Raw genomic sequence first — 55,188 nt, 5'->3', positions numbered from 1 at the left:
ACTTACCCACAGGGTTGTCCCCACCTGTGGACAACCACTTCGTGATCACGGTTTCTCCTCGACGGCGGTGAGCCTGCGGCGCAGGAAGTCCTGTTCGGACGCGGTGCCCGCGAGTGCGATGGCCTCGCGGTACGCCTGGGCTGCCTCCGCGGAACGGCCCAGGCGGTGCAGCAGGTCGGCGCGGGCGGCCCGGTACGGGTGGTAGTCGCGCAGCCTGGGTTCGGCGGCGAGCTCGTCGAGCAACGCGAGGCCCGCCGCGGCACCGTCGCGCATCGCGACCGCGGCGGCCCGGTTCAGCGCGACCACGGGCGACGGCGCCAGCTTCAGCAGCACGTCGTAGAGCGCGACGATCTGCGGCCAGTCCGTCGAGGCGAAGTCGGGTGCCTCGTCGTGCAGCGCGTTGATCGCGGCCTGCACGCCGTACGGGCCGTGGCCGCCGGTCAGCGCCTGCTCGGCCAGCGCGCTGCCCTCGTCGACCATGTCGCGGTCCCAGAGGGAGCGGTCCTGGTCCTCCAGCAGCTCGGCGCGCGCGTCCCGGCGGGCGTGGACCAGCAGCATCAACGCCAGCAGGCCCGTCACCTCGCGGTCGGGCAGCAGGCCGCGCAGGATCCGCGCGAGCCGGACCGCCTCCTCCGCGAGGTCGGCGCGCTGGGCGGCGTAGCCCTCGGTGAAGATCGAGTAGACGGCCTGCAGCACGCCGGGCAGGCGTTCCGGGAGCTCGTGCGGGTCGGGGACGCGGAACGGGATGCGCGCCTCCCTGATCTTCTTCTTCGCGCGCACGATCCGCTGCTGCATCGTCGTCACGGGCACGAGGTGCGCCCGCGCGACCTCCGGCGTCGTGAAGCCGGCGAGGCACCGCAGGACGAGCGCCCCGCGGTCCTCCTCCGCCAGCGCCGGGTGCGCGCACGTGAAGAACAGCTCCAGCCGCTCGTCCGGCAGCGCGTCGCCCTTCGGCGGGTCCGCGCGGTCGACCTCCACCTGCAGCAGCGCGAGCCGGGCGGCGTGCACCCGGTCGCGCCGCAGCCGGTCGACGGCCTTGCGGCGCGCGGTCGTGAGCAACCACGCGCCGGGCCGGTCCGGCACCCCGTCGACCGGCCAGTGCCGCAGCGCCGCCTCGATCGCGTCGGAGGTGACCTCCTCGGCGAGGTCGAGGTCGCCGAAGCGCTTGACCAGGGTGGCGAGCAGCCGGCCGCGTTCCTCCCGGAACACCTGCTCGACGTTCATCGAGAACTCAGAGGTCGAACTCGGCGATCGGCCGCACGACGACGGCGCCGCCGTCACGCGAGCCGGGGCACTTGGCCGCCCACTCCAGTGCCGCGTCGAGGTCGGGCACGTCGATGACGTTGTAGCCGCCCAGGACCTCGCGGGTCTCGGCGAACGGCCCGTCGGTGACGCTGCGCCGGCCGTCCGGTCCGACCTGGACGGTGGTCGCGGTGACGAGGTCGGCCAGCGAGTGCCCGGCGACCAGGACGCCCGCGTCCTTCATCTCCTTCTCGTAGGCGATCCAGTCCTCGACGGTGCAGTTGGCCTCCTGGTCGGCGGCGGCGTGGATCAACAGCATGTACTTCACGGAAGTCCTCCTCGGTCCGGGTCTACGGGATCACGACGAGCGGGCACCCGCCAGATCGACACGGCCTCAGAAGATTTTTCGGCGAGGTGGTCGAGACCCCCCGTTTTGGGCCGTGGGACACCCGTCCGGTAAGGTTCTCCACGGAGGATTCGCATAGCGGCCTAGTGCGCACGACTGGAAATCGTGTTGGGTTCACCCCCTCACGGGTTCAAATCCCGTATCCTCCGCTCTCTTCGCAGAAGGGCGCCGAACCTCACCGTTCGGCGCCCTTCTCGCGTTACGGTGGCATGGTGCTGCACGAAGAGCTGATGCTGCTGTTCATCAACCGGCAGAACGGGAAGTTGCACGTCGACTCGGCGTCGGCGGACAACGCGCTCGCCGGTGCCGTGCTCATCGAGCTGGTGAGCTCGGGGCGGGTCGCGTTCGAACCGACCGGCAAGAAGCTCCAGGTCGTCGACCCGGCGCCGCTGGCGGACCCGTTGCTGCGGGAGTCGGTCGCGCGGATCGACAAGCCGATGTCACCGCGGAAGGCGGTGGAGCGGCTGCGGAAACGCGTGCGCGACAACGTGCTCGCGGACCTGGAGGCCCGTGGCGCCGTGCGGGTGGACGCGCGCAGGGTGCTCGGGATCTTTCCCGGCAGGAGTTACGTGATCACGGACGAGCGCGCGGACGACGAGGTGCGCAAGGCAGTCGGCGAGGTCGTGCACGGGTACCGCGGAGCGGATGCGCGCACGGGGTCGTTGATCACGCTGCTGCACGCGGCGAACGCGGTGCACCGGGTGTTCGAGGGCGACAAGCGCGAGCTGAAGCGGCGGGCCGGGGAGATCGCAGCCGGCAACTGGGCCGGTGACGCCGTGCGCAAGGCCATCCAGGCGATCCAGGCCGGTGTCGCGGCCGCAACGGCCGCTGCCGCCGCCGCGTCAGCTGGATGACGCGGCGACGGCAGCAGGTGGAGCGGGTTACTTCTTGAGGCAGTCGATGACGTCTTCGAGCGTGAACACGATCCGGTCGACGCTCGCGTCACCCGTGGACGGGCGGAGGCGGACGATCTGCGGGTCGTGGTCGCTCGCCTGGTCGGCGAACTCGGCGTTGACGTGGACCACGTCGTAGCTGAAGCGCGTGATGTTCTTGCTCATCACGAGGTGGTCGAGCGTCTGCGAGTTGCCCTCGAAGACGTAGCTGTACCGCTCGTTCACGGGCAGCGTCTCGATGAGCGCCTTGAGGTTGCCGTCACCGGTCAGCGCCTTCAGCGCGGGCGAGAACTGGTAGTCGTTCAGGTCGCCCGCGAGGATCACGTTGGCGCCCTTGTCGATCGCGCGGATCTGCTCGGTGAACGCCTTGAGCGACGCCGCCTGCTTGCCGCGCTGCACCTCGGAGGTGCGGCTCGGCGGCTGGTTGCGACCGTGGACGGCCTCGTCGCCGCCCTTGGAGTTGAAGTGGTTCGCGACGACGAAGACCGTGCGGCCGCGGAACTTGAACTCGCCGGCGAGCGGCTTGCGGCTGCTGGCCCACGCGTCGTTCAGCGGGTCGATCCGGCCCGGTGACACGGAAAGCGCGGCACGGCCGTTCTTCTTCACGACCTGGACGGGCGTCTTGAAGTCGCCGCCGGGACGGTCCACGAAGGACACCCGCTGCGGGTTGAAGAAGAAGCCGACGCGGATGTTGCCGCCGGGCTCGCCGCCGTCCTTGAGGTTCTCCGGGTCGATCTGGCGCCACTGGTAGCGCGGGCCGCCCTTGGCGACGATCGCGTCGGAGAACTTCTGCAGCGTCTGGTCCGCGGCCACGACACCGTCGTTGGTCGCGCCGTTGTTGTCCTGGATCTCTTCCAGGACAACGACGTCCGGGCTGCGCAGGTTGGTGGTCACGCCGTCGGCGAGCCGGTCGAACTTCTCCTGCGGGTCGGACGGGTCGAGGTTCTCGACGTTGTAGGTCGCGACCGAGAGCTCGGACTCCTTCTGCTGCGCGGTGATCTCGCGCTGCAGGTTGGACGAGACGTGCTGGCCGAGGGTCAGCGCCGCCAGCGTGTAGCCGCCGAAGTTGGTGTACTCGACGGCACCGACGGTCGCGCCGGCGAACACGTCACCGACGTTCGCGGCGGGCAGCTGACCGGCGGTCTTGATCTTCAGGCGGCCGCTGTTCTGCTGGTCGTACGCGGTGTAGGTGGTGCCGCCGCGCTGGTTGCGGTTCTGGTCGGGGTTGACCGTCACCCAGACCTCGCCGAAGGAGTTGCTCGGGCCGACGACGCGGGCGTCGTTCACCTGCACCAGCGTGCCTTCGAGTGACTCGAGGTAGTCGAGGCCGTACTTCTCCGGCTCCAGCGGGAGCTGCTCGATGCTGCCGCCGGGGGCGGGCAGGTAGCCGGCCGGGATGTTCTGCACGACGACCGGTGCCGGGACCGCGTTGCCCTTGGACAGCGTGGTCGTGGTCGGAGCGGTGATCTCGGTGAGGGTCTGGTTCGAGCCCGTCTCCCCGCCCGGCCGGTACTCGGCGATCGTGCCGCTGACCAGCACCTCGTCGCCCACCGCGACGGTCGGCGCGGAGCCTGCCGTGTAGACGAACACACCCTCGCTGGTGCGCGGGTCGGTGTCCGGGGTCTTGGTGTCCTGGATCCAGAAGCCGCGGTCACCCGTGGCGCGCGTGCCGGTGACGACGCCGGGGACGTTCGTGACCTTCTGGCCGACGAGCGGCGAGATGCGCGTGACGCCCTGGATGTCGTGGATGCGCTTGTCGCCGGGCGTGGGGTCCGGGTCGGGGCCGGGACCGGGGTCGCCGCCGCCCGGGGTCTCGCCCTTGGAGTTGGTCGGGGTGGGGGCGCCGACGGTGAAGTCGGCGGAGTTGTCGTCGGTGTCGGGCAGGCCGGTCTTGCGGGCCGCCGAGGTGGTGTTGCTCAGCGCACCGGTCGCGGTGCCCTCGCGCACGACGGCGGTGCCGTAGCCGACGAGGTCCTTCACACGCGGCTCCGCGGCGCAGTCGGCGGCGGTCTTGCAGGTCAGCGGCGTGGTGCCGGAGACGAGCGCGATGGCACCGCCGGTGGCGCTCATGGCGAGGGTGCCGGTGGCGTCGGGGGTGGGCAGCTCGACCGTGCCGCCGGTGCCCTTGGCCTGGGCGACCAGGAAGGTCTTGCCGGCGGCGATGCTGCCGGTCAGCGGGGTGACGCCCCACTGCGTGGAGGCGCCGGGGCTCGCCGAGATGTACTGGACGCTGAAGCCGTCCAGGCCGACGGGGGCCGTGCCCTTGTTCGCGAGCTCGACGAAGTCCTGCGTGAGGGTGGCGCCGGAGTTGCCGCCGCCCCCGTAGACCTCGGAGATCAGCGCGTCGGAGCTGGGTGCGGCAACGGCGGGGACGGCGGCGAACACGAGCGCCACCACCGCTGTCCCGACACCGGGCAGGGTGGGTCTCAAAACTTCCTCCAGGGGATGCGGCGGACCGCCGCATCCTTCCTCGATCGAGTGGTGTTTGGAAGCTGTTGTCACTAACGGTTAACCAGTTGGCCCAGCAATGATCACTCGAACAAGTGTTCGATCATGGTGTATGCTCGTTTTCGGAACGCCGGCCGGTGGGCCCCTCCCAGGCACCGGCCGGCGTCCCTATGTTCACAGGTGTGGGGATTCCGAGCTACGAGCGCCGCTGCGCCGAGATCATCAACCAGACCGCACTGCTGACCGCCGCCCTCGAAGGCGCTGACCTGCGCGTTCCCGTCCCGTCGATCCCGGACTGGACGCTGAACCAACTCCTGCGCCACCTCGGCCACGCCCACCGCTGGGCCGACGTCATGCTCAGGGAGAGGCTGCCGGAGATCGACTTCTCCCGCAACGGCGCCCACCACCTGTCCTCGTACGTGGGTGAACAGGCCTCGGTGCTGATCCCGTGGTTGCAGGAGGGAGCCGCCTCGCTGGCCGAGGTGCTGCGCTCCGTCGACCCCGACGAGATGATCGCGCCGGTCGAGGGCCACCCCGGCCCCCGCGTGTGGTCGCGGCGGATGACCCACGAGACCGCGGTCCACCGGTGGGACGCGCTGAACGCGCTGGGCCTGCCGTTCGACCTCGACCCCGAGATCGCCCAGGACACGCTGCGCGAGTGGACCGGTCTCGCGGTCCCCTACGCGTTCACGCGGTGGCCGGAGGAGACGGCGGCCCTGGTGGGGACCGGCACCGTGCACCTGCACGCGACGGACGCCGAGGCCGAGTTCGTGATCGACCTCACGGGTGCGGCGCCGGTGGTGCGGGAGGGCCACGAGAAGGCGGACGTGGCGGTGCGCGGCCCGGTCGTGGACCTGGTGCTGGCGATGTACCGGCGGCGCCCGGTGGAGGGGCTGGAGGTGTTCGGCGACCGCGCGCTGCTCGACCTGCTGGTGCGGGGCGTACGTTTCTGACCGTGGGGTCCCTGAGCTACGACGAGCGCCTGGCCACGATCGTCTCCGAGACGTCGCTGCTGGTGTCCGCGGTGGACGGCGCCGACCTGTCGGCGCCGGTGCCGTCGTGCCCCGGTTGGACGGTCAACCAGCTGCTGCGCCACCTCGGGTACGCGCACCGCTGGGTCGCGGAGATGGTCGAGCGGCGCGTCCAGGAGACCGACCGGTCGTTCAGCAAGGCGCACTCGGTGTCCGGCTACGCCGGGGAGACGACCGCGGAGCTCGGCCCGTGGCTGCTCGAAGGCGCCCAGCTGCTGGCCGACCGGATGTCCGGGGTGCGGGTCGACGAGCCGATCGCGGTGATGGCCGGGATGGCGGGGCCGCGGTTCTGGGGACGGCGGATGGCGCACGAGACCGTCGTGCACCGGTTCGACGCGTGCCAGGCGCTCGGGCTGCCGTTCGAGGTCGGCGAGCGGGTGACCTGCGACGCGCTGTGGGAGTGGATGACGACGCTGCTGCCGTTCATCTTCACCCTCCGGCCGGAGGCGTCCGCACTGCTCGGGTCCGGGGTGCTGCGCTTCACGGCGACCGGCGCGGAGCAGTGGCTGGTCGACCTGCGCGGGGAGGCGCCCGTGGCGCTCCGGCACGGGGAGGTGGCGGCTGACGCGTCGCTGAGCGGGCCGGCGTTCGAGGTGGTGCTGGTGCTGTACCAGCGGCGGCCGGTCGACGGTTTCGAGGTGACCGGCGACGCCGCGCTGCTGGAGAAGTTCCTGGCCGCGGTGAGGTTCTGACGAACCCGTCCCACCGCCATGGCTCTGCACCTGGTCGGGGCCCTGGGGGCGTGCCCCCAGGGCGGGGTGTGGGGGCTCCGCCCCCACAAAACACCCGTCAAAGCAAGAAGGCGAGCGCTCGTCGTGAGCACTCGCCTTCCAGCTTTGGCGGTGGCGGTGGGATTTGAACCCACGGAGGCTTTCACCTCACACGCTTTCGAGGCGTGCTCCTTCGGCCGCTCGGACACGCCACCGGTAAGAACAATACACAGTCGGATCCAGGGGTTTAACGCTGGGTCCGGAAGAAGCGTTCCAGCAGGTCAGCGCACTCGTCTTCGAGCACACCGCCGCGCACCTCCGGCCGGTGGTTGAGCCGGCGGTCCCGCACGACGTCCCACAGCGAGCCGACGGCGCCCGTCTTGGGTTCCCAGGCGCCGAAGACGAGGCGGGAGACACGTGCCTGCACGAGGGCGCCGGCGCACATCGTGCAGGGCTCCAGCGTCACCGCGAGGGTGCAGCCGTCGAGGCGCCAGCCGTCGCCGTACGCCGCGGCTGCCGCGCGCAGGGCCAGGACCTCGGCGTGGGCGGTGGGGTCGCCGAGGGCTTCACGGGCGTTGCAGGCCTCGGCGAGGACGGTGCCGTCGGGGGCGAACACGACGGCGCCGATCGGGACGTCGGTGCCCGCGTTCGCGGCCGCGCGGACGGCCCTGCGGACCAGGTCCTCGTCGTCGTTCACGCCTGGATCGTGTCGAGCAGCTGCACGAACTCGTCGATGAAGCCGATGCGCTGGGCGATCATCTGGAGCTGCTCGTCCGGGTAGAGGTCGACCTGGTCGACGATGATCTGGAGCTCGTGGGCGGGCATGCCGAGGTCGGCGAGGACGCCCAGGTCGCCCTCCGGCCAGAGCTCGGTGTCCTCCTCGTCGGGCGGTTCGACGCGCAGGAGGTCGAGGACGTCGGCGGCGATGTCGTAGTCGAGTGCCGCGGCGGCGTCCGACAGCAGCAGGGCCACGCCGCCGGGGACCGGGCGCAGGACGATGAAGAACTCGTCGTCGACGGCCAGCAGGCCGAAGGCCGCACCGGTCGACCTGAGCTGCCGCAGCTGGGTGATCGCCGCGTCCAGCTCCGACAGCGCGGAGCTGTCCATCCTGCTGCACCGCCAGCGGCCGTCCTCCCGGACGACCGCGACCGCGAAGCCGTTGACCGGCTCCTGCTGTGTCATGTGCACACCGTAGGGCTCAGACGACCTTCCCGGTAGCCGAGGTGGTGCGACCATCGGAGGATGAGCACAACCACACCGGAACCCCGTTTCGCCGGACTGCTCGAGGCGGCCCGCGCGCTCCAGCCGCGCACGGTCGCGTTGCGGCGGCAGGTGCACCGCCACCCCGAACAGGGCCTTCAGCTCCCCAAGACGCAGGCGGCGATCCTGCACGCGTTGGAGGGCCTGCCGCTGAAGGTCACCACGGGCAAGTCGACGACGTCGGTCGTCGCGGTGCTGGAGGGCGAGCAGCCGGGGCCCACGGTGCTGCTGCGCGGCGACATGGACGGCCTGCCGCTGCAGGAGGACACCGGCCTGCCGTTCGCGTCCGAAGTGGACGGAGCGATGCACGCCTGCGGCCACGACACGCACGTGGCGATGCTGGCGGCCTCCGCCCGCCTGCTCGCCGACCGCCGCGACGCGCTGCGGGGCCGGGTGCTGTTCATGTTCCAGCCGGGCGAGGAGGGCTACCACGGTGCCCGGTACATGATCGAGGAAGGCCTGCTCGACGACGACGTGGAGAAGGCCTTCGCACTGCACATCACGTCGAAGCTGCGCTCGGGTGTGATCACCTGCCGGCCGGGCCCGATCATGGCGTCGGCCGACACGTTCCACATCCACGTGAAGGGCCGCGGCGGCCACGGCGCCATGCCGCACAACGCCGTCGACCCGGTGCCCGCCGCGGCGGCGATGGTGGGCGCGATCCAGACGATGCTGGGCAGGCGGATCAGCGCGCACCAGCCGGCGGTGGTCACGGTGGCCCAGATCAGGGCCGGCACCACCACCAACATCATCCCCGAGGTCGCCACCCTCGACGGCACCATCAGGACGCTGTCCGAGCTCACCCGCAAGCAGGTGCACACCGAGCTCGAGCAGGTCGTGAAGCACACGGCGGCCGCCCACGGGTGCCGCGCGGAGATCAGCATCGTGCCCGGCTACCCGGTGACCGTGAACGACGACGCGGTCGGTCAGCACGTGCTCGACCTCGCCGCGTCGGCGATGGGCCCGTCGTGGAGCGAGCCGCTGCCGGACCCGCTGATGGGTGCGGAGGACTTCTCCTACGTGCTGCAACGGGTGCCGGGTGCGCTGGCGTTCGTCGGCGGCTGCCCGCGCGGGGTCGACGTGGAGGAGGCCGAGGCGAACCACTCGAACCGGGTGCTGTTCGACGAGGCGTCGATGGAGCACGGGGTGGCGATGTACGCGGCGTTCGCGCTGGACGCCCTCCGGTAGGCACGGCTCGGAGGGAAATCCGTTTCCGCGGTGCGGTTGTCCACGACCGCGCCGCGGAGAACGATCGACAGTCGTTTCCACGCCGAACGGAATGGAGCTTGTTAACCCAACCGGATGTTTTTCGAGGCCGGGAACGCTGTCGACCTGCACTGAAAGCCGGATCCAAGCGGCAAGATCACCCACCTGGTGGTGTCAATCGGAATTCAAGTCCCCGCCTATGGCCGATCGTCTCGCACTTCCACCGCTGCAAGACTTCGTTTCTCAGTCGAGCGACTGCTCGACCGTTTCGGGAAACAGGAGCTTTGCCGTGGCACAACCACTCACGATCGCGCACGCCCTGATCGTGGCGATGACCTTTGCCTTCACCGGATGGTTGATCGAGCGCGGCCAAGATCCGCAGTCGGCGCTGATGATCACGCTCACGGCCCTGGCCGGCGCGGTCGTGGTCACGCGGGTGAGCGCGCAGGGCGCGAAGTCCGTCCTGCGGCGACTTGGCGGCGGGGCCTGACGAGGCGTTGTCGTCCGAAGCCGCCTCGCACGGAATGATGTGCGGTGTGCGAGACGTGTGCGTGATCGGACTGGGACTGATCGGCGGGTCCGTGCTGCGGGGCGCCAAGGCGGCCGGGCGCACGGTGTGGGGTGCCACGGCGAGCAGGGACGACGCGGACCGGGCGCGGGCGGAGGGGTTCGACGTCGTCGGGGTCGAGGAGGCCCTCCGGCGCGACCCCGAGGCGCTCGTCGTGCTGGCGGTGCCGTTGCCCGCGTTGCCCGACCTGCTCAGGAAGGTTCCGCCGAACACCCGGCTCACCGACGTCACCAGCGTGAAGGGGCCCGTCCACGACGCCGTGCACCGGTATGCGCCGGAGGTGCGGTTCGTGGGCGGGCACCCGATGGCGGGGACGAGCCGCAGCGGGTGGGACGCGGGGAGCGCGGGGCTGTTCGAGAACGCCGCCTGGGTGGTGACGCCGGAGGAGGCGGACGACCACCTGGTCGACGTGATGCGGTTGGCGCTGGACCTGGGGGCGCACGTCGTGCCGACCACGCCGGAGGAGCACGACGAGGCGGTCGCGCGGATCAGCCACCTGCCGCACATCCTGGCCGCGGTGCTGGCCGCGGTCGGCGCGGGTGGCGGGCCGCTGGCGCTGGCGTTGGCGGCGGGGAGCTTCGGTGACGGCACGCGGGTCGCGGGGAGCCGGCCGGAGCTCGTCAGGGCGATGTGCGAGGGGAACCGGGACGCGTTGCTGATGGCGGTGGACGACGCGCTGGGGCGGTTGGGGGCGGCACGGGGGTCGCTCGCGAGCACCGGTGGGCTGGCCAAGACGATCGAGGCCGGGCACGAGGGCAGGAAAGCGCTGGTCGAGCAGCCCGCGAGGGCGGCGGTGACGCTCGACCTGAGCAAGCCGGGGGCGCTCGCGGCGCTGCGCAACCTGGGGTCCCGGGGTGGGCGTGTGGTTGCGCTGAACGGAAGCACCGCCGCTGCGGAAACGTCGTAAGGTCGCCGGGTGGATCGACGGACGCTCGCGGGTGGGCTCGGTGGGCTCGCGCTGGTCGTGGCCGCCGTGGTCGCACTGCGGGCGAGCGATGCGCCGGACAACCTGAAGCGCGAGGTCGACGACCGGGTGCGGGTCGTGCAGCAGCAGGAGCCGGTCAAGCCGGCCAGTCCGCGGACGCAGGCGCTCGACGCGGACGCGGTGCAGGTCAGCTGGGCCGGCAGCGCACCGGCCTACGAGGTGCGGTGGAACGGCAACGAGCAGCTGGTGCCGAACCCCGAGGTCGAGCTCGCCGGGTTGCGGCCGGACCAGGAGGTCCGGGTCGAGGTGCGCGCGGTCAACGCGATCGGGCGGCGCTCGGAGCCGCTGATGATCACCGCCACACCCCAGGACCTCTACGACGACCGGTGGGACGACGAGCTCGTCGGGCAGCCCGAGCGGTTCGACGGGCCGGAGGCGCTGGACCCGCGCAAGTGGCGGGTCGAGGCGGAGCAGAACTGCCTGGGGCTGCGGCCGTTCGGCCGGGGCAAGCGGGTCGACGTGGACTGCGGCACGGCGATGTTCCAGTCGAACACGCCGATCCGGTTCGGGGTGCCCGGCCGGGACGGTGCGACCGGGCGGGCGATCATCAGCGTCGCCGGTGCGGTCGAGTCGAGCCACGTGCGGCTGACGTTGCTGCCCGCGCCGTGGCACTTCCTGAAGGACCAGGAGTTCCAGCCGAAGGGCGCGGTCAGCCTCGACATCACCACCCAGGGCACGCGCATCGTCGCCGATCCCGACCTGCCGCGCAGCGACCGGCAGGTCGAGCTGGGCGACGCGCCGCTGACGGGGCTCGTGGCGGGTGTGCGGCACCGCTGGGAGCTGCGGGTGCTGCCCGACGCGGTGCTCGCGGTGCGCGACGGCGTGGTGGTCGCGGGTGAGCCGGTCGTGCTCACCACCCCGCTGGCGCACCCGCGGATCCGGATCGACGGCGGCGGTTTCCTCGACTCGTTCGGGGTCGGCGGCGTCGAGGAACGGGCGGTGCCCACCGAGGTCCTCCCGGCGACGGTCGAGGTGCCGCACGACGCCATCGCCGCGAAGCTCGTGACGTTGAGGGGCGAGGAACCGTCGGTGGTGGACCTGCCGCTGGGCGACCGCGGGGTCGAGGCGCCGCGGGACGCGCAGCTCGTGGTGTTCCGCAAACCGGAGAGCCGCCCCGGCACGCTGCCCCGGCTGCCCGACCGGCCGGGCGGCATGAGAACCGGCCCGCCGCGGCTCCAGGTCATGCACGAGGACGGCACCACACCACCGCAGCAGCTGCCCCGTACCGGGCGCGTGCTCGTCACCGCGGAGATCAACGCGATCGGCCACCGCGGCATCGAGCTGGAGCTCGACGGCAAGCGCGTCGTGGCACTGCCGACGAACGAGCAGGGCGGCGCCGTTCCCGGCCGGCACGAGTTCTGGCTGAACGCCGCGGACCTCGGTGCCCGCCCCCGGCTCAAGCTGAGCGTCCTTCCGGCCGATCATGGCGAACCCGTTACCACCGAAACCGTGTTCGAGCTGCGCACAACGCCTTAGCGTGACCACATGAAGCGGGTCGCCTTCGCCGTCGCGGGCCTGGCCCTGGTGGTCGGTGTCGTCCTCCTGAGGGACACCGGCGACCCGACCACGCCCGAGCTCCCGCCGCCGCCGACGAAGCTCAAGCCGTTCGCTGCCGACCTCGCGCTCGTGCCGGGTCCGCAGGGCCGTCCCGCCGCGCCGGGTGCCGTCACCGCCCGCCCCGGCCACCACCGCGTGCAGCTCACGTGGACCGGTGACGCCCCCGCCTACGAGGTGCGCTGGGGTGAGCACCGCAAGCTCGTGACCCGGCCCGGCACCCAGCTCAACGGTCTGCGCAACGACCAGGAGCAGGAGGTCGAGATCCGCGCGGTGGACTCGTTCGGCCAGTACTCCGAGCCCGCCCGCACGAGGGCGACGCCGCGGGCCGACACCGCGCAGTACTCGTTCGTCGACCGGTTCGACGGCACCGACGAGCCGGACCAGGGGCGCTGGCGGTTCGGCAAGCGCACCGACTGCGCCCGCGCGACCTCCGGTGACGACGACGACCACGACCGGCTCGTGATCAGCAGCAGCTGCGGCACGCGCGCGGTGTCGTTGCGCGCCCGCACGCCGTTCGTCCGCGGGCCGGACGAGAGCCGGTTCGTCGTGGAGACCGACGCCCCCGGCAGCGGCGGCAGGCTGCTGCTGGACCTGGTCCCCGGTCCGGTGAGCGTGCAAGGCGAACCGGTGCTGCCGAACGCCGTCCGCGCCACCGTCAGCACCGACGCGGCCGGCAACTCGGTCGTCGAGCTCGTCCCCGGCGGCACCGCGACCAAGCCGGTTCCCGCCGCCGTGCCGGGCATGAGCGTGCACTGGGAGCTGGTGGTCGGGCCCACCGGCGTCCAGGTGCACCGCGACGGCGAGGTGGTCGCGACCTCGCCGTTCGTGCCGCCGTGGCGGGAGGCGACCGCTCTCGCCGGGATCGCCGCGCTCGCCGGTGACCGGGTGAGGGCCGGCATCGACCTGATCGGCTTCCGCGCCGCCGCGGCGGAGGCGCCCCCGAACGTGCCCGCGCCGAACGTCCGGGTCGACGCGGCACCCGCGCCGGTCAAGCGCATCCCGGACGTCACCGCCGGTCAGCTGCGGCTCGCGCTGATCCCCTCCAGGGAGGGTCCGCCGGTCGACCGGGTGGAGGTCAACGACGTCGAGGTGCCGCTGCGGCCCGCTGTCGAGGGCCAGCAGTGGAAGCCCGGCGCCGAGTACGCGGCCGTGGCCGACCTGCCGCGGGAGGCGTTCACCGACACCCTGAACGTCGGGTTGCTCACCGCGGACCGCGTCCAGGTCACGCACACCGACGTCGAGCTCACCGGCCCCGTCTCCGGCATCTCGAAGCGCGACTCGGGCAGCCCGCTCGTGGACGCCCGCCCGTCGCTGGCCGACCCCGTCGCCGAGGTGCTCGACTCGGGTGGTCAGCCCGTGCAGAACGGTGCCGCGCTCGCGAGGGGCCGGGTCGTGCTGGAGATCAGGATCACCGCGCTGGACGCGGCGGTCGCGGGTCTCGCCGGGTTCGAGGTCAGGCTCGACGGCACTCACATCGCGACCGTCCCCACCACGGCGGACGGGCCCGCGGGCGCGGGCCGGTGGCGGATCTCGCTGAACACCGCCTCGCTCACGGAAGGGCCGCACGCGATCGAGGTCAGGGCGTTCAGCACCGACCCGGAGGCACACCCCGAAACGGGTTACGTTCCCTTCTTGCTGAAGCCGTAGACCCCAAGATGGACCAATGGCCCGCGCTTTGATCCTCGACGCAGCCCGCACGCCGTTCGGCCGGTACCGGGGAGGGCTGTCCGGCATCCGGGTGGACGACCTCGCCGCTCTGCCCATCGTGGACCTGCTGCGCCGCTACCCCGGCCTCGACCTCGCGCGCATCGACGACGTGCTGCTCGGCGACGCGAACGGCGCGGGTGAGGACAACCGCAACGTGGCGCGCATGGCGGCGTTGCTGGCGGGGCTGCCGGTGAGCGTGCCGGGCGCGACGCTGAACCGGCTGTGCGCGTCCGGTGGCGAGGCGATCATCCAGGGCGCGCGGGCGCTGGTCACCGGGGACGCCGACCTGCTGATCGCGGGCGGGGTCGAGGGCATGAGCCGGGCGCCGTTCGTGACCGCGCGGCCGGACCGGGCGTTCCCCGACCGGCTGGAGACGGTGTCCACGGCGCTGGGCTGGCGGCTGGTGAACCCGCGGATGCCGCAGCACTACACGGTGCCGCTGGGGCTGGCCGCGGAGACCGTCGCCCATGAGCTCGGCATCACCCGTGAGCAGATGGACAACTTCGCGCTGCGGTCGCACCGGCGTGCGGCGGCGGCGTGGGACGCAGGCGTGCACGAGGGGTTCGCGTTCCCCGTGCAGCTGCCCGACGGCACGGCGGTGCGCCGCGACGAGAACGTCCGCGCCGACACGAGCGCCGAGAAGCTGGCCAAGCTCAAGCCCGCGTTCTCCGACACCGGCTCGGTGACCGCGGGCAACGCCTCGCCGCTGAACGACGGCGCGCTGGCCGCGTTGCTCGGCACGGAGGCGCTCGCGGCCGAGCTGGGCGTGGAACCGCTGGGCGAGGTGCTGGGCAGCGCCACGACCGGTGAGGAGCCGCACCGGTTCACCGTGGCGCCGGTGTCAGCGATCAGGAAGCTGCTGAAGCGCCTGCACCTCGACGCGGCCGACGTCGACCTGTGGGAGGTCAACGAGGCGTTCGCGGCCATGGCGCTGTCGGTGCTGCACCACCTGCCGGAGATCGACAAGGAGAAGGTCAACGTGCACGGCGGCGCCATCGCCTACGGGCACCCGCTCGGCGCCTCGATGCCGCGAGTGATCATCGACGTGTGCCGCCACCTGCGGCAACGCGGTGGCGGCGTGGGCATCGCTGCCGCGTGCGTCGGCGTGGGCCAGGGCGTCGCGGTGGCCGTGCGGGTCTAGTCGCCGGGTTTCGGGGGCGCGCCAGAACCGCGCGGGCCTGGTCGGCGGCCCGCGCCGGAACGGTTCCGCGTCAGGGCCGCCGAGCCCGCGATCGACCCGGAACCGCTCGCCGAGGTGTTCTGACCGGTCAGATGCGCTTCGAGATCAACGGGTACTCGAGCACCAGGCCGTTCTGGTCGACCTTGATGTTCTGCTCGAACCCGCCGCTCTTGAAGCGCACCACCGAGACCTCGTCGCCGACCGAGATCGTCTTGTAGGTCTGGGTGACCGCGCGCACCGTGAGGTCGGGCAGCGAGACCCGCACGACCGGCAGGTTGTGCTCGCCCTCCTCGCGGTGCAGGTCCAGCCGCCGGATCGGGATGGCGTTGAACAGCACGGAGAACTGCACGTCGACGTCGAGCGCGTCGTTGAACGTCTCGCGCTTGGCGCCCTGGCCGTGGTCGACGAGCCAGGCACCGTCCTCGGTGCGGCTGAGCGAGCACTGCCGCTCCTCCAGCACCGTGGCCGTGCGCAGCAGCAGCCGGTTGACCTGGCCGCTCTCGCCGACGGAGACCTCGAACGAGGCGTTGAACTGCTCGTCCGGCCCGGCGGCGACCAGCCGGCCGGAGGCGCGCAGGCGCTGGTCGTTCGACAGCAGCAGCCTGACCTGCTCCAGCCGGGGCTCGTGGAGCCCCTGCCAGGTGATCATCTCGGGCCGGCGTGCAGAAGGAGAGCGGGTCTCCCCGTTCGAGGTGACCCGCCCCGCGTCAGTGGCGTTGAAGGAGTTCACTCATCCACCTGGAAGGATGTCCTTGATCTTCTCGGCAACCGAGTCGACCTGCTCTTCGTGACCGAACTTCTGCGCGACGAAGTCAGCCGCCGCGTCGACACCCTTGTCGACCTGCTCGTGGTGCTGCTGAGCCAGGTCCAGGGCCTTGTTCTTGATCTCGTCGAAGTTCATGTGGTGCTCCTCCGCTCCTGACGCAGGGTACCCGAGGAGCCCCCGCGTGGTGATAGGCGCGATCACGCTGACTGCACCTGGACAAGTCGGCCCGGCGCAACCATGATGTGCCACGCCGCCGCCTGGTCGGCCGCCGTCGCGGCCAGAACCAGGAGGATCGCCCCATGACACGGCTCCTGCGTGGAGTTATGTCCGCAGCACTGCTGTTGCCGCTCGTCGCAGTCCCCCCGGCCAACGCCACGGCCGGGAAGCCCGGGAAGGCGGAGTTCGCGGTGACGACCACGGCCACGAACGTGGCGGCCCGCAGCGACCGCCGCCCCGTCGCCGGCGGGGTGCACGACCGGAAGGCCGGCAAGACGTTCATCTCGTGGGCGGGCCAGTACGAGGACAGCTACGTCCAGTCGTACGACCACCGCGCGGCCACCTGGTCGCCCCCGCACCGCATCGCCGACGGCGACTCGGACGCCCACAACTACCCGACGGTGGTCCAGGCCCGCGACGGCCACCTGCTGGTCTTCCGCGGCATGCACAACGTCGAGCTGCGCATGTCCCGCTCACCCCGGCCGCACTCGGCCGACGGCACGTGGGCAGAAACCGTGATCTCCAAGAACGCGGCCACGTACCCGATGCCGTTCGTGACCCGTGACGGCACGATCTACGTGTTCTACCGCGAGACCTCGGGCGACCTCGACCCGAACGTCCCCACCGACACCCGCCCGATGCTCTACGTGGTGTCGAAGGACAACGGCAAGACGTGGAAGAGCTCCACCGAGCTCACCGGCCACCCGTTCGCCATCGGCTCCACCGCGCGCGCCGACAACATGAACGAGATCTACATCGGTCAGCTCCGCCTGGAGGACTCGGGCCGCGTCCGCATCGCCTACACGCTCGCCGGCGGCGGCTTCGAGGGCCACAAACACGACCGCTACCACCGCAACATCTACTACACCTGGTTCGACCCCCGTGACCTGCACTTCTACTCGGCGTCCGGCCGCGACCTGGGCACCCAGGTGGACGACGCCGACCAGGAGTCGTTCCTGAAGGTCGCGGAGACCCCGCTGACCGTCCCGAACAACGTCAAGTCCCCCGACTACGTCCAGCAGGTCGGCACGGTGCTGGGCCGGCCGTTCGTCCTGTGGTTCTCCGGCGACCCCGACGGCGGCCCGCTCCGCAACCACCTCTCGACGTGGAACGGCCGGAGCTGGGACACCCGCGAGGTGGCCCGCGGCCTGCGCACCCGCGAGATCGAACCCGTGGACCCGCTCACCTGGCGCGTCTACTCGACCGAGGACGGCAAGCCGAACGTCCTGACCCACCTCGTGCGGTTCGGGCGGACCTGGGAGGCCGAGACGGTGATCCCGACGGCCAAGCCGGTGCAGCGCGTCGAGGTGGTGGCGAACTTCCGCGACCCGGCCAGGGCGATCTTCTCGGGCGCTTCGTCGCAGCGGGACGTGGCGGTGGCCGACGGGGACATCAGCGTGGTGGGGCTGGCCCGGCGTTGACCGGTTCCGGCCCATGAGACAGCAAACGCCCCCTGGACCGGCGCGGACCCAGGGGGCGTTCGTCTGTCAGGCGCTCAGATCAGGCGCCGGCCTTCTTGCGCCGCACCACGAACAGCGCGGCGACACCGCCACCGATGAGCACGAGGCCACCCACGAGCGGCCACAGGATCGAGGCACCGGTCGAGGCGAGGTCCTCGTCCGTGCCACCACCCGGAGCCGGCGGGGCCGTGGTCGTCGTGGTCGGCGGGACCGTCGTCGTGGTCGGCTGGGTGGTGGTCGTGGTGGTCGTCGTCGTGGTCGTCGGCGGAACCGTCGTCCCCGCGGTCCACTCGGCCCGAGCCGGCTTCTCGACCTTGACCTCGGAGGCCTTGGCGATCACCAGCGACTGGGTCTTCTGGTTCCTGTCCTCGGACACGAACAGCCGACCGGCCTGCAGCGAGGCCTCCGCCTTGACCGTCAGCTCGACCTTGCCGGGCTTGGCGTCGCCGGGCACGTCGACGTAGAACTCGGTGACCTTCTCGGCCGTGTCCTTGGCCTTGGCCGTCAGCTCGTCACCCGAGCTCGCGACGGCGAGCGGCTTGCGGTCCTTGTCCGTGATCGTGACGCCCTTGGGGAGCTTCGCGGTCAGCGTGATCTCGCCCGCGGTCGTGGTGACCGTGAACGGGCCGAGCAGCCCACCGGCCACACCCTTGACCTCGGCCGGCTCGACCTGCAGCGTCGGCTTCGGCTGGTCGTTCTTCAGGTCCTGGGCTTCCGCGAGGAACTTCTTGTAGAGCTTGACGAGGTCGGCGCCGCCGCCCTTCTCACCGCCGGCGAGCTCCCTGGCTTCGTCGAGCTGGGCGCCGTCGGTGAAGTGCCAGATCGCCGCCTGCGTGGCCGCGATGATCTCGCGGTCGTCGTACGGCTTCTTGCCGTCGCCGAACTTGTCGTTGACTTCCTTGACCGACTTGGTCGGGAACGAGTTGGTCAGGATCCAGAGGACCTTGCCCGCGTTGTCCTTGAACTTGGTGCTCGGGTTGGGGTGCTTGTCCCACGGCACCTCCTGGAGGGGCTTGCCCTTCTCCAGGTCGGTCGGCAGCTCCACGCAGTACGCCTGGAAGCGGCCCTCCTTGCCGTCTTCCTTGAGCTTGACACCGATCAGGCCGGTGCTGAACTCGTCGTTGTGCCGGGGAGGGGTGTTGCCGACCTTGGGCACGAGGTAGACGTCATGGCCGTACTGCCAGTCGCCCTCGATGGGCTTGACGACGACGTCGGCGAACGCCGCGGGGGTCGAGAGGGACAGGAGGGCGGCAGCGCCGAGAAGCGCCGCGCCGATCCTCAACCGGGAAGCCATGGGTCTCCTTGCTCGCTGAAGTTAGCCCGAACGCAGGAAAAGTCGAGTACTTCGGCCGGAGCGGTGGACACCGGAAGTCGACACCGAACCGACAGGAAGCGAGCGGGACGTTAGCCGATGGGGTGTCACCCGGTTGAGCGAGGTATGAAGATCGCATCATACATAACGTGAGCTGCCAAAACGTGCCAAAAAGGTCCACAGTGGATCGATGGCTGATGCATCGCTTTTGTCAGGTGACGATAAATTCGTTGCCCAACAGTTATCTTCCGCAGCGTCCTGCTACGTACCCAGAACGCTCGCGGTTCACTCTCAAGCCACCAATTCGGTAACGGCGGTGGGACGGATGTCACCAGGGCGCAATGAGGTGCCGCGCAGGCAGAGGTCGCGGGGCTCGGGGCGCTGACCGGTGAGAATCCACTTCGTCAGGCCCGCGAGCTGGTAGGCGATGAGCGGCGGAACGGCATCTCCGACGTGCCGGTAGGCGTTGCCGAGAATGGAGACGTCGAACTTGAACTGCCGCGGGAAGCCCTGCAGCAGCGCCATCTCCCTGACCGTGCAGAGTCGGTGCTGTTCGGGGTGGGCATAACGGCCGTTGCCGACGTGGCCGCATTCGCGCTTGATGGTGCGGGCCGGTTCGTCCCACCACATCCGGCCGTACACGTCCGGGTGAGAACCCCAGTTCTGCTGCTCGACGATTTTGCGTTGTGCGGGATTCAGCAGCTCCGCGGTTTCCGGTGAGCGCAGCAGGTCGGCCCACGAACCGCCGTCCGCGGGGATGGCGCGCATCCGGTCGAGGCTGCGGTCCTGGGAGAAGGTCGGCGACACGTGGATCGGGTCTTCGGGGTGCGCGAGACCGGCCTCGACGGGCGGCAGCTTGCCGATCGCGCGGCGGACCGTGGCGGCGGCCGGGCGCAGCTGCAGGCCCTCCCACACGTCGTGCAGCGTGCGCAGGGGCAGGCCGGCGTCCACGGCCACCATCAGCGACCGCTCGCGCAGCTGGGGCAGGCCGTAGTCGGACAGCAGGTGGGTGCCGCCGGTGACGTCGTAGCCGAGCTCGGTCAGCGAGTCGGCGAGCTGGTCGAAGTGGTGGCGCTGCTTGCCCTTCACCAGCTCGCGGGCGTTCTCCACCAGGATCGTCCTGGGCCGCAGCTCCTCGGCGTAGACGGCGATCCGGCCCACCAGCGAGTTGCGCGGGTCGTCGCGCAGGTGGTTCGCGGCGGTGATGCGGCTGAAACCGGAGCACGGCGGGCACGCCAGCAGCACGTCGAGCTCGCCGCGGCGCAGGCCCCAGACCTCGCGCAACGCCGAGGGCGAGATGCGGGCGAGGTCGACCTCCAGCGGATCGACGCCGATGTTGGCCCGGTAGGTGTCGTTGCAGCGCAACGAACCGAGGCGCGACGAGGGCTTGCCGATCTGCGCGTCCGCCGCGCCGACGACCCGGAAGTCGCGGTGGGCGTGGAAGCCGAAGCTCATCCCGCCCGCACCGGAGAAGATGTCGGCCACCGAGAAGGACACGGCGAGATCGTACGGGCGCGGCTTCTCATGGCTTTGCCGGACATCCCGTAGGTTTCCCGCATGGAACTGCCGCGTGCCTGGCAACGGCCTGACCCGTTGCGCGGACTCGACAGGATTTCCTGGGTCGAGGTCTACGACGGCCGGGGCGGCGCCGAACGGCTGCCCGGTCTGCTGCGCGCGTTGGTGGACCCGTCGCCCGAGGTCAGGCTGGAGGCGTTCACCTCGCTCGCAGACCGGCTGCTGACCGACGACACGGTGTCGGAGGCCTCGTTCTGCGCGGTGCCGTTCCTGGTCGAGCTGGGCGCCTCGTACAAGGTGGCCGCCGACGTGCGGGACCGGGTCATCTTCCTGCTGGCCGCGCTCGCGTTGGCGGGCAAGGGCTTCACCGAGGAGGGCCGGCGCACCCACCGGCGGTGGAACGCGCTGGGCCGCGAGCTGCCGAGGACAGCGCCGGACTGGCTCACGCAGACCCGGCACGCCGTCGCCCAGGGCGCGCCGAAGATCTTCGAGGCGCTGGCGTCGGAACGGGTCGGGTGCCTGGTGGCGCTCGCGTGCGCGGTGCCGGAGCGGCTGCCGTCGTTCGTCGTGGGGCTGATGCAGGACGTGCTCGACGACGAGGACGAGATGCTCGCCGAGGCCGCTGAGATCGCTCTCGCGCTGCTGAAGCGGACACCGGAGCTCGTGGAGTCGCAGCCGAAGGTGCTCGGCGAGGGACTCGTGCGGCCGGCGCACCAGCCGCGTGAGGTCACCGCGGCGCTGCTCGGCTACCAGCTCGCCCTCACCGCCGCCTACGGCGACGAGGGCGCCTGGTAGGTGCACGCGGGGAGCTTTCGTACTCTCCTGGCGCACGAAAGGCCCCCGCGTGCGCCGACAACGTCCCGGCGACGAGGGCGCCTCGTGAGTGCACGCGGGGAGCTTTCGTACTCTCCTGGCGCACGAAAGGGCCCCGCGTGCGCCGACAGCGTCAGGCGATGACGGCTTCCTGTTCGAGAGGCTGGTCGAGCGGCTGGGTGTCCTCGACGGCGATCGCGGGTTCCAGGGCACCGAGACCGGTCCCCCACTCCTGGTCGGCCAGGGCGAACGCCGCCACGGTCAGCGCGGCCACCGGCGCGCCGACCGGCATGTTCTCCCGGTGCAGGTCCAGGTCGAGCCGGCCGCCGATCGGGGACGGGCTGAGCCGCAACGTCGCGTGCGCGGGCTCGTCCTGGTGCGCCAGGCGGCACGCCCAGCCGGTGAAGACCAGCCGCCGCTCGTCGACCTCGGTGGGCTGCACCGCGCGGACGTTGGCACCGACCGCGCCGGAACGCAGGCCGTCCGCCGCCGCCAGCACGAGCTCCTCGAACTGCATCGACGAGACGCCGAGGTCCCAGCCGGCCACCAGGGCCACCTGGACCAGGGCGAGCGGCAGCGACGGGACGGCGTCCTCGAAGCACACCATCGCGCCGCCGTAGCGGGTGTTGATCTCGGTCGGCAGGAAGCCGTCCTCGGTCGCGATGCCGTCGAGCGTGAACGTGCCGCGGTAGTCGACCGTGGAACGCAGGTGCTCGCCGACGCGCCGCGCGAGGTTGCGCATCTGGTCGCGGATCCACACGGGCGGGTCGTAGAACGACGCGCAGCCCGCGTACAGGAACTTGGCCTGGCCCTGGCGGCGCGGCACGACCATCTCGATCGGGCGCAGCACCGCGGTGCCGTCGGGGAACACGATGCCGTGCACGCTCACCGGGATGCCTTCCAGGAACGGCATCACGCGCACCTGCTCGCACTTGGGCGCGAGCACGTCGAAGGCCTCCTTGGCCTCCTCGTAGGACCGCACCCGGCGCACGAAGTTCGCGCCGCCGTTGATCGCGGGCCCGTCACCGGACCACACGACGCCGGCGCCGCGGTCCAGGATCTCCGAGGCGCCCCAGAGGCGTTCGAAGTCGAGGTCGAACACCAGCGCGGGCGCACGCGGGGCGGAGAGCTCGTCCCAGAGCGCGTCGATGGTGGTCTTGTTCTCCAGTTCGACCCACTCGCGGCGGCGCGCGTTGAGGACCGGACGCCCCTGGAAGGTGTCGATCTCGTTGTAAGGCGTGCTGATGACGACGGCCTCCGCCGCCGGGTCGAAGTCGCCCAGGATCCCGCGCACCTCGGCGCTCGGCTTGGTCAGCAGCTTGCCGAGACGGCGCTGCTCGACCGCGACGAAGCCGCCCTTAATGCCCAGCGACACCCAACGGGCGATCTCGGAATCATGAAGCGGAGCATGATCATCGGTATCCAGCACGAGCGTATGGCGGGCACCGAGCGCATGGAGCTCATGCGCGCGTTTCGCCAGACGCGTACCACCGGCCAGCACGACCAACCGGTCACCGAACAATCCGCCCAAGCGCTCGTTGAGCGCTGCGAAGACATGATCCATCGCCGAAAACCCGCTTTGAGAAGAAGCAGAAGGATGCGACCGGCGATCGCCGGGTGACGCGTAGCGTAGAGCCACCCGGTATGCGTGTCGAAGCACGGTCCGGCAACGGCCGGATGAATGTTGCGGCGGGCCCGTCAGCGCAGGCCCTGCCACAGGTGGATCGGTGTTCGATCTTCCGCTCTACAGCGAGCGCGCCGCGTCCCGGAGGACCTGGTCAACGCGGTTGAGGAAGCTGCGCTGGGGGTTGATCGCGGGCAGCGGCGTGGTGAGCTCGGCGGGACCGGGCGCGGGTGCGGCTCCCACGATGTCGGCCACGTTGCGCAGGAACTCCTGCCGCTTGCACTCCTGCACGGCCACGTCGTGCAGGAGTCCGGCGATGCTTGTGTGCACAGCGCGATGGGGGTAACTCACACGTGTGTTATCGGCCCAACCTTGGTGGACCTTTAGGGTCATCTCGTGCGAGTTCTGGTGACCGGTGCCACTGGGTACGTGGGTCGATTTGTGGTGCGTGAGCTGCGGGTTCACGGACATGAACCAGTGGTGTCCCGTCAACGTGTATTGGAGCCGTTCCACGTTCCGGACGCCGACGCCGTCATCCACCTGGCTGGTCTTGCTCGGGTGCGGGAGTCGTTCCGAGATCCACTGGGCTACTGGGAGACCAACGTCGGCGGGACGCTGAACCTGCTGAAGGCGTTGCGCGGCCAGCGGTTCCTCCTCGCGTCGACGGCCGGGGTGTACCGCCCGTCGGACGCGCCGCTGACCGAGGAGTCGGTCCGGGAGCCCTCCTCCCCCTACGCGGCGTCGAAGGCGGCCTCCGAGGACCTCGTGGCGTGGACGGCGCGGGCGGGCCGGATCGGGGCGGCCACGCTGCGTTTGTTCAACGTCGCTGGAGGGGGTGACACCGACACCACTCGGGTGATCACGCGGGCGGTCGCCACGGCGGCCGGGCGGGGACCGGGCATGGAGGTCTACGGCGACGGGTCCGCGGTGCGCGAGTTCGTCCACGTGCGGGACGTCGCCACGGCCTTCGTGACGGCGCTGGAGACGTGCGAGGTCGGCTCGTCCACCGTCTACAACGTCGGCGGCACGTCCGCGTCGGTGCGGGAGGTGCTGGACACCGTCGAGGCGGTCACCGGGCGGTCCGTGGACGTGACCTGGCGGCCCGCGAACCCGGACGAGGTGAAGGCCCAGCGGGCCGACGTCTCCCGGCTGCGGTCGCTGGGCTGGACGCCGGCGCACTCCTCGCTGGAGGAGATCGTCAGCGACCAGTGGGCCGCGGTGGACCGCTGACCCGCTTCGGCACCGGGACGCGGTCGAGGTCCTTCGCCACGACGATCTCGCCGTCGAACTCCGCGGCCGCCTCGGCGTGGAACTCGGCCGGGTCGTCGTAGCGCTGGGAGAAGTGGGTCAGCACCAGCGTGCGGACCCCGGACTCCTGGGCGACGCGGGCGGCCTGCTGGGCGGTGAGGTGGCCGTGGTCGCCGGCGAGCCTGGTGTCGCGGGCGAGGTAGGTCGACTCGATCACCAGCAGGTCGGCCCGGTCGGCGAGCTCGTAGACGTTGTCGCAGAGCCGGGTGTCCATGACGAACGCGAACCGCTGGCCGGGTCGCGGCTCGCTGACGTCGACGAGGCGCACCCCGTTGAACGCGCCGTCGCGCTGCAGTTCGCGCACCTGCGGGCCGCGGATGCCGTGCTCCTCCAGCTTCTCCGGCAGCATCCGGTGCCCGTCCGGTTCGACCAGCCGGTAGCCGAACGAGTCGATGCCGTGGTCGAGCCGGTACGCCTCCAGCCGGCCGAACTTCCCCTCCGCCACGAGCCCGTCGGCGTCGACCGGCTGCTCCTGGACGTCCGCGGCGTCGTAGAAGACGCTCGCGTGCCGGAGGCGTTCGAAGAAGTGGGCGCCCGACCGCGGGAAGTGCGCGTGGACGGTGTGCGGCACGCGGTCGAGGCTGAGCCGCTGCACGATGCCGGGCACGCCCAGGCAGTGGTCGCCGTGGAAGTGGGTGATGCAGATCCGGGTGATGTCGCTCGCAGCCGCGCCCGAGCGCAGCAGCTGGCGCTGAGAGCCGTCGCCGGGGTCGAACAGCAGGCCTTCGCCGTCCCACCGCAGCAGGTAGCCGTTGTGGTTGCGCTGGCGCGTGGGGACCTGGCTGGCCGTTCCCAGGACGATCAGTTCCCGGACTGTCACCCCCGAACGTTAACGTCTGTCCCATGCAGAGCGTCGAAGTGGCAGCGTCGTGGCCGGCCGAGAACGTGGCCGTGGCCGTCGTGTCCGGCGGGACCGTGGTGGGGCCGCTGGGCGACCAGCAGCGCGTGTTCCCGCTCGCGTCGGTCACGAAGCTGCTGACGGCGTACGCGGTGCTCGTGGCCGTCGAGGAGGGCGCGGTCGAGTGGGACCAGCCCGCGGGGCCGCCGGGGGCCACCGTGCGGCACCTGATCGCGCACACGGCCGGGTACGCGTTCGACAAGCCGGAGGTCCAGGCAGAGCCGGGGAAGCGGCGGATCTACTCGAACGCGGGCTTCGACGTGCTGGCCGCGTTCGTCGGCGACGCCTGCGAGATCCCGTTCCCGCAGTACCTGCACGAGGCCGTCTTCGCGCCGCTGGGCATGACCTCCTCCGCGCTGGTCGGCAGCGCCGGCGCGGGCGCCGAGTCGAGCGCGGCCGACCTGGCGCTGTTCGCCGCGGAGCTGCTGGCGCCGAAGCTGGTCTCGGCCGAGCTGGTGCGCGAGGCGACCTCGGTGGTCTTCCCCGGACTGAACGGCGTGCTGCCCGGCTACGGCATGCAGAAGCCGAACGACTGGGGCCTCGGCTTCGAGATCCGCGACGGCAAGTCGCCGCACTGGACCGGCCTGACCCACTCGCCGCGCACGTTCGGCCACTTCGGCCAGTCCGGCACGTTCCTGTGGGTCGACCCGGACCTCTCGGCGGCCTGCGTCGCCCTGACCGACCTGCGCTTCGGCCCGTGGGCGGTCGAGGCGTGGACGCCGTTCTCCGACGGGGTGCGCGCGGAGCTCAGTCGGCGAGCCTGAGGGCGAGCTGCTTGAGCACGTCCTGGACGTCGGCCTCCTCGCAGTCGTTCTCGTAGGCCTGCGCGACCCCGTGGAACGCGTAGAGCAGCCCCGCGGTGAACCACCCGAACTGCGACAGCACCTGGTCCATCGCCTGCTTGAGAGCCTGGGCGCCGGCCTCGTTGAGCTCGCCGTCGACCTTGACCTCGTAGCTGAACACGCCTTCCTGCAACGACTTGAGGGCCGTGCGCAGGTAGTCGCTCGACTCGCCCGCCTCGGCGTCGTAGGTGAGCGTCAGGACGCCGAGCGCCCGCTGCATGATCTCGCGCTGATCCACGCCGTGAACTCTGCCGCAGGCACCACCCTCGGCGCATCCACGAATAGCACGCTCCGCACCACGGGACCGCACGGACCCACCTCGGGGTGGGACTGCGTCGGCGCGCCAGCGCCACGCAGTCCGGGGGTCCGGGGGCGAAGCCGCCCGGCTGGGGTGTGGGGGCTCGGCCCCCAAAAAACCGAGAGAGCCCCTGTTTGCGCTTTCCGCAAACAAGGGCTCCCGCGATCACGAATGGCACGCTCCGCACCACAGGACCGCACGGACCCACCTCGGGGATGGGACTGCATCGGCGCGCCAGCGCCACGCAGGCCGGGGGTCCGGGGGCGAAGCCGCCCGGCTGGGGTGTGGGGGCTCGGCCCCCAAAAAACCGAGAGAGCCCCTGTTTGCGCTTTCCGCAAACAGGGGCTCCCGCGATCGAGTGCGCTCGGCAGGATTCGAACCTGCAACCTTCTGATCCGTAGTCAGATGCTCTATCCGTTGAGCTACGAGCGCGTATCTTCAATTATAACCGATCCCCTAGAGGCTCGGCCTTGCGGAGGCTCCGGGATTTGAACCCGGGATGGGGGGTTACCCCAAACCGCATTAGCAGTGCGGCGCCATAGACCAGACTAGGCGAAGCCTCCCGGGACCATCCTCGGCCACGGGACATAGGTTACACAGGTCTTCAACCGAGTTGCAAAACGCCCCCCTCCTTGCCTGAAACCTGCTGGTCAGAGCATGTTCACCAGACCGGAGAGGGGCGTAAAACCGCTGGTCGCGCGGAACGGAGTGACCTAGATCATTCCGAGGCGAGTTCCAGGAAGGGTTGGAGGGACTCGGGATTGCGCAGGGCGTCGCGGCTGACGGCCTGGTCCGGGTCGGCGCCGGCGAGGATCTTCTTGACCGGCACCTCGCACTTCTTGCCGTTGAGGGTGCGCGGGATCTCGGTGACGGCGACGAAGCGGTTCGGGACGTGGCGTGGGGACAGCGAGGAGCGCAGTTCTTTGCGCAACAACGGTTCCACGTCCGCCAGGGTGACGCCGTCGAGGACGACGAAGCAGAGCAGTTCGCCCTCGGTGACGCCGGAGGTGTCGATCACCAGGGAGTCGACGACGCCCTCGACGGACTCGACGACGCGGTAGAACTCGGAGGTGCCCATGCGGACGCCGCCGCGGTTCAGGGTCGAGTCGGAACGGCCGTAGATCACGGCGGAGCCGCGCGGGGTGATGCGGATCCAGTCGCCGTGGCGCCAGATGCCGGGGTAGGTGTCGAAGTAGGCGTCGCGCAGGCGGGTGCCGTCCTCGTCGCCCCAGAAGAAGACCGGCATGGACGGCATGGGCCTGGTGATCACGAGTTCGCCGACCTCGTCCACCAGCGCGGTGCCGTTCTCGTCGAAGGCCTGGACGGCGGCTCCGAGGGCCCGGCAGGACAGTTCGCCGAGCCACACCGGGCGGTCGGGCGAGGCGGCGACGAAGGCCGTGCAGAGGTCGGTGCCACCGGAGACGGAGGCGATCTGGACGTCCTTGCCCACGGCGGAGGCGATCCAGCGGAAGCCCTCCGGGGTCAGCGGGGCGCCGGTGGAGCCGACGACGCGCAGGGCCGTCAGGTCGTAGTGCGCGGCGGGTTCCAGGCCTTCCTTCAGGCACGACTGGACGTACGGCGCGGAGGTGCCGAAGTAGGTGACCCGGTGCTGTTCGGCCAGGTGCCACAGCGTGGACAGCGACGGGTGGGCCGGGCTGCCGTCGAACAGGACGATCGTGGTGCCGACCAGCAGGCCGGACACCAGGTAGTTCCACATCATCCAGCCGGTGGTGGTGAACCAGAAGAACCGGTCGCCGGGGCCGAGGTCGCTGTGCAGGGCCAGCATCTTCAGGTGTTCCAGCACGATGCCGCCGTGGCCGTGCACGATGCCCTTGGGCAGGCCGGTGGTGCCCGACGAGTAGAGCACCCAGAGCGGGTGGTCGAACGGCACCGGCGTGAACTCCAGCGCGGCGCCCTCGTTGGCGGCCAGCAGTTCCGCGTACGACAGGGTGTCCGGCAGGGTGGCGCCGTTGTCCAGGTAGTCGATCAGCACGGTCGCGCGCAGCGACGGGATCTGCGAGCGGATCTCCTCGACGACCGGGCGGCAGTCGAACGACCGTCCGTTGTAGACGTAGCCGGAGACGGCGACGAACACCACCGGCGAGATCTGGGTGAAGCGGTCGGCGACGGCGCGGGAGCCGAAGTCCGGGGAGCAGGACGACCACGTGGCACCGAGCGAGGCGGCGGCCAGGAAGGCCACCAGTGCCTCGGGGGCGTTGGGGACGAGTGCGACCACCCGGTCGCCCGCACAGACGCCCAGGGAGGCCAGTGCGGCGCGGAAGGCGGCCACCCTGGACCGCAGCTCGCCGTACGTCAGCGAGTGCGTCAGGCCGTCCTCGCGGTGGAAGATCACGGCGAGGTCGTCGTCACCGCCGCGGCGCAGCGCGTGCTCGGCGTAGTTCAGGGTGGCGCCGGGGAACCAGGACGCGCCCGGCATCTCCGCGGCGGCCAGCACGCGTTCGGCCGGCGAGTGGAACGACACGTCGAAGTACGCGGCTATGGCGCCCCAGAACCCCTCGAGGTCGGAGACGGACCACTCCCACAGCGACTCGTAGTCGGGGAAGTCGTGGCCGCGGTCGCTCAACCACGACCTGAAGGCGGTCATCCCGGTGGCCCTCGTGGGGTCCGGGCGCCACAGCAGTTCGACGTCGGTGTCGGTCATGCCCCAATGTCTAGCTGGTGGAACGCGCCTCGTCCATGTGGTGTTCGCGGACAAGGACGCGGCCGGCGGTGTGGGGCTCAGCCGGCCAGCAGCTCGTCCACGGCCGAGGTCAGGCGGGCCTGGTCGGCGGGGGCCAGCACGAGCCAGCCGTCGTGCTTGCGCAGCAGGTAGCGGCCCTCGCGGGTGTCCAGCCAGGACACCGAGCGGCCGGTCGGGCGGGGCACGCCGTCGCGGTTGCGGGCGGTGAGGCCGAGCTCGCCGCCGCCGATGCGGGAGGTGACGATGCGCATCAGCGTGTGGGCCTCCGGTTCGCGGATGCCCGCGTCGCGCAGGACGTCCAGGAACGCCTGCACGCCTTCGCGTTCACCGGCCTCGCCCGCGCGCAGGTAGTCGTCCCAGCGCACGTTGACCGAACGGCCGCTGCCCGGTGCGAGGCCGGGCAACGACGAGACGGTGGCCGAGGCCAGCGCGTTGGGGCGGAACTCGCGCAGGTGGACCTGGTCGCCCACCCGCGCGGCGAACGACCCGCTCCAGCCGGCGCACGCGAGTCCGCGCGCCAGCTCGGTTCCCTTGAAGTACGCGATCTCGAGCGCCCGGTCGAACTCACCGAGGCCGCTGACCAGCGTCCGCAGGTAGTCGTCCGGGCGGTCGATGGTGCCGAGCCCCCTGGCGTAGAGCGTCTGGGAGCTCTGCTCGGCGAGCCGCCGCCGGGCCGCTCGGGTGGCCCCGACGTGGGGCGTTCCGAGCGGCACGACGCGGTCCTCGCCGTGCACGGCCTGCCACAGCAGGAAGAACTCCTGCGTGCTGACCGTGAAGCGTCTTTCGTTCACTGACCGATCACCGGCGGGGCCGCCTTGCGGTCCAGGCCGAAGACGTTGTCGTCCTCTTCCAGGTAGCTCGCGCTCTTGTGCTCGCGCTCGTCGTTCTGGCCACCGGCCCCCGGTGCGCCGGCCGCCATCGGCGCGGCGCCCATGGCGAGCGGGTTCTGGAACGCCCTCGTCTGGTTGCCGGTCGCCGCGGACGACGCCGCTGCCGCGGCACCCGCACCGGAACGGCCGTCACCGACCACGCCGGCTCCGCCACCGGACGACATGCCGCCGCCGGTGCCGGTACCGGCACCGGTCTGGTTGCCCTGGTTCGCGGCGGGCACGCGGCCGAAGCCCATGCCACCGGTGAAGCCACCGCCACCGCCACCACCGCGGCCGCCGCCTCCGAAGCCACCGCCGCCACCACCGCGTGACGGGGTGGTGTTGCCCCGGTTCGGCGCGGGCGTCGGCGCGACCGCTCCGGCACCGCCGGCGCCGGCGGTCGTGGCGTCCGGGGTCGAGGGCGTGCGGGTGCCGGTCGTGGAGTCGGCGAGCACCGGGTTGACCGGGTTCACGGGAGGCGTGAACTGCGACGGCACGGTCTGGTCGACCGCGGCCGAGTTGCGCTGGAACGCCGCCATCACGTCCGCGGCACGCCGGTGCGACGCGTCGTTGGCCGCGAGGGCGTCGACCGCGCTGGTGCCGACGGTGCCGAAGCCCGCGAACGACCCCTGCTGGGCGAGGAGCCGGTTCTGCTCAGGCGTGTACATGCTCTGGTCGGCGACCGCGTGGAACTCCTGCGGCTCGCGCAGCCGCGAGACCAGCGCCGGACGCGGCTCCACGACCGCGTCCGTCGGGACCGGGGGCTCCGGCGCCTTCGGCGGTGGCGGCATCGCGGCCCGCGCGGCCTCGACGTTGCTGGTCTCGGTGGTGATCGCCGACGACACCTTCTGCGCGTAGCTCGCGGTGTCGTGCACCCAGTTGGTGACCTCGGTCAGGCCGTCGCGGGCCAGCCGCGCCGACTCGCCCTCCCAGCCGACCGTGGAGTCCTCGACGGCCTTGAGGAGGTTCTCGCGGACGCCCGCGATCTCCTCGCCGATCTTGTTCCAGCTGGTGGCGGCGGCGTTCGCGCTCTCCAGGTTCACGCCGGTGTGCACCATGTTGTAGAGCTGCTCGTGGGTGTAGGTCATCCAGTCGACCGGCTCGTGGATGTCCTCGCGGTCCCACTTGTCCTTGCCGTCGTGGCCGTGACCGCCGTTGCCGCCATGACCGTTCCCGCCGCCATGGCCGCCGTTGCCGCCGCCGTGCCCTCTCTGGCTCACCACGAACCCCCGTGCTTCTTCATCTGCCGCTCGGCCTCTTCGTCGGCCCGCTGGGTCTCGTCGCGGTTCTTCTTCAGCGCGTTGCTGATGTCGCCGAGCACGTCGTAGAGGTCCAGCAGCGCCTTGACCGCACCGGAGTCCTCACCGACGGCGATGTCGCGGAACCGCGCGCTGATCGCGTGGGCGACCGGGTTGTCGCCGAACTGCAGCGGCGTCGCCAGCTGGTTCTTGGCCCGTTCCCACAGCGCCATCACCTGGTCGCGCGCGTCGTCGACGGCCTTGATCAACGCCTCTGCCGCGCCGGCGTCGAGCTGCAGCCGCCCGCTGTCCGCGGCGTGGTCCAGCTTCGCCGCCGCGTAGCTCGCCGCGGCCTTGTCCACCAGCATCTCCGTCTGGAGTGCCGGTTTCGCCGCCGCGAGCTGGTCCGCGGTGATCGGTGTGGTCGTCGCCGTGCTCACAGCGGGCGTCTCCGCGCCCGTCTGCGTGCCTGTCCCGGTGCCTTCAGCCATCCTCACAACCCCCTGCACTGCTTGGTCGTCACCGCAGCACTGGGTGTTACGCAGCGCTACACCCAGTCAGCCGTCCGAAGCACTCCTTAGATGTACCCGGACGACGGTTCGGTTCCAATCCGCCGTAAAGACTCTTACCTCATATGTGCGTCGAACCAGTTCAACGCGCGAGCCCGCGCTTCGTCACTCGATGCCCCGAAACGGACCACGTCAGACGCGGATTCCGAGCTCGCTACGGCATCCCGCAGCTTGTCGACCTCCTCGGACTCGCCTTCGCGGTAGATTCCGAGCCACGGGCACGAGAGGTCGCCCGCCACGTCGACGAGCGCGGGCAGACCGTCCGAGAGCGGTTCGAGGACGCCGGGCGCCTGCACGGTGACGGCCGCCCCGATCGTGCGGCTCGCGGCCACCACCATCGCGACGGTGCCGCCGACGTCGAAGCCGAGCACGCCCATCCGGTCGGCGCTCACGCCCTGCTGGCCCAGCCAGACGAACGCGACGTCGGTGTCCTCCAGCAGCCGGTCACCGGAGAGCTTGCTGACCTGGTCCCTGATGTCGTCGCCGTGCACGCGGTCGGCCTCGTACAGGTGCGGTGCGACGGTGAGCCAGCCCTCCGCGGCGAGACCGCTGACGAGCGACTTCACCCGCGTCGTGATGCCGCGGGCCTCGTGCAGCACCACCAGACCGCCCCGGACGGCACCGTCGGGTTCGGCGATCGTCACCCGCAGCTCACGGCCGTCGGTCAGGGCAAGCGTCTCGACACGGGTAGTGGTCATGAACCCACCCTCGCACGACGGGGTGAACTCCAGTCAACGTGACCAATCGGACGGAGCAATGCGAGGATCGGGAGCATGACCGTGCGAACCCGCGCTGACCTGGCGTCCCTGCCCTCCTACGTGCCCGGCAGGACCATCCCCGGCGCCATCAAGCTCGCGAGCAACGAGGTGTCCGCCGGCCCGCTGCCCAGCGTGGTCAAGGCCGTCGCCGAGGCCGCCACCGGCATCAACCGGTACCCGGACTCCGGCTGCGTCGAGCTCACCGGCCGCCTCTCCGACAAGCTCGGCGTCCCTGCCGACCACCTGGCGATCGGCTGCGGCTCGGTGACCCTGTGCCAGCAGCTCATCCAGGCCACCTGCACCCCGTCCGACGAGGTGCTGTTCGCGTGGCGGTCGTTCGAGGCGTACCCGATCGTCACCCACGTCGCGGGCGCGCGGCAGGTCCGGGTCCCGCTGACCGCCGGGCACGTCCACGACCTGGACGCGATGGCGGCGGCGATCACCCCGGCCACCCGGATGGTGTTCGTCTGCAACCCGAACAACCCGACCGGCACGGCGCTGCGCACCGAGGAGATCGAGGCGTTCATCGACCGCGTGCCCTCCGACGTGCTCGTGGTGATCGACGAGGCCTACAAGGAGTTCGTCGACGACGCGCACATCCCCGACGGCGTCGAGCTGGCCAAGCAGCAGTGGGCGCAGGGCCGCGACAACGTGGCGGTGCTGCGGACGTTCTCCAAGGCCTACGGTCTCGCCGGTCTGCGCGTCGGCTACGCGGTGGCGCCGCCGGCCGTCGCCGAGGTGCTGCGCAAGGTGTACGTGCCGTTCTCCGTGAACTCGCTGGCCCAGGTGGCGGCGATGGCGTCGCTCGACGCCGAGGACGAGCTGATGATCCGCTGCCGGGCGATCGTGGCGGAGCGGACGCGGGTGCGCGGCGAGCTGCTGGCGATGGGCTACGACGTGCCGGAGTCGCAGGCGAACTTCGTGTGGCTGCCGCTCGGCGAGCGCACGGCCGCGTTCAACGAGCACTGCCTGGCGCACAAGGTCGTCGTGCGCGCGTTCGTCGGCGAGGGCGCTCGGGTGACGATCGGTGAGCCGGACGAGAACGACGCGTTCCTGGCGGCGGCACGCGCGTTCGTGGCGTGAGCTGCCTGAACTGACCGGGCCACGGGCTCCTGCCGTCCGGCGGGGGCCCGTGGCTACTTCGTGAGCAGCTGCACGATGGCCGCCACGCCGACCACGACGATCACGCCGCGCAGCACCGTCGGCGACAGCTTGCGGCCCACCTTCGCGCCGATCTGACCGCCGACCACGGAGCCGATGGCGAGCAGCAGCACGGCTTCCCAGGCGACGTCGGCGATGAAGATGAACAGGACACCGGCGATCAGGTTCACGAACGCGGTCAGCACGTTCTTCAGCGCGTTCATCCGTTGCAGGTGCTCGTTGAGCAGCACGCCCATCATGCCCATGACCAGCACGCCCTGCGCCGCGCCGAAGTAGCCGCCGTAGATGCCGGCCGCGAAGACGCCGAGCCACAGCAGGACGCCGCCGTCCCCGTTGCCGCGCCGGTCGGCGAGCTTGCGGTTGAGCCACGGCTGGATGACCACGAGCACCAGCGCGATGACGATCAGCACCGGCACGATGGCGGCGAAGGCCTTGTCGGGGAGCGTCACCAGCAGGATCGCGCCGACCACGCCACCGAGGATCGAAGCCGGCAGCAGGCGGGCGATGCGGGACTTCTGCCCCTTGAGCTCCTCGCGGTAGCCCCAGGCGCCGGACAGCGAGCCGGGGACGAGGCCGAGCGAGTTGGAGACGTTGGCGACCACCGGCGGGTACCCGACGGCGAGCAGCACGGGGAACGTCACGAGCGTGCCGCTGCCGACGACGGTGTTGATGCCGCCTGCGAACACACCCGCGATGACCACCACGACTGCTTCCCAGACCGTCATGCCACCCCCAGGATCAGAAACGTTTAGCGACGCTAACACTCCGTCCCGGACGACGCGTTGTGGCTCTCACGACAACGGGGCGGTGCTCCGAAGAGCACCGCCCCGTTGTTCCGCCTCAGAACGCCCGGCTCAGCCCAGGGCGGGCTTGCGCCGCAGCGCCGCACCGGCGAGCACGAGCAGCGCACCGAACAGCACGAGGCCGAGCACGCTCACGCCCGTGTCGGCGAGCGCGGCGGTGTTGCGGGCAGGAAGCGCGGTGGCGTTCCCACCCGTCGCCGCACCGGGACCGGCGCCGGCTCCCGTTCCGTCACCACCGGGGGTGGTGGCGAGGTCGGGGTCGGCGACCTCCTGCCCCGGCTCGACCCACAGCCACGCCGGGTACTCCTCGCCCTTGACGTTGGCGAACGGCGGACTCTCCGACCAGTCGTTGAGCAGGCGCCACGGGCCGACCACGACCGGCGTGTACGGACCGACGGGCAGGTCGGGGAACACCCAGCCGCCCTCGGCGTCGGTGGTGGCGCGGGCGACCGGCTGGTTCGTCCACGGGTCGAGCAGGACGACCTTCACGTTCGCCACCGGCTTCTGGTCCGGGTACTGGCCGGTGACCACGACACCGCGGAAGGTGTTCGTCTCGCCGACGACCTTCACCGAGGCACCCACGAACGGGTTGCCCTGGGCCTGCTCAGGACCGAACGAGCAGCTGGTGGCGACCTGGCCGTGGTTCTCGGCCCCGGCCGGCATCGGCGTGCTGACGTGCACCTGCTGCGTTGCTCCCGGCGCGAGCGCGACGCCCGCCGCGCCCTCGGCCAGCGCACCCCAGTCCGCGGAGGCGTTGCCCAGGTACGGGCTCGAACCGCCGTAGCACCAGGCCTTCACCTGGAGCGCCTGCGTGCCCTCGTTCCTGAGCGACACGGTGAGGCCGACGCGCTCGCCGCGCTGGAAGGACGGCTGGTCGAACGTGATCGACGCCTTCAGCGCGTCGGACAGCGGGCGGACCATCCTGATCTGCGCGGTGCCCTCGTCACCGGGGTTCACGACGAAGTCCGGGTCGCCGTCGGCGACAACCCAGTCGGTCTCGTTGTTGAACCGGTTGCTCGCGTTGTACCGGCCGGCTGCCAGACCGGTGAACCGGACCCGGCCGTCGGCGCCGGTCGTGCCCTGCACGTTGCGGTACGGCTTGCCGCCACCGACGTTGACGTTGCTGCCCGCGAGCTCCTCGCCCGCGTCGAGCTGCCCGTTGAGGTTGCGGTCGCCGTAGACGGTGACGGTCGCGGACCCGGTCGCCCAGGTGACGGCGGCCGAGGCCTCCGCCTCGTTGTTCGCCGGGTTCTTGTCGCAGCACCAGCCGTTGGCGACGCGCACCTTGAACGCGATCCGGTCGGCCGGGCCGTTCTGGCCGTAGTCTTTGATGGTGCCGGTGAGCGTGATCTGCCTGCTCTCACCCGGCCACAGGCTGAAGCGCTCGTTCAGGAACTTCGGCAGCGCGATGTGGTCGAAGCTCGGCTCGCCCTGGGCCCAGTCGTGCAGCAGCCAGCCGGGCACGGGACCCGTTCCGGTGCCGGCGTTCTCGACCTTGATCGTCATCTGCACGGGGTCGCTGAAGTCGTAGGTCGCCTTGTCGAAGGTGACCGAGACCTTGAGGTCCTGGGCGTCGACCGACGGGTCGGCGACCTGCGGGCCGGGAACGACGGTGAGGTCGACGACCACGTTCTCGCCGCCGACCACGGTGACCGGCTTGCTCGTGCCGCCGTCGGCGAACGACCACGGGCCGACGACCCGGATCGCGACCGGGCCCTGCCGCAGGTTCGGGAGGGTGTAGGAGCCACCGGTCAGGGTGGTGCCCAGCACGCGGCCGTTCGCCGGGTCGACGGCGACGAGCTTGACCGAGTCGTTGCCCGGCCGGTTCAGCCAGCCGCTGACCGACCCGAACGCGCCCACGACCTCGGCGCCGAAGGTGAGACCGGGGTCGCCGGCGACCGGTCCGCCGGACGGGACGTCGACGTTGCGGCCGTCCACGCTGAACGCGCAGGCGAAGTAGACCTTGCCGGCCTGGAAGGCGGCGTCCGGCACCACGTCGGTGACGGTGACGGTCCTGCTCTGCCCGGCCGGGATCGAGATGCCCTGGCCGTCGGGCGAGACCTCGGCCCAGCCGGGGCCGGTGCCGTCCAGCACGGTCGGGTCGTTCTCCGGGTCGCAGACCCAGACGAGGTGCTCGATCGGCGCGGTGCCCGAGTTCGTCAGCGTGACCGAGACGGCCAGCTGCTCGCCCTTCGCGTACTTCGGCTTGTCGAAGCGGTAGCCGGTGAGCCGCAGCGACCGCGACAGCGGCGGCGCGGTGACGAGTGCGGTCTCCGTGGTCTGACCGGACTTCACGACGATGGTCTGGCCGGCCTTGAGCTGCTGGCCGCTGATGTCGTTGCTGCTCAGCCTCGCCTGGTAGGTGCCTGCGGGCAGACCGGAGATCCAGAAGCGGCCGTTCTGGTCCGTGGAGAAGGTCGGGAACGGCAGGGACGTCGCGCCGGTCAGCTTCAGCTGCTTGTGCGCCAGGCCCTCGCCCGCGTCCGCGACACCGTTGCCGTTCTTGTCCTCGTAGACGACGCCGGTCGCCGTGCCGCCGTTCACCGCGATCCTCGCGGTGTCGGTCGCGTAGTTGTCGTTCGGCGTCGGGTCGGTCGTGCCCTCGGCGTAGGTCCGCATCCCGAGGCGGACCCGGGTGCTGTTGTACTGCGCCGTGGCCCCGAGCTTGATGGTCTTCGTCTCCCCCGGCGCCAGGTTCGGGCGGGAGACCAGCTCGTCCACGCCGGTGGTCAACCACATCTCGCCGGGCTCGCTCGCGAACCGGACCTGGTTGGCGGGCGCGGTGCCGGAGTTGCGCACCGTCACCGTGATGGCGAGCGGCTTGCCCAGCTCGTACTCGTCGCGGTCGAAGTCCACGGTGAGCTTGAGGTCCGGCGTGGCCGCGGCCTGTTCGGCCTTCTGCTCGGCCTGCGGCTGCACCGCGGGCGGCTGCGCGTCACTCGACGGCGGCGTGGCCGTCTCGGACGGTGCCTCCACTGGCTCCGGCTTCTCGGTCGGCTCCGGCTTCTCGGTCGGCTCCGGCTTCGCGGCCGGCTCCGACGGCGGGGTCTCGCTCGGCGTCGACGACGGCGTGGTCGTCTCGGCAGGTGGTGGCGGTGTGGTCGTCTCCGACTGGGTCGGAGCGGTGCTCGTCGGCTCGTCCTGCGCGGACGCGGTGGCGGCCGAACCGCCGAACGCGAGCACGGCTGCGGTGGTCAGCGCCGTGAACCTGAGCAGGGCACGGCTGACCGATCTTTCGGACAATGGATCCCCCAAGACCCCATGTGATGAGTGGTCCGCCGGCGTCAGAGCCCCCGCACGCGCCCGCAGGACGACGGGAAAGTACCCCAACGTCCGGTGTGGTGGGAAGTGTTCGCCACGACACGGCCCGCCATGCGCACCCGGAGCCGTGCGCCGGTCGGTAAAACCGCTTCGCTTCACGGCGCGGTCGTGGTTGAGTGGACTACTCCACGCGCTCTACGAGACAAGGTCGATGCCATGGGCAGCCCCGGACACACCGGGCCGCTCCGCAGTGCCCGGTGACATTCGCTCATCTTCCGTGCGATCACCAGGAGCATCACCTTGACGTGGTACACCACCTTCTTCACCGATCTCGCCAACACCTTCTGGCGCGGTGCCGTTCCCCCTTCCGCCACCACCGCGGAGATCGACTTCGTGACCCGGTTCGCCCCGGCCGGCGCACGGGTGCTGGACGCGCCGTGCGGCAGCGGGCGGCACAGCGTCGAGCTGGCCGGCCGCGGCTACCGGGTCACCGGGCTCGACATCTCCGCGGAGGCCATCGCGCACGCCCGTTCGTCGTCCACGGCCGTGGACTGGCGGCTGGGCGACGTGCGGGACCTGGCAGCAGAGGGCGTGGTCGCCGACCTCGCCCTCTGCATGGGCAACAGCCTCGGGTACCTGGAGCACGACGAGAACGCGCGGTTCCTGGCCGACCTGGGCCGGGTGGCGCCCGTGCTCGTGGTCGACTACAGCTGCGCGGCCGAGTCGTTGCTGCCGTCTCTGCCGGGCGAGATCCGGCTCGCGGCGGACGGCGTCGAGATGGTCGCCGTCAACACCTACGACGTGGCCTCCGGCCGGTTGCTGATCGACTTCACCTTCACCTCGGGTGAGCGGACGCAGCGCTCGACCGCGGTCCAGCACGTCTACACCGCGGCCGAGCTGACCCGGATGCTGCACGCGGCCGGGTTCTCGTCGGTCGAGCTGTGCGGCGACGTCGACGGCAGCGCGTTCCGCCTCGGCGACCACCGCCTGCTGGCGGTGGCCCGCCGCTGAACCGGAGCGGGGCGGTGCTCAGTCCTCGTACGCGGGGTCGGGCACCGCCCTGCACCACGCGTCCTCGAACTCGCGTTCGGGAATCTCCATCGGCACGTACTGCGGGTCGTGCAGGTCGATCGGCGGGTTGATCGGCCAGCCCTCCATCGTGGAGCTGAGCAGCGTGCCGTCCGCCTTCACCTCGACCTGCCGCAGCTGCCGGCCGTCCTCGCCGATCTCCAGCAGGTAGGCGGTGCCCTGGTCGAACGTGCGCAGGTACACCCGCTCTCGCCCGGCCAGCACGCCGAACCCCGGCTGGTCGCGCTGCCGCAGGCGGTCGTCCCGCATGCGGCGCAGCACCGGGTCGCCGTCCACGTCCCTGAGCTCGAACTCCTCGAGCCCCCACTCCTCCGCCTGCCGCACCGCGTCGGGGTTCGTGATCACCTCGACCTCGGCGAGCGTGCGCACGATCTGGTCGGCCGAGTCCGCCCAGATCCACCACGACAGGCCACCCATGCCGTAGTCGTGCAGGACGAGGAAGCGCTTCTGCAAAGCTCAGCCCAGGTTGTTGGTGTCGAACGTGTTGCAGCGGGCCGGGTCGCCGGTCTGCAGGCCGGTCGTGAACCACTTCTTGCGCTGCTCGGAGCTGCCGTGGCTGAACTTGGTCGTGTCGACCTGCCCGCCGCCGAGCTCGCGCTGGATGAAGTCGTCACCGATGCGACCGGCCGCGTCGAGCGCGGCGTCGACGTCCTCCTGGGTGATGTTCGTGATGAGCGGCTGGCCGTTGGCGGTCGGCGTCTTGGTGGCGGCGTTGCCCCACGCGCCCGCGTAGCAGTCGGCCTGCAGCTCCAGGCGCACCGAGTCGGAGGTCGGGCCGGTGCGGGTGCTCACCCGGTCCGAGGTGCCGAGCTGGTTCTGCACGTGGTGGCCGTACTCGTGGGCGAGGATGTAGGCCTCGACGAACGGACCGCCCTTCGCGCCGAAGGTCGTGCGCATCTCGTTGAAGAAGTCCAGGTCGATGTACACCTGGGAGTCCGCGGGGCAGTAGAACGGGCCGACCGCGGAGGTCGCGTTGCCGCAGCGGGTGTTCACGCTGCTGCGGAAGAAGTTGGTCCTGGTGACCTGGTAGGTGCGGCCGGAGCGGGAGAACTGGTCGGTCCAGAAGGCCTGGATCGAGTTGATCGTGGCCAGGACCCGGCAGTCGCTGTCGCGGTTCGCGTCGGCGCCGGTCTTGCACTTCTCCGCCAGCTGACCCGACTCCACCTGCGTGCCGGGGTTCACGTTGCCGCCCTCCAGACCGCTCGTGGGCAGCTGGATGCCGGTGAACTGCTGGATCAGGAAGAAGACGATCAGGCCGACCACCCCGAGGCCACCGCCGACGCCGGCGACGCGGCCGCCCACCCCCCGCTGGTCGGAAACCTGCGAAGCGTCGAGTTCCGCACCTTCGTTGAACTGCACCGCGCGCCTCCTGACAAGGACCCCGTGACGCGGCAAACGATAGAGCACCGGGCGTGCTCGGGGGATTTACGCGCCCAGGAGCTGAACGTGCCTCGGTGCGGCGCCCGACATCGGGGCACCGCACCGAGGACTTCCCATGTGGTTGCAGCGACTACGGCCTACGGCGGTTGGCGTGGCGCCCGACCGGTGACGCCATGAGACGAAACCGAAGTCGAGCTCAACAGCGTCGAGATGCGCCGAGCGACACCTGATGGTGCCTGGGCACCCGAAACCCCGTTCGGAGTTGCTACACGGTCGCGATCGGTCCGGTTACGGCCGGGCCGCTCGCGGGGATGCAACAGACCGCGTTTCGCCACAGCGAGGAGATACCTGCACAGCACCACCTACCCCTTCTGGGCGTGGCCTCCGGTTCAGATCTTCACGTACCGGCTGCCAGCTCGTATTCGACTATGCGCTTGATCGCCGCATTTCTCAACACCTCACGACGAACCTGAATTGGTGAAGTCGGACGGGTGACCTGCGGAGATCGACACTGCGGACCGCAATCGGCCGCAGCCGGAAAAGGATCAGGAAATGATCAGGACCGATTTCTGGGGTGGCCCGCGAAAAGGCCCTCCCGGCGGCGTGATCGCCACCGGGAGGGCCTTCGGCCGTGCCTTACGGGAGCTGCGTGATGCGGTCGAGCGCCGGGGCGCCCTGACCGGGGTGGGCCACCAGGTACGCGGAGAACGCGTCCAGGTCGATGCCACCGCCGGTGATGTCCTTGCCGAGGGTGAACTCGCTGAAGCCGTCACCGCCGCCCTGCAGGAAGCTGTTGATCGTCACGCGGTAGTTCGCGTTCGGGTCGAGCGGGGCGCCGTTGAGCGTGACGCCCGAGACCTTCGAACCGAACGGCGCGGTCTTCGACCAGCTGTACTTCAGGCCCGCGGAGGGCTGCAGCACGAACGTCCTGGCGGCGGTGAACTGCTGCTCCAGCACGTTCTTGAGCTGCGCGCCGGTCAGCGTGACCGTCTGCAGGATGTTGCCGAACGGCTGGACGGTGAACGCCTCGCCGTAGGTGACCACGCCATCGCCCTCACCGGCCGGGGAGGACTTGTAGGTGAGGTCGGCGCGCACGCCACCGGGGTTCATCAGCGCGAGCACGGCACCGTTGCCCTTGGTGGCCTCCAGCTGCCCGTCCGCGATGAGGTTGCCCAGCGGCGACTCACCGGCGGGGTTCTGCGCGCGGAGGACGTCCGAGCTGATGTCGCCGATCTTCTTGTTCGCGATCGGGCCCGACTTCTGCTTGGCGAGGTCGATGATCGCCTGCACCTCGGGGTCCGGCGCGACGGTGCGGGTGACGATCTTGTTGTCGGCCTTGGTCTCACCGCGGACGACGTCGCGGGTGCGGCGGTCGATCTTCAGGTCGACGACGCTGAGCTCACGACCGAACGCGAGCCCCTCGATGAACGGCCGCGGGTTGCCGGCCGGGTCCTTGACCACGCAGTTGTAGTGCTGGTGGCTGTGACCGGAGAACACCGCGTCGATCTTCGGGCTGACGTTGGCCGCGATGTAGCTGCCGGGGTTGTTCGCGGCGACGTTGCAGGCGTTGGGCCCACCGGTCGACGCGGTGACCTGGTCACCCTGGTGCACCAGCAGCACGATCGACTTCACGCCGATCGCGTCGAGGAGGTTGGCGTACCTGTTGGCCGCCTTCACCTCGTCATCGAACTTGAGTTCTTTGATGCCGTTGGGGTCCACCAGGAGCGGCACGTCCTTGAGCGGCATGCCGATGAAGCCGATCGGCATCCCGTCGCGGAACTCCACCCAGAACGGCGGCAACGCCGGCAGCCCCGTCTTGGCGTGCGTGACGTTCGCGCCGAGGATCGGGAAGTCAGCGCCCTTGTACTTGTCCCGGAACTGGCAGCCGTCGACCGGGTGGCAGCCGCCGTGCTGCATGCGCAGCAGCTCCTTGTACCCCTCGTCGAACTCGTGGTTGCCCGCCGCGGTCGTGTCCATGCCGACCTTGTTGAGCACCTCGACCGTGGGCTCGTCGTGGAACAGCGCCGACACGATCGGGCTCGCGCCGATCAGGTCGCCCTGCCCGACGATGACGGAGTTGCGGACCTCTTTCTGGAGGTTCTTGATGTGCGTGGCGTTGAACGCGGCACCGCCGGCGTCGACGGTCGTGCCGTCCGCCAGCACGACCCGGCCGGAGCTGCCGGTGGGCGGCTCGATGTTGCCGTGCAGGTCGTTGATCCCGATCAGGCGCACGTCGACCGCGCCCCGACCGCGCAGTGACTCGACATCGGCCTGGGCAGGCCCGGTAGCGCTGATGACAGTGGCCGCGGCGGCGGTGATCGCCAGAACGGTGAGCCGTCTGAACGACTTCATGGGTTACAGGCCTCTCAAGGGCGTGGTTAACGCGCGTGTACGGCCCGGGAGTCTGCCTTTTGACCGCCTGGTTTTCCAGAGGGATGACTCGATCGTCATGAGCCGGTTTAGCCTTGTTGGCGTGACATCAAGTGAGCAGGAGCCGCACTGGCTCGACGAGGGTGAGATGCGCGCGTGGCGCACCTACGTGAACGGCTCCTCCATGCTCATGGACCGCCTGCACCGAGAGCTGCAGGACGCCCACGGAGTGTCACTCGCCGACTACGAGATCCTCGTGCGCCTTTCCGAACAACCGCACCACCGCATGCGCATGACCCAGCTCGCCGAGGACGTCGCCTCCTCCAAGTCCCGCGTCTCCCACCAGGTCGCGCGGATGGAGAAGGCCGGCCTGGTGCTGCGGCGCGAGTGCACGGAGGACGGCCGCGGCGTGCTGGCGGAGCTGACCCCGGCCGGTCTCGCCCAGCTGGTCACCGCCGCCCCCACGCACCTCGCCGGGGTGCGGGCGCACATCGTGGACCTGCTGTCGCCGGAGGAAGGCGAGGTGCTGGCCAAGGTGTTCGACCGGGTCATGACACACCTGCGGGACTCGAACGGCTAGGCTGCTCCGCTGACACCTCCGGTGGGTGTCGGTGACGCCTCTGGGCGTCGGGGAAGCGTGGCAGAGCGGCCGAATGCACCCGCCTTGAAAGCGGGAGACGGGCAACCGTCCGGGGGTTCAAATCCCTCCGCTTCCGCAGTTCAGAGGGGTTGTGAAGGCTGTCGGGAGGCCTTCACGGCCCCTTTGGTGCAGCAACGGGCCACTTCGATGTTCGAGTCCCCCGATGCCCCATCTCATCGAGGCCGCCGTCACCGTGTCTGGACTGCGTCGTGCTGCTCGGTGAGTTCGGTCAGCGGCACGAACGTGCAATCCCGGAGCTCGCGAATGAGCGCTGACGCCACCACCCACCGGCTGTCGGGGTCGTTGTAAGCCAGATTCACGTCCTCGACTGCTACCGGCCCGAACACACCCTTCCGGTAGAGCGCTCCGCGGATGCCCGCCACCTCGAACGATCGGACGCGAACGGCCACCGCTCCACGCCGCAACGCCGGACACAACCGCAGGGACTGCGCAGCGCACGGCACGCACACAGGCGGCTCAGTGCAGGCCATGCCTTCCGGCCACCCCGCCCAATCCTCTTGGTGGTCCCGCAGCAGCCACAGCACACCGTCCTCGTCCTGACCGGCAGGCCCGGCGCACACCTGGCACAGCAGCTTGCGCATGGCCCGTCGCTGCCTGAGCGGGTGCACTTCGCCGAACTCCGGCTTGCCCACGCCATGACGTACGGCTGCTCGCTGCCACAGCACGCCGTGCGAGTCCCGGTCGCCGAGCAACTCATCCGCGTAACCGACGCCGTAGCCGGGACGCTCCACCACGCGGGAAGGAATCTCCTGCTCGGCGCTCCAAGTGGTGATGTACGGGGCGATGAACTTTGAAAATTGGTTCGCTGCCACGGGTGCGGGCATCACTGGAGTGCTCCCCACTGTCGCTGTCGATGGGTGGCACCCCCGCGCCGAGGAAACAGGCCGCCGACCTGCATTCGGGAACAGGCCGGTTTTGAGTTCTTCCGGGTGCCCTTGCCGACGCCGGGTGCCTGCCCACATGAAAATTGCTCGCCCGATCGGGCGGAGTCGCCGCAAGGGGTGGCCATTTCATCGAAGTGGCCAGAAGAGGTGGCCAGAATGGTGCGCATCAGTCCCAACCCCTTCAGGATGGACGCCATGCACGAGCCGGTGAGCATCGGGCGGCTGCTGCGGCAACTTCGGTTGGTCGCCGGTCGTTCGCAAGCAGAGCAAGCGGCCGTGCTGTCCGACCTGGCCGGCCGCGCGGTGACTCGCAACGAAGTCTCACGCTGGGAGGCCGAAAGCCGGTTGCTCACGCCCTATTGGCAGCAGCACTACGCGGCTACCTTCGGGACATCGGTTGCCGAGCTACGACGCGCAGTTGCTACGGCCAAGGCCAGCCGACGGCGAGCCCGAGGTCAGCAAGACCAGCAGCTTGAGGGGGAAGACGTGCAGCGGCGGGAGTTCTTTGGCGCGATGGCCGGGCTGGCAGTGTCTTTGCCCGCCACTGCGCGGCCGACGTCAGGGCAACGACTTGGCATGGGCGACGTCCATCGGTTGCTGGAGCGCACCGCCCGGTTGCGCCGCCTGGATGATCTGCTCGGCGGTGCGGACACCTATCGCCTCTACCTGAACGAGCTCACGGCGACCACCGAGCTGGTGCGCAGTGCGACGTGCCTGCCCGCTGTCCGCAAGGCGTGTACGGCCGTCATCGCCGAGCAAGCCCAGATGGTGGGTTGGGCGGCGTTCGACGCCGGAATGCACCAGAAGGCCAAGCAGCACTACGAGGCCAGCCTGAAGGCGGCGAACGAGGCCAAGCACGCGATGCTCGCGGGCAACGCCCTGGCCTTCGATGCCTACTTGCAGGTGAGCGTTGCCAAGCCGGATGTCGGGACGGCCGTTGCCTCGTACGCGACCGCGGCCAAGTACGCCACCCCTCGTGTGCGAGCCCTGCTACTTGAGCGCATGGCCTGGACACATGCCGTGGCCGGCGATGCGCACGCCACTGAACGCGCCCTCACGGAGGCGGCCGACGTCGTGCGCCAGACCGGCGACCGTCCCGAACCTGACTGGGTGTTCTGGGTGGATGAAGACGAAATCCGCATCATGGCGGGACGGTGCTGGACGCAGCTGAAACGCCCGCTGCGTGCCGTGCCAGTCTTGGAAGACGTGCTTGGCCGCTACGGCGACACCCATGCCCGCGACAAGGCGATGTACCTGACGTCGCTTGCCCACGCGTACCTCGATGCGGGCGAAGTGGAGCAGGCCGCAGCTGTCACCGAACGCGCTGCGCACTTGGCGAATGGCGTCGGTTCGGTGCGGCCTGCCGAGAAGATCGGGAAGGTCGTCCAGCGCCTGAAGCCGCACGGCAGCTTGCCCGCGGTGACCAATGCGATCGAGGCGGCGGCGCTCCTCGCTACGGCGCAGGGCTGACCGTCTTGCGCAGCCAGGCCAGGTAGTCGTCTGACGCTTCGGCCAGCGCCACGGCCGTCACTTCCGGGTTGTCCCAGGGGTGTTCGCGGCGCAGGTGTGCTTCCAGTTCGGGGTAGCGCTCGGTGGTGGTCTTGAGGCTCACCTGCCACTCCTCGCCTTCGCCTTGCTCACCGAGGTGCCAGAAGAACGACGTCACGGGGCCTGACACCTGCGCGCCTGCGGCCAGACGAGCGGCAACAGCGGAGCGCGCCAGGTTGGCGGCGGTGTCGCGGTCAGCGGTTGTTGTCGTTACCTGCAGAGCTTCGGTCACGGGCACGACCATATTTCTCTGCCCGTTTCGTTCGCGACAAATCAGGTTTCGAAGAAGTTCGTCAGACCGCTTCCACTGCACGGATTTGCACGCCTGCCCACACAGCGAAGGGGCCCGGCACGCGCGGTGCCGGACCCCTTCGTGCAGCGGGAAAAGCGGTTACGCCACAGCCTCGTGCGAGTGCGCGTGGTCGTCGGCGTGCGCGGCAGAGGACACCTTGGCCGCCGACAGACGGGCCTCGGCACGCTTGGCGCGCGGGGGCACGCCGTTGACGTCCTCGGTGGACACGCCGTAGGCGGCGGTCACGAACGCGATCGCGCCGGCGTTGCGGCCGAGTGCGACGCGGTCGATGTTGCCGAGGTTGTCGCACGCCGAGTGGTAGCACGGGTCGTAGGCGACGCCGGCCGTTCCGCCCCACTTGGCGGCCTGGGCCGCGGTCTTGACGCCTTCCGCGCCGGTGAACAGGCCGCCGGCCGGGATGCCCTGGGCGATGAACTCGCCGTAGTCGGAGCGGCCGGAGAAGTCGGTGCCCTCGGTCGGGACGCCCTTGGCGGCGAAGTAGTCGGCGAAGGCCTTCTCGATCTGCGCGGAGCCGTAGGGGCCGGGGCCAGCGCCGACGCCGTCGGAGTTGTCGCCGTCGTAGATGAAGTAGGCGGCGTTCGGCGAGCCGACCATGTCGAAGTTCAGGTACAGGGCGATGTCGAGCTGCTGCTCGAACGTCAGGGACTGCACCCACTTCGTCGAGCCGATCAGGCCGCGCTCCTCCGCGCCCCACCAGGCGAAGCGGACGGCGTTGTCGACCTTCGGGCGGGAACCGAGCTGCAGCGCGGTCTCCAGGAGCGCGGCCGAGCCGGTGCCGTTGTCGTTGATGCCCGCGCCGACCTCGACGCTGTCGAGGTGCGCGCCGGCCATGACGACGTTGTTCTTGCGGCCGGTGCGGGTCTCGGCGATGACGTTGCGCTCGGTGCGGACCTCGGTGTGGAAGCGCATGTCGACGGTGACCGCGGAGCCGGCCTTCCCGGCCAGCGTGGTGCCGTCGGCCTGCGAGATGCCACCGGTGGGGATCTTGCCGGGGTTGGTCAGCGTCACGTTCGACAGCGGCCCGGCGGTGTTGTTCGACACCAGCACGGCGATGGCGCCGGCGGCGGCCGCGTTGAGGTGCTTCTGCTCGAACGTGCAGCCGCCGCGGCGGATCAGGGCGACCGAGCCGGTGAAGTCCTGGCCGGCGAAGTCGGTGGCCTCGCAGCCGGTGGTGGCGTCCTCCGGCACGACGCGCAGCGGGCCGGTCACGCCGCCGACGGGCGTCTGCGGGGACGCGGTCATGATCAGCGCCTGGTAGTTCACGCCGGCGACGGTGGCGCGCTCGGCGTCGGTGACCATCACGTCGAAGTCGAACGTCGGCGTGCTCACGATGAAGCCCTCGTCGCGGAGCTTGCCCGCGACGTAGTCGACGCTCGCGCCGTAGCCGGGGGTCAGCGCGGCGCGGTTGCCGCCGTTGCGGTCCGAGATGCGCTGCAACGCGATCAGGTGGCGGTTGACGCCCTCGACGGTCACCTTCTTCGCGAGCTTCTTGGCGAGGGCGGGACCCGCGGGTTCAGCCGCGGCGGACGCGGTGGCGGTGGGGGCTGCGACGAGTGCCGAAATGGCCAGCACTGCCGCCAGCCTGGATCTGCCTGACATGAACGTTCCCCTTCGTCCGAGTGGGGCCACCCTCACAAAGAGGAGACACGGGCCACAATCCGTCGGTCGGTGGGAGTTCAGCTGGTGATCAGTCGAACACACTCAGCGAGCCCCGCGACCTCGGTGTGCCACGCCGGCCGCGCGAAGTTCGCCACGTCCAGCCGCAGTCGCACGTGCTCAAGCCGCTCGCCGCGCGGTGCGGCGGCGGTCGTGCCGTCGTGCACGTACCCGAGCTTCTCACTGACCCGGTTCGAAGCCCGGTTCCCGACCCACGCGGCCGATCGGGCGATGCGGGCACCCAGGTGGTCGAACGCGAACTGCAGCACGGCGACGCGCATCTCGGTGCCGAAGCCGTTGCCGTGGAACTTCTGCCCCAACCACGAGCCGGTGGCCACCTCGCGCAGCACGGCGAAGTCGCGCGCACTGAGCTCCTGCACGCCGATGACCTTGCCCTCGTGCCGCACCAGGAACGTGATGGCCCAGCTGCCCGGCGCCACCTTCGCGCGGTTGGCCCAGAAGAACTGGACCATGCTGCGCCCGCCGTCGTCGGACAGCTGGTCGGTCCACGGCACGTTGAACGGCATCTCGTCCGGCGCGTGCACGCCCTCCTTCGCGACGTCCACGAGCTCGAAGAGCCCTTCGTCGTCGTCCGGGCGCAGTTCGAGGCGCGGCGTGGTGAGCACGAGGTTCCGCAACGGCCAGGCGTTCATGCTCTGATGGTGCCGGGGCTGTCGAATGTGATTACGGTCGATCACATGCATGCGATCACTGTGCGCGAACCCGGCGGCCCGGAAGTGCTGGAGTGGACCGAGGTCCCCGACCTGTCACCGGGTCCCGGCGAGGTGCTGGTCGACGTGGCCGCCTCGGCCGTCAACCGCGCGGACCTGCTGCAGCGGCAGGGCCTCTACCCGCCCCCGCCGGGTGCGTCGGACGTCATCGGCCTGGAGTGCTCCGGCACGGTGCTGGCGCTGGGCGAGGGCGTGACCGGTCTCTCGGTCGGCGACGAGGTGTGCGCGCTGCTCGCCGGCGGCGGCTACGCGGAGCAGGTCGTCGTGCCCGCGGCCCAGGTCCTGCCGGTGCCCGCGGGTGTCGACCTGGTCACCGCCGCGTCGCTGCCCGAGGTGGCGTGCACGGTGTGGTCGAACGTCGTGATGGACGGCCGCCTGAAGGCCGGTGAGACCTTCCTGGTCCACGGTGGCGCGGGCGGCATCGGCACGCACGCGATCCAGGTGGCGAAGGCCCTCGGCGCCACGGTGGCCGCCACCGCCGGTTCCGACGAGCGCCTGGCCCGCTGCGCCGAGCTGGGTGCCGACATCACCGTGAACTACCGGACGCAGGACTTCGTGGCCGAGGTCGGGAAGGCCGACGTCGTGCTCGACAACATGGGCGCCTCCTACCTGCCGCGCAACATCGACGTCCTCGCCCCCGACGGCCGGTTGATGATCATCGGCATGCAGGGCGGCGTGAAGGGCGAGCTGCCGATCGGCAAGCTGCTGGCGAAGCGCGCGTCGGTCATGGCGACCGGGCTGCGGGGGCGGACCGTCGAGGGCAAGGGCGCGATCGTCGCGCAGGTCCGCGAGCACCTGTGGCCGCTGGTGGAGAGCGGTGCGGTGAAGCCGATCGTGGGGCGGGTGGTGCCGATGTCGAACGCGGCGGAGGCGCACCGGCTGCTGGACGAGGGGGACGTGTTCGGCAAGGTGGTGCTCAAGCGAGAGCGGTGACGGTCGCCGACGCGATCGAGGTCCGGGGAGCGGTGCGGAACTCCATGCCGAACTCCTCGGACCACCGTCCCAGCACCGCCTGCTCGTCCGCCCGGTCGGCGTCGTCGACCAGCACGGTCGCGCCCGGTGCCAGCACCCCGCGCAACACCGGTAACGCCGGGTACCGCAGGTCGCCGAGACCGGGGCCGTCCACCAACAACAGGTCCACGAGCCCGCACGAGTCCACGTAGCCGAACACCTCGGCGTGCACCTGCTGCGGCGCGTACCACTGGCCGTGCCGCGACAGGGCCGCCGGATGACGGGACAGCGGCGCGTGGACGACCCGCGCCACGCCGCCGAGGCCCTCCCGCCGCAGCTGGGAGGCCACGAACGCGGCGGTGCGCTCGTCGTGCTCGATCGACAGCAACCGGCCGAAGCCGCGCTGGGCGAGCAGCCGGGCCAGCAGCACCGAGGAGGAGCCGCAGCCCAGTTCCACCAGCACGGTGCGGGCGCCGAGCACGATCTCGTCCAGCACCGCGACCAGGGCTGACGGGCGCAGCTCGCCGGAGGTGCGCGGGAGGTACCCGGTGCACAGCGGGCTCAGCCGCTGCAGGGCCGTGAGGTCTGCCAGCTCGCGTGCGAGCGAGTCGTCCAACCAGGTCTCCCCGAAAGCCTCAGGCCAGCTCGGCCACGGCCCGCACCAGGTCGTCCACCTCGACCGCGTTCGTGTAGTGGGCGAGTCCGACGCGGATGGCGCCGCCGACCTCGCCGACACCGAGCACCGAGAACACGCCGTGCTGGCCGGGGTCGGCGAACGCGCAGACACCGCGCGAGGCGAGGTGTTCGACGCCGTCCTCCGCCTTGACCCCGGCGATCGTGAACGCCAGCGCGGGGACTCTGCGCATGGCGTCGCCGATCACCATCACGTGGCGCAGCGAACGCAGTTCGTGGATGAGGTTGGCGAGGAGTCCGGCCTGGTACGCCTTCACCGAGCCCAGGGACGTGAGCAGGCGCTCGCGGCGGGTGCCGGTGGCGGCGTCGTCGAGCTCCGCCAGGTACTCCACGGAGGCGACGAGGCCGGCGAGCAGCGGGTAGGCGTGCGGGCCCAGCTCCAGGCGTTCCGGGCCGCGGGCCTGCGGGTCGACCGAGCAGGACGGCAGGCGTTCCAGCACCGACGGGTCCCGGAACACCAGGGCCGCGACCGGCGGACCGCCCCACTGACCAGCGGAAAGGGCCACCACGTCTGCGCCCATGCCAACGATGTCCAACGGCACGAACGGCGCGGCCGAGGAGGCGTCGACCACCACCACGGCGCCGTGCGCGCGGGCCACCGCCGAGATCTTCGCCAGGTCCGGGCGGGTGCCCACGACACCGGAGGCGGCGGTGATGGCGATGAGCTTCGTGCGGTCGGTGACGAGCTCGTCGTACTGCCAGCTCGGCAGCTCGCACGTCTCGATGTCGACCTCTGCCCACTTGACCGCGCTGCCGGTGCGCTGGGTGGCGCGCAGCCAGGGTGCGATGTTCGCCTGGTGGTCCAAGCGGGAAACCAGTACCTCGTCGCCCATGAACCAGTCGTCGGTCATGGCGTCGGCGAGGCGTTGCAGCAGCACTGCGGAGGAGGGACCGAGCACGACACCCGCGGGGTCCGCCCCCACCAGGTCGGCGACGGCACGGCGGGCAGCGTCGACGATCGCCTCCGCCCGCTGGGAGGCGGGGAAGAGCCCACCGGGACCGGAGACGGGGGCGCGCAGGGCGGTGGAGACCGCCGTGGCCACCTGCTCGGGCACCTGCATCCCGGCCGGTGCGTCGAGGTGCACCCAGCCGTCGCCGAGCGCGGGGAAGAGCCCTCGTACCCGTGCGACGTCGAACGCCATGCCACACACCGTACGTATGAGGGCAAACTCGGTGTTGCCCAGCCCCCACCCGACTAATGTCAAAAACGTCGACAGGACCAGGATGGAGCGCATGAACCAGGAGCAGCAACCAGTGGTGGTCGTCGGTGCGGCGGACGGTGGTGACCTCACCGACCTGGTCGAGCAGCCGGCGAAGGTCATGCGGATCGGCACGATGATCAAGCAGCTCCTCGAGGAAGTGCGGGCCGCTCCTCTGGACGAGGCGAGCCGCAACCGGCTCAAGGAGATCCACAAGCGGTCCATCGACGAGCTCGAGGACGGTCTCGCGCCCGAGCTGCGCGACGAGCTGGAGCGCCTCTCCCTCCCGTTCACGGAGGAGGGCACGCCCTCGGACGCGGAGCTGCGGATCGCGCAGGCGCAGCTGGTCGGGTGGCTGGAGGGCCTGTTCCACGGCATCCAGACCGCGCTGTTCGCCCAGCAGATGGCCGCACGCGCCCAGCTGGAGCAGATGCGCGGCCGTGCGCTGCCCGCGGGCAGCAGCGGGAGCGACGCCGCGGACACGGGTCTCGGTCCCAAGGGGACGGGTCAGTACCTCTGAAGGTTGCCTCGATCGGATGGTGACCTACATCCGGGCGCGGTGACCACTCCGTGACGTACCGGCGTCCAAGGGCCTCCTCAGGCGCCGGTACGCTCAGTCCTCGTGCAAGCCACCAGTACGCTCGACCAAGCTGAGGCGCCCCCTGCCGTCAAGTCGCGCAGCTTCAAGCGCGCGTTCGCCGACGTGCGGGAAGCGTGGGACCACCGCGAACTGTGGGGCCACCTCGGCTGGCAGGACATCAAACAGCGCTACCGCCGGTCGGTCATCGGTCCGTTGTGGATCACCATCTCGATGGGGACCACAGCGCTCGCACTCGGTCTGCTGTACTCGGTGCTGCTGGACGCGGAGCTGCCGGCCTTCCTGCCGTACATCACCGCGGGCTTCATCATCTGGAACTTCATCCTCGGCTGCGTCACCGAGGGCACCGACGTGTTCATCGCGAACGAGGGGCTGATCAAGCACCTCCCCGCGCCGATCACGATCCACGTGATGCGCATGGTGTGGCGCCAGGTGCTGTTCCTCGCGCACAACCTGGTGATCTACCTGATCGTCATGGTGATCTTCTTCGGCACGCTGTCGGAGCCCTACCGGATGACCGACGGCGGCACGCTGCAGCCCGGCATCAGCTGGACCATCCTGCTGGCGATCCCCGGCTTCGTGCTGCTGGCCGTCAACGCCGTGTGGGTGTCGCTGCTGTTCGGCGTCATCAGCACCCGCTTCCGCGACATCCCGCCAGTCGTGAACAGCTTCATCAACCTGGTGTTCTTCATGACGCCGATCGTCTGGGACGCCGACATCCTCACGAAGGTCACCAAGACCGCCGGCAGCGACTCGCAGTGGCGCGTCCTGATCGCCGAGCTGAACCCGGTGTACCACTTCGTCGAGGTCGTCCGCGCGCCGCTGCTCGGCCACCACGTCGACTGGCACCACTGGGTGGTCGTCGGCGGGTTCACGGTCGTCGGCTGGCTGGCCGCGCTCGTCATCCTGCGCAACTACCGCGCTCGCGTCTCGTACTGGGTCTGAGAGGGAGGCCGAGACATGGTCAGCATTGACGTCTGGAACGCATCGGTCGACTTCCCGATCTTCGACGCGAAGTCCCGTTCACTGAAGAAGCTCGCACTCGGCAAGGTCGGCGGCAAGATCGGCTCCGAGGGCAAGGTGCCGATCATCGAGGCACTGCACGACATCACGCTGTCCCTCAAGGACGGCGACCGCGTCGGCCTGGTGGGCCACAACGGCGCGGGCAAGTCCACGCTGCTGCGCCTGCTGGCGGGCATCTACGAGCCGACCCGCGGCCAGTCGCGGATCGTCGGCAAGGTCGCTCCGGTCTTCGACCTCGGCGTCGGCATGGACCCGGAGATCTCCGGCTACGAGAACATCATGATCCGCGGTCTGTTCCTGGGCATGAGCCGCAAGGAGATGGAGAAGCGGGTCGACGACATCGCGCAGTTCACCGAGCTCGGTGACTACCTGTCGATGCCGTTGCGCACGTACTCGACCGGCATGCGCGTCCGGCTGGCACTGGGCGTCGTCACGTCGATCAACCCGGAGATCCTGCTGCTGGACGAGGGCATCGGCGCCGTCGACACGGCGTTCCTGGCCAAGGCCCGCGACCGCCTCAAGGGCCTCGTGGCCCGCTCCGGTCTGCTGGTGTTCGCGAGCCACTCCGACGAGTTCCTCGCGGAGTTCTGCAACACCGCGATCTGGATGGACGAGGGCCACGTCAAAATGCACGGGGACCTGAGGGAAGTGCTCATCGCGTACAAGGGTTACGACCCGTTCGAGCGCATGCACCTCTCCCACGACGCGCCCGTACTCAGCGGAAATGGTGGCGAGAAGCAGTGAACACCGAGGCACTGCCCAAGGGCTCCGTGGTCGCGGTGGTGGTCACCCGCCACCGCAGGGAACTGCTGGCCGAGTCGCTGAAGGCGCTCTCGACCCAGACGCGCGTCCCCGACCACCTGGTCGTCGTCGACAACGGTCCCGACCAACCGGTCGACGACCTGGTCGAGCAGTGCCCGCTCCCCACCACGTACCTCGCCTCGCACCGCAACCTCGGCGGTGCGGGCGGGTTCGCGCTCGGCATGCTGCACGCGTTGTCGCTGGGTGCCGACTGGGTGTGGCTGGCCGACGACGACGGCCGGCCCGCCGACGAGAACGTGCTGGAGGTGCTGCTGGAGGAGGCGGAACGGCGCAACCTCGCCGCCATCTCCCCCGTCGTCACGAACATCGACCGGCCGGAGAAGCTCGCGTTCCCCCTGCGCCGCGGGCTGACCTGGAAGCGCTCGGCCGCCGAGCTGGGCACCGACTTCCTGCCGGGCATCGCGTCGCTGTTCAACGGTGCGCTGTTCCGCGCGACCACCCTGGACGTCGTGGGCGTGCCGGACTACCGGCTGTTCTTCCGCGGCGACGAGGTGGAGATCCACCGCCGCCTGGTGCGCTCGGGCGTGCCGTTCGGCACCTCGCTGCGGGTCGCGTACGTCCACCCGGACGGCTCCGACGAGTTCAAGCCGATGCTGGGCGGCAAGTTCCACGCCCAGGACCCGGAGAACCCGGTCAAGCGCTACTACACCTACCGCAACCGGGGCTACCTGCTCTCGCAGCCCGGCATGCGCAAGCTGGGCCTGCTGGAGGTCTTCCGGTTCGGGCTGTACTTCCTCGGGGTCAAGCGCGACCCGAAGGGGTTCGTGGAGTGGCTGAAGCTGGTGCGGCTGGGCCAGAGGGAACGCTTCTTCCGCAAGTGAGGCCGCGGGCGGCGCCGCCCTGGTGAAGGTGTAGGGATTTCATGCTCGACGCGGTCGCGTTGTTGGCTGCACTGGTCACGGTAGTGCTGCTCTGGGTACCGGGGCTGGCGCTGGCGGCGACCGCAGGTCTGCGGGGCTGGCTGCTCATCGGAGCGGCCCCGGCCGTCACCATGAGCCTCGTCGGCATCGCGGCGCCGCTGTTCCCGCTGGTCGGCGTGCAGTGGAACCTGTGGACCTTCATCGTCTGGTGCGTCGTCATCACCGGTGTCATGGGCGCGGTCGTGCTCCTGCTGCGCCGCCGCGGCCGTGAGCTGACCTTCCCGCAGGGTCCCTGGTCCACGTCCGGCCACCTCACGGTGGTCGTGTCGGTCGTCGTCGCGGCGTGCGTCGCGGTGCTGGTGCTGCGCGCCGCCACGCACGGGCTGGCCACCGTGCCGCAGGGCTGGGACGCGCCGTTCCACGGCAACGCGATCCGGCTCATCGCCGAGACCGGCAACTCCAGCCCGCGGGCGCTGGCCTGGATCGACGCGCCGGACAACCCCGGCGGCAGCTTCTACCCGAACGCCTACCACTGCTTCGAGGCGCTGGTCTACAACGTGAGCGGCGCCGACATCCCGCGAATCCTCAACACGGGCATGCTCGTCACCACCACGCTGACCATCCCGCTGGGCACGATCGCGCTGGTCAGGGCCTTCGATGGCGCCGCGGGGTTCGCCGCCGCCAGCGCGCTGGTGTCCACGTCGTTCGCCTACTACCCCTGGGACCTCTACCAGTGGGGGCAGCTCTTCCCGTACGCGGCGGCGCTCGCCATGGTGCTGCCGTTCTTCGCCGTGCTGGTGCGCTG

The 55,188-nt window shown here is 70.5% G+C and carries 53 protein-coding genes and 5 tRNA genes (1 of these 58 running past the window's edge); 26 read left to right on the top strand and 32 right to left on the bottom strand.

Annotated features, from left to right (window positions below; genetic code table 11):
• Positions 1-45: 45 nt before the first annotated feature.
• Both ACZ7CD_RS05125 and ACZ7CD_RS05120 read right to left on the bottom strand, forming a co-directional pair.
• Positions 46-1,224, bottom strand: coding sequence for an RNA polymerase sigma factor (locus tag ACZ7CD_RS05125; protein ID WP_470378334.1), 1,179 nt, complete (start codon positions 1,222-1,224; stop codon positions 46-48).
• A gap of 7 nt (positions 1,225-1,231) precedes the next feature.
• The gene (locus tag ACZ7CD_RS05120; RefSeq protein WP_470378333.1) at positions 1,232-1,570 is read right to left on the bottom strand and encodes a YciI family protein; all 339 of its coding nucleotides are present in this window, start codon (positions 1,568-1,570) and stop codon (positions 1,232-1,234) included.
• A 142-nt stretch (positions 1,571-1,712) separates the two neighbouring features.
• On the opposite strand from ACZ7CD_RS05120, the gene ACZ7CD_RS05115 reads away from it, so the two are divergent.
• A tRNA-Ser gene (locus tag ACZ7CD_RS05115) sits at positions 1,713-1,797 on the top strand.
• Positions 1,798-1,857: 60 nt separating this feature from the next.
• Positions 1,858-2,502, top strand: a complete 645-nt coding sequence (locus ACZ7CD_RS05110; RefSeq protein WP_360396905.1) for a GOLPH3/VPS74 family protein — start codon at positions 1,858-1,860, stop codon at positions 2,500-2,502.
• A gap of 27 nt (positions 2,503-2,529) precedes the next feature.
• Here the strand turns inward: ACZ7CD_RS05110 and ACZ7CD_RS05105 are convergent, their stop codons facing one another.
• Positions 2,530-4,971 carry an endonuclease/exonuclease/phosphatase family protein gene (locus ACZ7CD_RS05105; protein ID WP_470378332.1) on the bottom strand — a complete coding sequence of 814 codons (2,442 nt, stop codon included), beginning with the start codon at positions 4,969-4,971 and terminating at the stop codon, positions 2,530-2,532.
• Between the two features lie 200 nt (positions 4,972-5,171).
• Here ACZ7CD_RS05105 and ACZ7CD_RS05100 point away from each other — a divergent pair, with 200 nt between their 5' ends.
• Entirely contained in the window at positions 5,172-5,942 is a 771-nt protein-coding gene (locus ACZ7CD_RS05100; RefSeq protein WP_470378331.1) for a maleylpyruvate isomerase family mycothiol-dependent enzyme, read from the top strand.
• 2 nt (positions 5,943-5,944) lie between these two features.
• The gene (locus ACZ7CD_RS05095; protein WP_470378330.1) at positions 5,945-6,712 is read left to right on the top strand and encodes a maleylpyruvate isomerase family mycothiol-dependent enzyme; all 768 of its coding nucleotides are present in this window, start codon (positions 5,945-5,947) and stop codon (positions 6,710-6,712) included.
• Between the two features lie 145 nt (positions 6,713-6,857).
• Here the strand turns inward: ACZ7CD_RS05095 and ACZ7CD_RS05090 are convergent.
• The 3 genes from ACZ7CD_RS05090 to ACZ7CD_RS05080 form a co-directional block, all read right to left on the bottom strand.
• Positions 6,858-6,945: transfer RNA gene (locus tag ACZ7CD_RS05090), tRNA-Ser, on the bottom strand.
• A 32-nt stretch (positions 6,946-6,977) separates the two neighbouring features.
• A complete protein-coding gene (locus ACZ7CD_RS05085; protein WP_470378329.1) occupies positions 6,978-7,427 on the bottom strand; it encodes a nucleoside deaminase in 450 nt (149 codons plus the stop codon).
• A complete protein-coding gene (locus ACZ7CD_RS05080) occupies positions 7,424-7,912 on the bottom strand; it encodes a tRNA adenosine deaminase-associated protein (protein WP_360396912.1) in 489 nt (162 codons plus the stop codon). Before ACZ7CD_RS05080 ends, ACZ7CD_RS05085 begins: the two co-directional genes overlap by 4 nt.
• 60 nt (positions 7,913-7,972) lie before the next feature.
• On the opposite strand from ACZ7CD_RS05080, the gene ACZ7CD_RS05075 reads away from it, so the two are divergent.
• From ACZ7CD_RS05075 to ACZ7CD_RS05050, 6 genes are all read left to right on the top strand, one after another.
• Positions 7,973-9,178 (top strand): M20 metallopeptidase family protein, encoded by a 1,206-nt coding sequence (locus ACZ7CD_RS05075; RefSeq protein ID WP_470378328.1) that lies wholly within the window; start codon positions 7,973-7,975, stop codon positions 9,176-9,178.
• A gap of 217 nt (positions 9,179-9,395) precedes the next feature.
• Positions 9,396-9,686: a hypothetical protein gene (locus ACZ7CD_RS05070; RefSeq protein ID WP_360396914.1), complete on the top strand. Its 291-nt coding sequence runs from the start codon at positions 9,396-9,398 to the stop codon at positions 9,684-9,686.
• Between the two features lie 46 nt (positions 9,687-9,732).
• Positions 9,733-10,671 carry a prephenate dehydrogenase gene (locus ACZ7CD_RS05065; RefSeq protein ID WP_458429716.1) on the top strand — a complete coding sequence of 313 codons (939 nt, stop codon included), beginning with the start codon at positions 9,733-9,735 and terminating at the stop codon, positions 10,669-10,671.
• A 9-nt stretch (positions 10,672-10,680) separates the two neighbouring features.
• A complete protein-coding gene (locus tag ACZ7CD_RS05060) occupies positions 10,681-12,225 on the top strand; it encodes a fibronectin type III domain-containing protein (RefSeq protein ID WP_360396916.1) in 1,545 nt (514 codons plus the stop codon).
• A 9-nt stretch (positions 12,226-12,234) separates the two neighbouring features.
• Positions 12,235-13,953, top strand: a complete 1,719-nt coding sequence (locus ACZ7CD_RS05055) for a hypothetical protein (protein ID WP_470378327.1) — start codon at positions 12,235-12,237, stop codon at positions 13,951-13,953.
• A gap of 16 nt (positions 13,954-13,969) precedes the next feature.
• Entirely contained in the window at positions 13,970-15,154 is a 1,185-nt protein-coding gene (locus ACZ7CD_RS05050) for a thiolase family protein (RefSeq protein ID WP_470378326.1), read from the top strand.
• Between the two features lie 127 nt (positions 15,155-15,281).
• On the opposite strand, the gene ACZ7CD_RS05045 is transcribed toward ACZ7CD_RS05050, so the two are convergent.
• Positions 15,282-15,923, bottom strand: a complete 642-nt coding sequence (locus ACZ7CD_RS05045; RefSeq protein ID WP_360396919.1) for a putative glycolipid-binding domain-containing protein — start codon at positions 15,921-15,923, stop codon at positions 15,282-15,284.
• Complete coding sequence (locus tag ACZ7CD_RS05040) at positions 15,924-16,094, bottom strand: antitoxin (protein ID WP_360396920.1); 171 nt, start codon at positions 16,092-16,094, stop codon at positions 15,924-15,926.
• A gap of 164 nt (positions 16,095-16,258) precedes the next feature.
• Between ACZ7CD_RS05040 and ACZ7CD_RS05035 the strand changes: the two genes are divergently transcribed.
• A complete protein-coding gene (locus tag ACZ7CD_RS05035) occupies positions 16,259-17,596 on the top strand; it encodes a BNR-4 repeat-containing protein (protein ID WP_470378325.1) in 1,338 nt (445 codons plus the stop codon).
• A 79-nt stretch (positions 17,597-17,675) separates the two neighbouring features.
• Here the strand turns inward: ACZ7CD_RS05035 and ACZ7CD_RS05030 are convergent, their stop codons facing one another.
• The gene (locus ACZ7CD_RS05030; RefSeq protein ID WP_470378324.1) at positions 17,676-18,929 is read right to left on the bottom strand and encodes a thioester domain-containing protein; all 1,254 of its coding nucleotides are present in this window, start codon (positions 18,927-18,929) and stop codon (positions 17,676-17,678) included.
• A gap of 309 nt (positions 18,930-19,238) precedes the next feature.
• On the bottom strand, positions 19,239-20,444 hold the full coding sequence (locus ACZ7CD_RS05025; RefSeq protein WP_360396923.1) for a DNA cytosine methyltransferase: 1,206 nt from the start codon (positions 20,442-20,444) through the stop codon (positions 19,239-19,241).
• A 60-nt stretch (positions 20,445-20,504) separates the two neighbouring features.
• Here ACZ7CD_RS05025 and ACZ7CD_RS05020 point away from each other — a divergent pair, with 60 nt between their 5' ends.
• The gene (locus ACZ7CD_RS05020; protein WP_360396924.1) at positions 20,505-21,257 is read left to right on the top strand and encodes a hypothetical protein; all 753 of its coding nucleotides are present in this window, start codon (positions 20,505-20,507) and stop codon (positions 21,255-21,257) included.
• 151 nt (positions 21,258-21,408) lie between these two features.
• Here ACZ7CD_RS05020 and ACZ7CD_RS05015 read toward each other — a convergent pair whose 3' ends face one another.
• Entirely contained in the window at positions 21,409-22,650 is a 1,242-nt protein-coding gene (locus tag ACZ7CD_RS05015) for a hypothetical protein (RefSeq protein WP_360396925.1), read from the bottom strand.
• A 33-nt stretch (positions 22,651-22,683) separates the two neighbouring features.
• Between ACZ7CD_RS05015 and ACZ7CD_RS05010 the strand changes: the two genes are divergently transcribed.
• Complete coding sequence (locus tag ACZ7CD_RS05010) at positions 22,684-22,896, top strand: hypothetical protein (protein WP_360396926.1); 213 nt, start codon at positions 22,684-22,686, stop codon at positions 22,894-22,896.
• Positions 22,897-23,019: 123 nt separating this feature from the next.
• Here the strand turns inward: ACZ7CD_RS05010 and ACZ7CD_RS05005 are convergent, their stop codons facing one another.
• Positions 23,020-23,229: a hypothetical protein gene (locus ACZ7CD_RS05005; protein WP_470378323.1), complete on the bottom strand. Its 210-nt coding sequence runs from the start codon at positions 23,227-23,229 to the stop codon at positions 23,020-23,022.
• 66 nt (positions 23,230-23,295) lie between these two features.
• Between ACZ7CD_RS05005 and ACZ7CD_RS05000 the strand changes: the two genes are divergently transcribed.
• Positions 23,296-24,129: an NAD-dependent epimerase/dehydratase family protein gene (locus tag ACZ7CD_RS05000; RefSeq protein ID WP_470378322.1), complete on the top strand. Its 834-nt coding sequence runs from the start codon at positions 23,296-23,298 to the stop codon at positions 24,127-24,129.
• Here ACZ7CD_RS05000 and ACZ7CD_RS04995 read toward each other — a convergent pair.
• Positions 24,098-25,027 carry a ribonuclease Z gene (locus tag ACZ7CD_RS04995; RefSeq protein WP_470378321.1) on the bottom strand — a complete coding sequence of 310 codons (930 nt, stop codon included), beginning with the start codon at positions 25,025-25,027 and terminating at the stop codon, positions 24,098-24,100. The genes ACZ7CD_RS05000 and ACZ7CD_RS04995 overlap by 32 nt on opposite strands.
• A 23-nt stretch (positions 25,028-25,050) precedes the next feature.
• Here ACZ7CD_RS04995 and ACZ7CD_RS04990 point away from each other — a divergent pair, with 23 nt between their 5' ends.
• Entirely contained in the window at positions 25,051-25,869 is an 819-nt protein-coding gene (locus tag ACZ7CD_RS04990) for a serine hydrolase domain-containing protein (RefSeq protein WP_470378320.1), read from the top strand.
• Here the strand turns inward: ACZ7CD_RS04990 and ACZ7CD_RS04985 are convergent.
• From ACZ7CD_RS04985 to ACZ7CD_RS04950, 8 genes are all read right to left on the bottom strand, one after another.
• Entirely contained in the window at positions 25,853-26,185 is a 333-nt protein-coding gene (locus ACZ7CD_RS04985; RefSeq protein WP_065915332.1) for a hypothetical protein, read from the bottom strand. The two genes, ACZ7CD_RS04990 and ACZ7CD_RS04985, sit on opposite strands and share 17 nt — an antisense overlap.
• 419 nt (positions 26,186-26,604) lie before the next feature.
• Positions 26,605-26,677, bottom strand: a tRNA-Arg gene (locus ACZ7CD_RS04980).
• Positions 26,678-26,718: 41 nt separating this feature from the next.
• A tRNA-Ser gene (locus ACZ7CD_RS04975) sits at positions 26,719-26,808 on the bottom strand.
• Between the two features lie 155 nt (positions 26,809-26,963).
• The gene (locus tag ACZ7CD_RS04970; RefSeq protein WP_470369697.1) at positions 26,964-28,907 is read right to left on the bottom strand and encodes an acetoacetate--CoA ligase; all 1,944 of its coding nucleotides are present in this window, start codon (positions 28,905-28,907) and stop codon (positions 26,964-26,966) included.
• Between the two features lie 77 nt (positions 28,908-28,984).
• On the bottom strand, positions 28,985-29,737 hold the full coding sequence (locus tag ACZ7CD_RS04965; protein WP_360396931.1) for an ESX secretion-associated protein EspG: 753 nt from the start codon (positions 29,735-29,737) through the stop codon (positions 28,985-28,987).
• Positions 29,734-31,038 (bottom strand): PPE domain-containing protein, encoded by a 1,305-nt coding sequence (locus ACZ7CD_RS04960; RefSeq protein WP_360396932.1) that lies wholly within the window; start codon positions 31,036-31,038, stop codon positions 29,734-29,736. The genes ACZ7CD_RS04965 and ACZ7CD_RS04960 overlap by 4 nt, the downstream gene beginning before the upstream one ends.
• A complete protein-coding gene (locus ACZ7CD_RS04955; protein ID WP_360396933.1) occupies positions 31,032-31,544 on the bottom strand; it encodes a hypothetical protein in 513 nt (170 codons plus the stop codon). The genes ACZ7CD_RS04960 and ACZ7CD_RS04955 overlap by 7 nt, the downstream gene beginning before the upstream one ends.
• A gap of 134 nt (positions 31,545-31,678) precedes the next feature.
• Positions 31,679-32,320, bottom strand: coding sequence for a dienelactone hydrolase family protein (locus tag ACZ7CD_RS04950; protein WP_360396934.1), 642 nt, complete (start codon positions 32,318-32,320; stop codon positions 31,679-31,681).
• 75 nt (positions 32,321-32,395) lie between these two features.
• On the opposite strand from ACZ7CD_RS04950, the gene hisC reads away from it, so the two are divergent.
• Positions 32,396-33,463, top strand: coding sequence for a histidinol-phosphate transaminase (gene hisC, locus ACZ7CD_RS04945; protein WP_458429738.1), 1,068 nt, complete (start codon positions 32,396-32,398; stop codon positions 33,461-33,463).
• A 53-nt stretch (positions 33,464-33,516) separates the two neighbouring features.
• Here hisC and ACZ7CD_RS04940 read toward each other — a convergent pair whose 3' ends face one another.
• Positions 33,517-34,266: a sulfite exporter TauE/SafE family protein gene (locus ACZ7CD_RS04940; protein WP_470378319.1), complete on the bottom strand. Its 750-nt coding sequence runs from the start codon at positions 34,264-34,266 to the stop codon at positions 33,517-33,519.
• A 129-nt stretch (positions 34,267-34,395) separates the two neighbouring features.
• Positions 34,396-37,587, bottom strand: a complete 3,192-nt coding sequence (locus tag ACZ7CD_RS04935; RefSeq protein ID WP_470378318.1) for a hypothetical protein — start codon at positions 37,585-37,587, stop codon at positions 34,396-34,398.
• 318 nt (positions 37,588-37,905) lie between these two features.
• Between ACZ7CD_RS04935 and ACZ7CD_RS04930 the strand changes: the two genes are divergently transcribed.
• The gene (locus ACZ7CD_RS04930) at positions 37,906-38,616 is read left to right on the top strand and encodes a class I SAM-dependent methyltransferase (protein WP_360396938.1); all 711 of its coding nucleotides are present in this window, start codon (positions 37,906-37,908) and stop codon (positions 38,614-38,616) included.
• Between the two features lie 18 nt (positions 38,617-38,634).
• Here the strand turns inward: ACZ7CD_RS04930 and ACZ7CD_RS04925 are convergent, their stop codons facing one another.
• The 3 genes from ACZ7CD_RS04925 to ACZ7CD_RS04915 all read right to left on the bottom strand — a co-directional run bounded on the left by ACZ7CD_RS04925 (position 38,635) and on the right by ACZ7CD_RS04915 (position 42,426).
• On the bottom strand, positions 38,635-39,147 hold the full coding sequence (locus ACZ7CD_RS04925) for a hypothetical protein (RefSeq protein ID WP_360396939.1): 513 nt from the start codon (positions 39,145-39,147) through the stop codon (positions 38,635-38,637).
• A 3-nt stretch (positions 39,148-39,150) separates the two neighbouring features.
• A complete protein-coding gene (gene ypfJ, locus ACZ7CD_RS04920; protein ID WP_360396940.1) occupies positions 39,151-40,053 on the bottom strand; it encodes a KPN_02809 family neutral zinc metallopeptidase in 903 nt (300 codons plus the stop codon).
• Positions 40,054-40,710: 657 nt separating this feature from the next.
• Entirely contained in the window at positions 40,711-42,426 is a 1,716-nt protein-coding gene (locus ACZ7CD_RS04915; protein ID WP_360396941.1) for a bifunctional metallophosphatase/5'-nucleotidase, read from the bottom strand.
• Positions 42,427-42,592: 166 nt separating this feature from the next.
• On the opposite strand from ACZ7CD_RS04915, the gene ACZ7CD_RS04910 reads away from it, so the two are divergent.
• Positions 42,593-43,024, top strand: a complete 432-nt coding sequence (locus ACZ7CD_RS04910; protein ID WP_360397101.1) for a MarR family winged helix-turn-helix transcriptional regulator — start codon at positions 42,593-42,595, stop codon at positions 43,022-43,024.
• 51 nt (positions 43,025-43,075) lie between these two features.
• A tRNA-Ser gene (locus tag ACZ7CD_RS04905) sits at positions 43,076-43,160 on the top strand.
• 112 nt (positions 43,161-43,272) lie between these two features.
• Here the strand turns inward: ACZ7CD_RS04905 and ACZ7CD_RS04900 are convergent.
• On the bottom strand, positions 43,273-43,929 hold the full coding sequence (locus ACZ7CD_RS04900; RefSeq protein WP_470378317.1) for a hypothetical protein: 657 nt from the start codon (positions 43,927-43,929) through the stop codon (positions 43,273-43,275).
• Between the two features lie 216 nt (positions 43,930-44,145).
• Here ACZ7CD_RS04900 and ACZ7CD_RS04895 point away from each other — a divergent pair, with 216 nt between their 5' ends.
• Positions 44,146-45,459, top strand: coding sequence for a helix-turn-helix domain-containing protein (locus ACZ7CD_RS04895; RefSeq protein WP_470378316.1), 1,314 nt, complete (start codon positions 44,146-44,148; stop codon positions 45,457-45,459).
• Here ACZ7CD_RS04895 and cutA read toward each other — a convergent pair.
• The 3 genes from cutA to ACZ7CD_RS04880 all read right to left on the bottom strand — a co-directional run bounded on the left by cutA (position 45,443) and on the right by ACZ7CD_RS04880 (position 48,159).
• Positions 45,443-45,769: a divalent-cation tolerance protein CutA gene (gene cutA, locus ACZ7CD_RS04890; protein WP_360396944.1), complete on the bottom strand. Its 327-nt coding sequence runs from the start codon at positions 45,767-45,769 to the stop codon at positions 45,443-45,445. The genes ACZ7CD_RS04895 and cutA overlap by 17 nt on opposite strands.
• 159 nt (positions 45,770-45,928) lie before the next feature.
• The gene (locus tag ACZ7CD_RS04885) at positions 45,929-47,449 is read right to left on the bottom strand and encodes a M28 family metallopeptidase (protein WP_470378315.1); all 1,521 of its coding nucleotides are present in this window, start codon (positions 47,447-47,449) and stop codon (positions 45,929-45,931) included.
• A 77-nt stretch (positions 47,450-47,526) separates the two neighbouring features.
• Positions 47,527-48,159: a GNAT family N-acetyltransferase gene (locus ACZ7CD_RS04880; protein ID WP_360396946.1), complete on the bottom strand. Its 633-nt coding sequence runs from the start codon at positions 48,157-48,159 to the stop codon at positions 47,527-47,529.
• A 45-nt stretch (positions 48,160-48,204) separates the two neighbouring features.
• Here ACZ7CD_RS04880 and ACZ7CD_RS04875 point away from each other — a divergent pair, with 45 nt between their 5' ends.
• On the top strand, positions 48,205-49,170 hold the full coding sequence (locus ACZ7CD_RS04875) for an NAD(P)H-quinone oxidoreductase (RefSeq protein WP_458429747.1): 966 nt from the start codon (positions 48,205-48,207) through the stop codon (positions 49,168-49,170).
• Here the strand turns inward: ACZ7CD_RS04875 and ACZ7CD_RS04870 are convergent.
• Together ACZ7CD_RS04870 and ACZ7CD_RS04865 are read right to left on the bottom strand one after the other, a co-directional pair.
• Positions 49,154-49,804 (bottom strand): class I SAM-dependent methyltransferase, encoded by a 651-nt coding sequence (locus tag ACZ7CD_RS04870; RefSeq protein ID WP_360396948.1) that lies wholly within the window; start codon positions 49,802-49,804, stop codon positions 49,154-49,156. The two genes, ACZ7CD_RS04875 and ACZ7CD_RS04870, sit on opposite strands and share 17 nt — an antisense overlap.
• A gap of 19 nt (positions 49,805-49,823) precedes the next feature.
• A complete protein-coding gene (locus ACZ7CD_RS04865; protein WP_360396949.1) occupies positions 49,824-51,023 on the bottom strand; it encodes a cysteine desulfurase-like protein in 1,200 nt (399 codons plus the stop codon).
• A 91-nt stretch (positions 51,024-51,114) separates the two neighbouring features.
• Between ACZ7CD_RS04865 and ACZ7CD_RS04860 the strand changes: the two genes are divergently transcribed.
• The 5 genes from ACZ7CD_RS04860 to ACZ7CD_RS04840 all read left to right on the top strand — a co-directional run.
• Complete coding sequence (locus tag ACZ7CD_RS04860) at positions 51,115-51,600, top strand: bacterial proteasome activator family protein (protein WP_470378314.1); 486 nt, start codon at positions 51,115-51,117, stop codon at positions 51,598-51,600.
• 102 nt (positions 51,601-51,702) lie between these two features.
• Positions 51,703-52,623: a galactan export ABC transporter permease subunit Wzm/RfbD gene (gene wzm, locus ACZ7CD_RS04855; RefSeq protein WP_360396950.1), complete on the top strand. Its 921-nt coding sequence runs from the start codon at positions 51,703-51,705 to the stop codon at positions 52,621-52,623.
• Between the two features lie 15 nt (positions 52,624-52,638).
• Complete coding sequence (gene wzt, locus ACZ7CD_RS04850; RefSeq protein WP_360396951.1) at positions 52,639-53,445, top strand: galactan export ABC transporter ATP-binding subunit Wzt/RfbE; 807 nt, start codon at positions 52,639-52,641, stop codon at positions 53,443-53,445.
• The gene (glfT1, locus tag ACZ7CD_RS04845) at positions 53,442-54,344 is read left to right on the top strand and encodes a galactofuranosyltransferase GlfT1 (RefSeq protein ID WP_360396952.1); all 903 of its coding nucleotides are present in this window, start codon (positions 53,442-53,444) and stop codon (positions 54,342-54,344) included. Before wzt ends, glfT1 begins: the two co-directional genes overlap by 4 nt.
• A gap of 41 nt (positions 54,345-54,385) precedes the next feature.
• Positions 54,386-55,188, top strand: the 5' portion of a protein-coding gene (locus ACZ7CD_RS04840; RefSeq protein ID WP_470378313.1) for a DUF6541 family protein. The gene runs 1,138 nt beyond the window's last position; the window shows 803 of its 1,941 coding nt (coding positions 1-803); it begins with the start codon at positions 54,386-54,388; its stop codon lies off the right edge, out of view.

This window comes from Lentzea sp. NPDC036949 (assembly GCF_055608075.1).
The sequence above is the reverse complement of the archived record's forward strand: the minus strand, read 5'-3'. Positions and strand labels throughout refer to the sequence as shown.

What these genes read in the sequence shown, in the direction of transcription:
- ACZ7CD_RS05125 (WP_470378334.1), bottom strand. Translation starts at nt 1,224, where the DNA reads ATGAACGTCGAGCAGGTGTTCCGGGAGGAACGCGGCCGGCTGCTCGCC.
- ACZ7CD_RS05110 (WP_360396905.1), top strand. Translation starts at nt 1,858, where the DNA reads ATGGTGCTGCACGAAGAGCTGATGCTGCTGTTCATCAACCGGCAGAAC.
- ACZ7CD_RS05080 (WP_360396912.1), bottom strand. Translation starts at nt 7,912, where the DNA reads ATGACACAGCAGGAGCCGGTCAACGGCTTCGCGGTCGCGGTCGTCCGG.
- ACZ7CD_RS05075 (WP_470378328.1), top strand. Translation starts at nt 7,973, where the DNA reads ATGAGCACAACCACACCGGAACCCCGTTTCGCCGGACTGCTCGAGGCG.
- ACZ7CD_RS05070 (WP_360396914.1), top strand. Translation starts at nt 9,396, where the DNA reads ATGGCCGATCGTCTCGCACTTCCACCGCTGCAAGACTTCGTTTCTCAG.
- ACZ7CD_RS05055 (WP_470378327.1), top strand. Translation starts at nt 12,235, where the DNA reads ATGAAGCGGGTCGCCTTCGCCGTCGCGGGCCTGGCCCTGGTGGTCGGT.
- ACZ7CD_RS05050 (WP_470378326.1), top strand. Translation starts at nt 13,970, where the DNA reads ATGGCCCGCGCTTTGATCCTCGACGCAGCCCGCACGCCGTTCGGCCGG.
- ACZ7CD_RS05040 (WP_360396920.1), bottom strand. Translation starts at nt 16,094, where the DNA reads ATGAACTTCGACGAGATCAAGAACAAGGCCCTGGACCTGGCTCAGCAG.
- ACZ7CD_RS05035 (WP_470378325.1), top strand. Translation starts at nt 16,259, where the DNA reads ATGACACGGCTCCTGCGTGGAGTTATGTCCGCAGCACTGCTGTTGCCG.
- ACZ7CD_RS05030 (WP_470378324.1), bottom strand. Translation starts at nt 18,929, where the DNA reads ATGGCTTCCCGGTTGAGGATCGGCGCGGCGCTTCTCGGCGCTGCCGCC.
- ACZ7CD_RS05020 (WP_360396924.1), top strand. Translation starts at nt 20,505, where the DNA reads ATGGAACTGCCGCGTGCCTGGCAACGGCCTGACCCGTTGCGCGGACTC.
- ACZ7CD_RS05010 (WP_360396926.1), top strand. Translation starts at nt 22,684, where the DNA reads ATGATCATCGGTATCCAGCACGAGCGTATGGCGGGCACCGAGCGCATG.
- ACZ7CD_RS04990 (WP_470378320.1), top strand. Translation starts at nt 25,051, where the DNA reads ATGCAGAGCGTCGAAGTGGCAGCGTCGTGGCCGGCCGAGAACGTGGCC.
- ACZ7CD_RS04970 (WP_470369697.1), bottom strand. Translation starts at nt 28,907, where the DNA reads ATGACCGACACCGACGTCGAACTGCTGTGGCGCCCGGACCCCACGAGG.
- ACZ7CD_RS04955 (WP_360396933.1), bottom strand. Translation starts at nt 31,544, where the DNA reads ATGGCTGAAGGCACCGGGACAGGCACGCAGACGGGCGCGGAGACGCCC.
- ACZ7CD_RS04950 (WP_360396934.1), bottom strand. Translation starts at nt 32,320, where the DNA reads ATGACCACTACCCGTGTCGAGACGCTTGCCCTGACCGACGGCCGTGAG.
- hisC (WP_458429738.1), top strand. Translation starts at nt 32,396, where the DNA reads ATGACCGTGCGAACCCGCGCTGACCTGGCGTCCCTGCCCTCCTACGTG.
- ACZ7CD_RS04940 (WP_470378319.1), bottom strand. Translation starts at nt 34,266, where the DNA reads ATGACGGTCTGGGAAGCAGTCGTGGTGGTCATCGCGGGTGTGTTCGCA.
- ACZ7CD_RS04915 (WP_360396941.1), bottom strand. Translation starts at nt 42,426, where the DNA reads ATGAAGTCGTTCAGACGGCTCACCGTTCTGGCGATCACCGCCGCCGCG.
- ACZ7CD_RS04910 (WP_360397101.1), top strand. Translation starts at nt 42,593, where the DNA reads ATGCGCGCGTGGCGCACCTACGTGAACGGCTCCTCCATGCTCATGGAC.
- ACZ7CD_RS04900 (WP_470378317.1), bottom strand. Translation starts at nt 43,929, where the DNA reads ATGCCCGCACCCGTGGCAGCGAACCAATTTTCAAAGTTCATCGCCCCG.
- ACZ7CD_RS04895 (WP_470378316.1), top strand. Translation starts at nt 44,146, where the DNA reads ATGGTGCGCATCAGTCCCAACCCCTTCAGGATGGACGCCATGCACGAG.
- ACZ7CD_RS04885 (WP_470378315.1), bottom strand. Translation starts at nt 47,449, where the DNA reads ATGTCAGGCAGATCCAGGCTGGCGGCAGTGCTGGCCATTTCGGCACTC.
- ACZ7CD_RS04880 (WP_360396946.1), bottom strand. Translation starts at nt 48,159, where the DNA reads ATGAACGCCTGGCCGTTGCGGAACCTCGTGCTCACCACGCCGCGCCTC.
- ACZ7CD_RS04875 (WP_458429747.1), top strand. Translation starts at nt 48,205, where the DNA reads ATGCATGCGATCACTGTGCGCGAACCCGGCGGCCCGGAAGTGCTGGAG.
- ACZ7CD_RS04865 (WP_360396949.1), bottom strand. Translation starts at nt 51,023, where the DNA reads ATGGCGTTCGACGTCGCACGGGTACGAGGGCTCTTCCCCGCGCTCGGC.
- ACZ7CD_RS04860 (WP_470378314.1), top strand. Translation starts at nt 51,115, where the DNA reads ATGAACCAGGAGCAGCAACCAGTGGTGGTCGTCGGTGCGGCGGACGGT.
- wzt (WP_360396951.1), top strand. Translation starts at nt 52,639, where the DNA reads ATGGTCAGCATTGACGTCTGGAACGCATCGGTCGACTTCCCGATCTTC.